The following is a 53119-nucleotide window of genomic DNA, read 5'->3' on the forward strand; positions in this document are numbered from 1 at the left end:
TACGATTTTAGCTCAGAATGCTGGTATATGACAGGGGCCCGAATTTAGAGCAGTCTCTGGAGGCATTGAAACGTCTAATACGCCCCATGCTGCAATCATTGTAATTTGATCCACCTATAGCCTTATTTTATGGATTTTGTGTGTTTTTGATGCTATTTTGAGGTGCTTTAAAGCCTTTTAGCGTCTGCGTTTGAAGGTGATAGCAGAAAAACATTGAACTAAATACATATTTAGTAGTAAGTTTGGGAGAAATGGATAATATTAGTATATTATTTTAGTATATCGTATTAATTGAATATAAATTAGGATAAAAAAATACTGTATATATTATATGTAAATAGTATATCGTAATAATACGATATAGCGGACTATAAAAGACTGTTTTTACCAATTAGAACTACCTAACAATAGTTATCCGTTAACACATTTTATTATACAACATCATATGTTTATTAATATTAGTTAATATATAATACTAACTACTAACATATACTTATTAATAATAACTATTGATTGTATATAAATACATATACACACCTTAATAACTTTGTCAACTATCATAATTGCACAAACAATACAAACAATTGCATAATATAAATATATCATATCATTTTTGCATACCCTTTAATATTTTACCTAACGCACATAAACACATGCACCAATGTTATTACATCTATACATATAACATTGCATTACAACTAACATTAAGCACTATATATAACTATACATAGTAATACGCTACAATTATATACATTTACATAACATGCTTACTACTACTACTACTACTACTACTACTACTACTACTACTACTACTACTACTACTACTAAGTAGGGAACTACAGTTACTACACTATACTGGACACTAAAAACGTGAGCATATAATATATAATAACACTATACATAATAACACTACCATCATATCATTATAACCTTCTATAACCTTCTATAACGCACATAACCCTATAAGCCTTACAATTATACAATACACATATAACATACACTAAACACGCTAATATAACAATATAACACTATTACTATTAAACAATACTATTATAATAAATGACAAATAAACAATAATGATATACTATGATATACTTAGCATTAACGAGTATATTGTATATACTTTACTCTAATCTCTTTATATGACCTTATATACGGCTTAACAATTAAACAATAATGTTATATACTATGTTTATAGCAAGTCACCGACACAAACTTAAATAAATAACTTGCTTAACTAATAAACAATAATATAACTTAAAAGCAGATTTTAGTCTAACTAACGTATCACTCGTTATTCTGTATATTACATTGTATATTCTTTACAACGTAACAAAACGTATAACTTGTTTAGAGTTTAGGCAATGATAAATTGAATATAAACAAATACTTTAAACACATAACATAGAGCGAACAACTTGCCATGACGTGAAATAAGTTTAAAGTAGAACAAATAAAACAATTCAATCAAATATTAATATTATGTTATCCTATAACATTTAATATTAATATCGTGACTCTTTAGTCACAAATAAATAATAATAATGATTTAAAAAATAAATAATAAAAGTGATGAATATTGTACAATAACAAAATATCTTACAAAATAATATCTTATTAAAAATACTGTTTACAGTATAATATATAAAATATTTGAGTTATAAGGATATTACTAAAAACAATATTAAAATTGTAATTTATTACTTGTCATCACTTTTATATAATTGTTTTTAGTAAATTTAATAATACTTATTTATATAGTAAGTATTTAGAATTTATTAAGGATGTGTATAGATGCATAAAATATTGTATTACGTTACTTTAAGCGATTGATTAATGAGGAGGCACACACATGATACACGACACAAGTTGATACTTACATTTAAAACTAAACAAAATTTTAGGAGGAACAAAAATGATTATATTAAATGATAGTTGATAAAAGCATATCGTAAATTGATGTGCTTTTATAATTCTAAAATGAGACTATAAAAATTATAGTTTGATTTTAAAATTAAATAAAGGATGTGCTAATAATGAAAAATTCAACAAAATTTGTATGTGAGTTAACACAATACGAACAAAAACAAATATGGGAACAAATATTATTAATATGTGGAGATGATAAAGAACAAATAGAATTAAGCAAAACTGAGGCTATGTGTGATAGAGTCTGTAATATTAGTGGATATCAAGAAGACTTGATAAACATTGAAAATATTATACCTAGTATATTAAAAGATATCTGCAATGATTGGGAATATGATTTTAAAGGTGACTTACTAGAGGACTTGGAGCAAATACTTGAGCAACATGGAACTATTAAAAACTATGTAGAATATTTAATAAATGAATGCTTTCCAGTTTGGATTGAAGAATCTAAAATAGAATGTAAAGAGAATACAGAACTTTACAAAGAATATCAATTAAGATTTAAAAATATAGTAAATGAATTATAAAAACAATGTTTTGTTAAATGTTTTTAGGATATACAATTAAACAATAATATTGTATATCTCATAAAGCTTTTAAGCTAAAATTTAAAAGGATGTGTTTTTATCATGTGTAAAATAAATTTATCAAAGAATAAAAAATTAACTGGAAATACTGCGACTTTACCATTATCAAATAGTAGTTCTCTATCAATCTTAATTAATGATAGTGGAGACGGTTTACAATATCAATATAATTATGGTGAAGAAATTCAACCTATATTAGAATCAGAAATTGAGTATATAGAAGATACTGAGGACGTTACTGGTTACGCAAACGATGAAGACGGACTGTTTCAACCATCATTTAAAACTGAAGGTGGCACTATATATTTTATAAGTGAGTTCTTAAGAGACAATTACGGTATGTAATTAATTATTGTTAGAGCATACAAACATATAATAATATTGTATTCTCTATAGAGTAATTATTTATACTCTAAAAAACTTTAAAAGGATGTGTTATAAATTATGAGTCAATCTTTATTAATCAAAGGAACTTATAAGAATAATAAAACTAATTCAATAGGGTGCTTTAACTCTAAAAATAATAGAAATTTCAATAAAAAAGAGGTTAACCACATTTTTACTATGTATGATAAATATTTTATAAATAACTTGAGTAAGTTTAAGAGCATAGAGGTATTTGGATATATAGAAGGTAAACAGATATTAAAAAGAAAAATAGATGTAATTAATCCACTTATTATAAATGCTTTAATTAAAGAGGTAACAACATGTTAAAAGAATTTAAATACAGTTTAACTATGACTAATAGAAATGGCTATACCATTAAAAAAGAAGCTAATACTATTGAGTCATTGAAAAATTTTGCTAGGTTCTATCCTTTAGAAGTATTTTTCGTATGGATATATGACAAGAAAAATGATGATATGGTGTGTCAAAATATCTACGGAGAAAGGTTTAAAAAATGTAATAATGAAACTTTCGTTCCTTATTTTTAATTAAAAATGTATAAAATTGATTTAATGCTAATAAAAGGTAGGTGTATTAAGTGACAAATATTGAGATAAAAAATCAGATTCTAGCCATGACTAAGAGAAAAGAAAATTTTCAAATTAGGGTTACATTGTGGCACGGTGACGGTATGGAAATCGAAGGGGATGCAATTTATAACGAGGTTAATATCTTTACATCTGAGGGTGATTTATTAGACGTATATAGTTATGGTTTAGATGGCATGTATTTGAAATTAGATGCACTGGAGGATAACGAGGAGAATATGAGAATAATTAAAGCGGAACAAAAGAAAACATATAATTATTTAATAAAGCATTTTAACGATGTAATTATGGAAGAATGCTTTATATAAAGAGGTTTTAAGCATAGAGCGTTAAGAGGGTTAAGCCTCTTAGGTAGTAATTTAATTACTAATATAAAAGGTAGGTGCAGTAAATGTTAAAAGTGTTTTATTTAAAAGATGGATATAAAGACCCAATGTTTAGAAAATCAGAATATATTGAATTAGTTGTCGATGGGTTAGGTGGTACTGGTATTATAGTTAAACCTAGAGGATATACGAGCGACATTTTAAATGATTATATTATAAGCCATAAAATTAAAGAAGCAACTGGAGATTTTGACACATACAAGACTTATATATTGCCAACGATACAAAGGGTTAAGACGTTTCTAAGTGTGTTTAATTGTAAAGTGTTATATACTAATGAAACATGTAAAATAACTGAGGAAGAGGCTATTGAGTTATTATATGATAATTGTATAAACGGACATTATAAAAGTGAGGTGATATAAAATGATTTATAAAAGTATCACTATTGAAATGACTATAGATAAAGAGAAAGAACATTATTTTATTAAATATGATAGTATAAACGGACAACACGAACTTAAAACGTTATATCCAAAAGAAATAATAAAAAATATCTGTGAGGCTCATAATTTTAGTAATACTAAATATTTAGAAATAATAAAATTTTTTAAACCCTTACTCTAATATAAAAGTATTCTTTTAATGCATAATTTTAGTTTGACAAGTAAACAATAATGTTATAAAGGTGGTTATTAATAATGATAAAAATATATTTAACAAACTTAGGAAAATACAATGAAGGTTCTTTGATTGGTGAATGGCTTGAACTACCTTGCAGTAATGAAGAGCTAGAAGAATGTAAAACTAGAATAGGTATTAATGCACACTACGAAGAGTATTTTATTACAGCCAATGAGACGGATATTGAAGGCTTAGAAATAGGAGAATATGAGAATATAGAAAAATTAAACGAACTTGCAGAAGCTTATGATAACGTTGAAGAATACGACAAATTAACAGTGTCGTCTATTTTAGAATGGGGATATTACGGCAGTGGCATGGATGCAATTAGAGAGGCTATAGAACACGTTGATGACTTTAGGCTCAACACAGAGATAAACAACGATGAAGAATATGGAGACTATATTCTTGAAGAGGGTTTAATGGGAGAAATTCCAGAAAATATTGTAATGTATATTGATAGTGAAAGACTGGGGAGAGACTCATATATAAACGGTGACAATTATTATTCTATTAATGGGTTAATAGAAAGATGCTAAGACTGTAATTTAAATGTTTTAACTAGCACATTAACAATTAAACAATAATATTAGTGTGCTATGTAAAGCAATATTAAATTGCTAAGATTAAAAGAGGATGTGTTAATAATGAGTAAAAATATTAAATTGACTACATGGGGAAATGAAAAGAAAGAGATTATATTTTCAATAAGTAGAGACTTTTTTAATAAAGAAATTAAAAATAATGGATGGAGTAATAAAAAAGAATTCATGAGTGAATATACTTATGACGACACTTTACCAATATATAACAAAGCTAAAGAATTCAATCTAATCATCAAAGAAGAGTTTGCCTACACGTTTTAGCAGTAATTTAAAACAATTATTTTATAAGAATATTGGAGGGTGTAAAAATGGAATTAAATAATTTAAGTTTTAATAAAAATCAATTAGCACAAAAATCATTTAAAAATAATAATGGTGACAATACAATAATAAAATTGTGTGGAGCAGATTTTAAAATAGCGAATCCTAATATTAATAGTGGTAGCATTTATAGTAACTGTAAAGAAATAAATGGGATAGATTTCAGAATAATAGATAACTTTGATATTGAAATTTTGGAAAGTATGGAAAATGATTTAGAATATTTAAAACATCTGATAATCAATAGAAAACTCGAATTATTAAAGCCAGATATTATTACAGAATTAGAAACAACAGAAATAAAAGAAGGAAATAAAAAAGCATACTGTATTACTATAAAACAATATATTAAATATACTGATATTTATGGTGACGAGAAAAGATTGAATAGTAGCGAAATAAAAATATTAGAACAATTTAAATTTTCAAATACAAAACCATATCAAGAGGAAATTCAAAGTAAAATACAAGAAATGAAAATTAAATATAATATTATATAAAATAATGATTTTAAAAGATAATAAAAATTAAGAAAGAAGGTTTTATCAATGATAACAAAATTTAATTCTTTAATGGATATAAAAGTAGATGAAAAAACAATAAATATGGAGAGTATAGGAGAAGCAAAAGAGATAGGTTTAAATTTTGAAATAGAATTGAATAGTATAAGCGATAAGAGAGTAGATTTTAAAATTAATTATATAAAGAATAAGAAAGAAAACAGGACGTACAAAAGTAACAAATTTACTAAAAAATATTCAAATTGGGTTAGCTATGTATTATGGGAAGCATTTAAAGAGGGAATAATCGTATAAAAATCTAATTTTATAAGGGGAGTTGTAACCATGAAAAAAATATGGGGAATATGTTCCGGTACAAGAAATTCAAATATATACGCAGAATATGGAGAAGAACTACTTACTTGTAAGTATAAAATAATTTACGATAATAAACCAGGTATGTATATTAAAGATGGAAAGAAAATTGTATGGTTAGCTAAGGGACAAGAAAGTGAAGTGTTAAAAATAATATCATAAAGTATAATTAAACAATAATGTAACGTACTAATTAAATAATGAAGAGGAGCTATAAAAAAAATGAAAAATTTATTAAACTTAGTAACAGAGACGTTAAGAGGATTAAATTTGTCAATAGAAGAGTTAAACAATACTAATAGTATTTATAAAGTCGGCACAATTAGAGTATTCCAAGAATTTAAAAATACGTCAAGCTACGAGATTGAGGCATGGGCAAATACGATTGCTAAGAAATTAGAAGCTTGCAGCTATATAGATAAAAATTGCACTGCTGATTTTAGAATAACTAACGATGGAAATGAAAAATGGAATACTGGTAATTTATATATTTGGACGAAAAGAGTATAATCAAACAATAATGTCACATACTATTAATATACAATTAAACAATAATGTATTAATAGTATTCGGCGATATGCAATACATTTTACAAGCAATATGGCTTGTATATAGCATTTAAAGATTGAATAGGTATAATTGGTCAAGTCAATTTTAAATGCTATATAGAGGGCATAAACCTTCAATAAAAAGGATGGTGTAATAATATGTATAATTACAAAGGTATGAAAAAAATCACTTATAAAGAGGTTTTAAAGCTATATGATGCAAATAAATGTATTTGGTTGCTGCATTCAGACGATACAGAATATTTACCAGAGACTAGAGAGGATGTAGTGGAACATAATAATAATTGTGAAGAGTTCGGAATCGAAATATAATCTTATAAAACTAGACATTTAAAAGATATTAGGTATATGGTAAAATATAAATAAAAAGGAGATTTTAAAAATGAAATAAATCACGTCTTTAATTAAATTCTTTAAGCCTCATTGGGGATGTAGCTTTGTATTAAAGGCTACAAAAAATTGAGAAGGATGTGTTTTAAAATGGAAAATATAGAAAAGGATATAATAATTTCACTAACAAGAGACGGAGGAGCTTTATATCATTGTAAAGTTGTATTTAAGAACCAGAGATATGCAAAGCAAGGGAAGAGAATCCAATATTTCAATGGTGAAAGCGTTTATAGCGGTACTATAAAAAACGTTGAAGAAAATGGAGAATATTTCAGTATTATAAACTCTACAGATACTTTTTACAATAATAAAATGATTCATATATCTCAAATTTGCGAATTGGTTGAACTTGATTATTAAGAGGGATTATTGTTCCCTTAAGATAACAATTAAACAATGATATTACGGTTATACAAGACTTATTAACTGTTAGAGGATATAACACTAGGGCAATACTACAAACACGTCCTAGAGCGTTATATCTTGCTTAGAATTAGTAACAACAAATAAACAATACTAGGAGGTGAATGAAGATGAGTTTAAATTTTAAGGGATCTATTAAAGAATTTAAGAAATATGTTGAGGCTATGCAAATTGTTTTCGGTCAAGGTGCTAAAGTTAAAGATGTTTTAAGAAAAATAAATAATTGAAGAGTTGAGCCATGTTTAAGATTTTCAACAAGTCTGAGTTCACCAGTAAGAAAAAATAATATAAGAAAGAGGTTTTAATAATGAAAAAGTTTATAAATAAAGTTACGGAAATTGCAGAAAATTTAGATTGGAATGTGAGTGTTGATAGAAACGAATTTACATTCTCTAAATCTTCACCAGCAGGTCAGGGTTTTAGTTTTAGTGAGTATGGTAAAGATTTAGAGGAATTAATAGAGAATGTTAAATCATATTGTGATGGTTATGACTGTTCTGAAGAAACTTATTTATGGTTAGATAATTTTGGACATGGTAGGGATGGAGCACCATATGATATGAAAGATCTATATGAGGATATGAAAGAATGTTTAGAAATGACAAAAGAATTGAAAAATGAATTAGAATCTATATTAGTATAAAAGATTAGTTTCATATTGAAGAAAGAGGTGTATTAATAATGAAAAAAAGAATATGTTCAAGATGCAGAAATGAAGTTACTAAATCAGAGCTTGATGAATATGCTTATAGCTGCGAAGAATGTGACGAAGATTTATACATGTTCGAAACTGAATTGATTGAAGTTGAAGAATAAAAATATAACATTATATAAAAGACTGGTTTAATAAGCATAAATAATGTATCAAAGGATGTGATTCTTACGACTAAAGAGCAACAGAAAGAGATTATAGAAAATTTATGTAATATCTTAAAGATATCTATGTTAAATAATTTAGAATTATTCCCTGAAGACTGGGATGACATGGAGTTTAGACAATACATTAATGATAAAGCTGTAAGGCTCAATCCTATCAAAATGACACGTACTAGAATGTGGAATTATAAAGACTATGTAGAAAAATACAGAATATAGTATTTGAATATTGAAAGTGATACGCAAGAAATAAACAATAATGTTGCGTATCGTTTTGAGTAGTCAATATTGCTACTGCAAAAAAGAAAGGGGATGTAACTAACAAATGGGAAAGAATGCTAAAATTTTAATGAAAGATGATTCCATGCTATGGGAGAATGTTTTGACTCAATTAACTGCATGGGAGTTAGTATTAAGAGATAAAGGTTTAAAAGAGGTAACGGCAGCTAGAAAGGTTCAAGATGTTGGATTATTCTTCTTGTATATTCAAGAACAAAGAACAGTTAAGAGAATAGTCTCATGGGAGAATCTACAAGACGCAGTTTTTGAGTATGTGAGAGATGGTTATTTCAGTATAGATAATCTTGAGAATTTAGGTACTGTAGGTTATAGACGAAGTATATTCAATAATATCAAAGATGGTTTTAATTATGTATATAGAGAAACGGGCCATCCGTTACTTAAAGAATTAGAGAAAGAGCAAATTGAATTATTAGAAAGTATTAGCCAAAATAGATTTTTTAGATGCACGAGCATGAGAAACGTTGAGAATCTTAATAAGAGCATCCAAATACAGTTAATAAAATCATTAGGCATAAAAGTATATTTTGATGAAGAAAATAAGCCTTATGCTTTAAGCCATGAACTTGCAGAATTGATAGGGAAAGAACATAAAGGAATAACAAGAGATATAAGAAAATTATTAATTAAAACACAGCTGCACAATTTTGTGCCACTGTCAAAGCTTGATATATCAATGGTTGAAGATACTTATGAATATATAAAGAATCATGGAGCAAAAGAACAAGCTATAACTTATAGGCTGCACAAAGACTTATTACTACTTTATGTTTTAGGATTGACTGGTTCTAATATAGTTTTATTTAAAATGGAATATATTGATGCATTTAATTATATTGAAGAGGAATACGAGAAGTCAGTCAAGAAGTATACAGAACTTAAAGAAGCTTTTTATAAAATGTACAATGATGTATTAAAGAGAAATAGAGAATTATTTATGGAGATTAGAAGGTTGAAAGAAAGCAATATAAAAGTATAATTTTAAAATAGTAGTTGAAGCTGAAATAATACTTCAAGGTAGTTTTATAATCTTTTCTACTTATAAAGAAAGATGTTTATTGTGTTGATTCAAGCGTATTACTTAAGCCTAATGCTATATAGGCTCAACTTGAGTACGTTTGGTTGACCACAATAAGTAGCGCTTAGTTCAAGTGCTATGATGGTTAAAAAATATTTCTTATAATATAACACTTGCCACAGACCTGGCGGTTCTATTTCAAGAATGTTACATCATAAGAAATATAAAGAAATTTGTCGTAACATAAATTTGAAATTTAACCAATTCCAGTAGTATAATAATCGTACGAACAGACGTTCGAGATACTATGGAAGAGGGTTAAAGATATGTTAACAGTTTATATGTTCAGTTGTGAAACGATGTGCTTAGATTTATTAGATAGTGGAGTTAAAGAAGAAAAGATTGAGGGAATAGTAGATAATATAATAGGAAGTTTAGAATTATCTAAAGTAATATCAGTCAATGAGAGTTATATTGTAGGAAATATTACAGCGTCAATATTGGAAGAAAAATATGGGATAAGATGTGCTGCGATGGAATTAATTTAAATGAGAAAGGAATGATAATAATGAGAGAATTGAAAGAAATGGACAAAAAAGAAGTGGAGAAATTATGCAGAGAGTATAATTTCTCATGGGATATTATCGGGGAATATGTACGGATACACAGTTATAAATGTTCATGGTACGTGCTTAATTTAGAACATGAGGGAAGACCTATAAAGTTATTACATCAAAACTTCTTTGGTAGTTCAGGGTTCCATGTTCAAGGCAAGCATAAGAATATATACAAAATATTTAAGGCAATACATAGTCATGATCTTCTAGCTGGATATAGATATATAGACAGACCAGCGAATAGAATAAATAATACATGTAAACAATTAGGACTATGTATATAACTAAAGGATAATATGTCGAACAAGTAATTAAACAATAATGTATATAAAATTATAAAATAGATATAATATAAATAAGGAATAACGTAGGAGGAGATTATCATCGAAGATCATCCAATAATGTTCTTTTTTTTAATAATAGTATGGATATTCTACGCAGTATATTATTTAATAAAAGTAATAGTGATGCTGCTAATAGCAGTTCATAAATATATAGGAAAGAAAATTAAAGAAAGAAAGCAGGCGAGCAGTAATGTTAATAGATGACTACAAAGAGTATTTGTTTTCAGTTGAAGGAAAATCAGAAGGAACAATAGAACAATACTATAGTAGCGTAAAGTTATTTATGCAATATATAAAAAGTAATAAATTTTCTATAACAAGAGACTCTATAAAAAAAATCAAAGTATCAGATATTTATGATTTTTTAGGTAGTCTTAAAGAAACAAATAGTAATAGCTCAAGGAGGAATAAAGTATCTGCTTTGAAAAGTTTCTTTGAATACTGTAAAGACTTAAAGTTAATAAAAAATAATATTATAGTAGGGATTAAGAAACTTCCCAAGAAGGCAAAGAGGCTTCCTAATTATTTTACATTAGAACAGTGTAAGGTACTATTAAACAATATAAGTGGAAGAAATGTAATAAGAGATCGTGCGGTAATTTCTCTGTTTATTAGTACAGGGTTAAGACTAGAGGAATTGTGCAATTTAAATGTAGAATGTATAAACAGTGAACTATTAACAGTCATCGGAAAAGGTGATAAAGAAAGGCCAGTATATCTAAGTAAGGATATAGTGAAGATATTAAAAGAGTATCTCACGAAAAGACCAGAGGTTGATACAAATGCTTTATTTATTAGTGAACGGAATAATCGTATTGGTAAAAGTGCAGTACAGAATTTGTGCAGAAATGCAATAAAAAATGCAGGGTTAAATTCAGAAGGCAAAAGCGACATGCTCGTGCATATATTAAGGCATACAGCAGCTACTCTTATGTATGAAGATGGAGTTGACATAAGAAGTATACAGAAGATATTAGGGCATGAGGATATCGCTACAACTCAAATTTACGTACATGGAGGAGAGCAAAGATTAAAGGACGCAGCAAATAATAGTTCTTTAGGATCAATATTGTAAAAATTTGAGATTATTATTGACAAAAGAACAATAATAAGATAAAATAGAATAAATGAGAGGTGCATAAAAAATGGAAAAAAAAATAGAATTACTAAAAGATTTGATTAAGATAAGCGATTTAGATCCACAACCAAAACTGAATATAATAATTCAGACTTTGCAAAAGACGGATGACGTAATGAAAGCAAGGGCTCTTAGTGAAAAAATTATTGCTGGAGAGTTTAGTAACTTAGAAGATACTGCGATAGAGAATTTAATTGAAGCATTCTCAAGAATAGAGACAAAAGTAGTCGACAACAAAAGAATAATAGATAATGATGAAGATGAGGGCAAAGACAATCGAACACAAAATTTAGAATATGAATTAAGAGAAATGAAATTAAAATATGAGGCATTAGAATACAGCTCAAATAAGCAGTTAGAAGAATCAGAGAATAGAAACAAAGAACTGATCTTAAAGCTTTCAATAACAAATAATTTGGAATTAATCGAAGTATCTGATGATAGCATAAATGAATTATATATAGAATATTTGCAAAGTGGAAAGACTACTATCAAAGAAGCTTTTATAATTGACAATATTATCCCGAAGACTTATTACAAAATAAAATAAAATACTTTAACTGGAGGTAGAAAGATGTTGACTCATAAATATTCAAAACTTTTCTTAGAAATATACGATATAGATGGGAATAAGGGTAAAATTTTAAAAGACATAACAGAAACAGAAAATGAATCTGACATGCAATTATTGGATTGGGAAGATGTTCAGATAGCATTGTTTTTAAAGAAAGCTGGTTCTGTTTCTCCACAAAGTTTGAACAAAAGAATGACAGTATTAAGAAAATTTGCTAATTTTATTTGCAAAAAAGAAAAATTGCCAAAAAGAGAATATATGGCAGGAGAAGCAATATATATGCAGCTAATAGATAAAGAACAACTGTCTACCGTAACACTTGATTATAAACAGTTTTTATGTATTAAGAATCAATTAGCTATTAAAGATGGTGGAATGGATGTTAATCTACGAGATAAAGTTATTTTCGAACTAGCATGGTCTGGATTAACAAACGAGGAAATTAGATCTATTAAAGAAGAAAATATAGAATTCACAAAAACAAAAAATGATTGGGAAATTGCAATATTAAACTTAGAAAATAAAATTATCAGAATAGAAGATGCAGACATTACTAAAGATATTAAAAAATGTTTAAAAGAAACCTATTGTATCCGTACAGCTAAAGATGGGAGAACAAAGAAAACTTTTTATAGGGATTCAAACTACCTAATTAAACCAATTAATGTGGGAAGAACCTCAGAAAAAATGTATTTAGAGAATCCCCATCTAGCATTACAACGTGTTTTAAAAACTGGCGAGATTATTTGTGATGGAATAAATGTAGAAGAACTAACTCTTGCAGACATTAGAAGAAGTAGGTTAATCTATTTATTAGATCCGAAAAATGAAGAATTCTTTGATTTTAAAACAATAGCAGGATTATATAATTTAAAAAGAACAGATGCTTTGAAATGGTACAGAGAGATTGCGATAGAAAAATATGGGACAATAGAAGAATAATGACGAGAATAAAAGCCAAGTAATATTATAATACTTGGCTTATAAAAAACTAATTGATAATAAAATAGGGGGAATAATAATGTGTAAGTTATCAAAAGAAAGCTTTAAAATGGTAGAAAAGTTGGTGGTATCAAAGGGAGAAAATTTTAATCAAGATAGATGTATTGTTATATCAATAAAAATAGAAGATAAAGATACTGAGGTAACTTGCTGCATGGATGAGATTGAAACAGAGATGCGGGTATGTCAAATTAATGGACAAAATGCTATGGATTTAGAAGGAAAAGTATATGAAAATGAGTTGATTAGGTTGTCTGAAGATATTATTTATGATAAAGATGAAAAAGAAAAATATAGTTATTATGTTGAAGAAATAAAAATGGAGACGGAATGCTGCGATAGAAATTGTGTTTCATGTAAAAATTGCCTTAACAAATGAACAATAATGTTAAAAGGAGGTTCAAAAGTCTGACAATTAAATAATAATATGTAGAAAGTGTATGTGGTAGCAGTAAATTTTGGAAAGATTATGGGGATAAGTTTATTGCTGCGATGTATATATTGAGTAACACTATTAAAAACATCATTTTAAAATAAAGTCGATAGAGAGTTTGATTATATGGCGAAATTAAAAGGAGGGAGTATACATGATAAAAATGATAGAAGAAAACATGAGAAACACTGGAGGTTTTAACACAGAGAGTGCTGACGAAACAGTGAATAGAATTGTCAAGGAAAACGAAATAGATGAAACAAAAATAATCGCCATATCATTTAGAAAGCCAATTTGTGTAAATGTATTTTACACAGTTTAATTCGCCATTCAATAATATTTGTAGGCATTATTAAGAAATTGTGTACTAACTGAAATAGACAAACTCGGTCTTTGAAAACTTGAATAATACGGTATTTAAAATATAAGCATTTTATATGGAAATATGTTAAAATTTCTATAAAGTTGATTTAAAATTTATGATGTGACTTAAGCATATTGGGAAACAGGTGAATCAATTCATAAAGCTTATATCAATGCAATGAAGAATGGAAGTTGAAGATAAGATTATTATAAAAAGAATATTTTAGGAGATAGATATATGAAATTGAAGTTTACAAAAGATAAATTTGCTCAAGCAGTAAATGTAAATGTTTGGAATGTAAGAAAAAAAGATAAAAGTCTTAACGTATATATTAAATTTGGGATTGTAGATAGAGGTGTTAATGGGTTTGCCATTTTTATAAGTCATAATATATATGAAATTGACGATCGAGGTAAGCTTATATATGCAGGTGAAAAATATATTTTTAATAGTGATACCAATGAAATATACGTAGAAAGCTTAGAAGAAGCAATAAAACAAAGTGAGCAAATGGGCAAGGCTTATTTTGAAGGATAGATGTTTTTAAATAATAAATGTAGTGGGAGGCAATAATGGATAAATTAATTGAAGAAATAGAACCAATAGATTACAAATATATTGATAATATTGTAAAAGATATTTTACGGGCTAAGAAATATTATCTTGCAAGTGGAGACATATGGATGTCACGTCAGTACGGGACTGCAATGCAGATACTTAAAAATTATTGTATTAAATATGGGCTTGATTATAAAGAAATTATAAAAGAAAGAGAGTAATGATTATTATAAAAGTAGTTTTTTAAAATAAAATTCCAGGAGGAGAAAATATGATACAGAAACAAATTAATTATTTTGATGAGGAAGCAGTAGTTGCTTGCGATGAATTCTGCGAAAAGGCTTGGGGAATCAGTAAGAGGCCTAAGGTTCAATTAGATAAAAATAATGGAGATGATTACGCTTATTTATCAGATGATGAATTAGATATAGCTCCACGCAATCCAGGGACTTATGAAGGAGGTTGTGCAAAACCATTATTTGCAAGAGAAAGGTTAAATAAATGGTGTTGTAGAGAATGTGAAAGATGTTCTATTAATAATGATAAAGAGGTTATACTTATTAAAAAGTTTGATAAGAGAGTATATAATATTTCAAGATTAGTTTAAAAGATAGCTTCTATAAGAAGTTAGTAGAGAATATGAACAAAATAGCGTAATAAAATTTAAGGAGGTATTATTGATGGAAGATAGAAAAATTACACTTTTAAAAGCGTGTAGAGAATTATTAAAGAAACAGGTGAACTCACACTATGTGTTAGACTTGCTTTCCGAAACTGTATTTTATGATGAAGCAGAGTGTAGTGGAGATTGTTTACTTGAAGATATTGAAATAGTATTATCTGAGATTGAATAAATACGCATTTCAAGAATATTGTGCAATAAAATATAACTTTTATAATTATACGTTTTACAAATAATAAAAATACTCTGAGGTGAAGAAATGAATAAAGAAAACTTTTTAAAGAGGATAGATAGACTTGATGAAAATAAAATTAACAAATTTATAGGCATAGCAGAGCAAATTTTAGACTTATTAGAGGTAGCTGACGAAATAGATACTTCAATGACTAAAATTCCTATATCAGAGAAATTAAAAAATGCAAGAAAAGAAAAAAAGCTCACACAAGTGGAGCTTGCAAAAAAATTGAAGGTAACAACGAGTGCAATAGCCGACATCGAGTCAAGTAGGAGACCTAGTCCAAGCAAGGGGACAGCTATAAAATTGAGTGAGTATTTTAAAACAGACTTAAGATATTGGTTTTAAAGCACAAAAATAAAAAACATAGCATAAATACTATGTTGTCTACCAAAATGAACTACAACAAACCAATTTCATCGAAAGGAATATCCAAAGCTACACAAATTTCTAATAGCATAATGCAGTTTGGGTTATCTACTTTACCTTTTTCAAGTTTACAGAGATAACTGGGTGAAATCTTAGCTCTACGTGCTAGAAAACTTTGACTTATCCCATATTCCTCTCTTCTCTCTTTGATAAGTTGCCCTAAATTTTTATTCATATTATCAACACATCCTTCCTAATATTGACAGTCTTATAGTGATTATAAAATCAAAATAAGCTATGCATACACGTAGGATAGGCTTTCTATGTTTGACTCAAAGTATTGAGTCTCTAAAATAATGTCTTTATTAGTGATTATAGTCGATATATGAACAAATAGTATTATATAATAAACTATAGTTTTTGTAAAGCCAAATATGATAATAAGTGTTAAATAGTGGCAATATATTTATTTTATATATATATAATAAAGGATTTTTTTGACTAATGAAGAATATATCACATGAGGTAACTAAAGAGGTGATTTATCATTGGTGAAGAATAAACTGAAAGAGATCAGGATGAGAGATTATATAATGGAGCCGGAGGAGTTTGCTAAGTTAATTGACGTTAATATTAAATCTTACTATAGCTACGAAAGAGATTTTAGTAGACCAACTTTAGAGAAAGCTTTAGAGATAGCTAAAAAACTTAATAAGACGATTCATGAGATATGGTACTTAGATTAGTATCATATTTTTTTATGATTTTTTATAATATTTTAAGAAAAATTATAAAAAATTAGGAAACATTTTAATAAATTAAGCATAGATTATATTAAGAACATAGAAAAACTTATAAGAAATTTATATAGGGGGCAAAACATGAAAAGAGGAATAGATGTAGGTAATTATTCTTTGAAAGAATTTCCAAATACAAATATAAAAAGTTTGGTCACAGCAGAAGAAAATATATTAGGTTCAAAAATTTGTTTAGAATATGAAGATAAAAAATATTATATAGGAGAAGGGTCGTTCGAGACAGAGCTTAATAAAAGCTGCAAGAACAATTTTTTGCCATTGCTCTTAGCTGGAATAGCATTAAATAGCAATAAGGATGACACATTCCAGCAAGTAGTGTGTGGATTACCTATCAATCAGTTTAAAAGCAACAAGGAAGCTCTAGTAGACCTGGTTTTAAAAGATAGAATAAAGAATATTAAACTAAATGGAGAGACTAGGAAAATCGTACTGACTGACTTTGAAGTGTATCCTGAAGGAATAGGAGCTTATTATAGCTTAGGTGTTCAAGATGATGTAATTATAATAGATATAGGAGGCAGAACGACAGACATAGCTTATATAGCAGATAAGAAACTAAAAGTGTCATCAACTATTGTAACAGGGACAATCAATATATATAAAAATATAGCAGATAGGCTTAATTCTGTGTACAGTTTGGATTTAGGTATTTCAGCAGCAGAAAAAATATTAGATAAAGGATATTTTGAGCTTGATGGAGAGAAAGTCGATTTAAGCTTTGTGACAGAGATTCTTTTTAATAGCTTTACAAAGATTAACAATGATTTAAACATGAAGTTCCCAGCTCGTACAGAAAAGATAATATTGGTAGGTGGAGGATATAAGATATTTGAAAAAGCTTTCAAGAAAAGGTATGTAAATTCTTACGTAGCAGATAATCCTATATTTGCTAATGCGATAGGATTTCAAAAAGTAGGTGAAATGTTATGGACTTAGAAAAGATAGATAGCTTGACGGTAGATGATATAAAAACAGTTACTATAAGTTTTAGGAGAGACGAGGAAGACTTAGAGCTTTACAAATGGATTTTAAAGCATAGTAGCAAAAGTGGTTTTATAAAGGATATATTGAGAGAAGCCAAAGAGAAAGAATTACCAAAGAAAGAAAAAGAGATATTGAAAAAGGAAGATAAAGATTATGGATTTGAAAAAATGGGATTAATAGATATGAATTTCTAATAAAAAAACTACCTCCCGGAAGGGAAATAGTCGGATTCTACTGCACCGCTTGCTACGCTACTCTCATACAGTAGGTTATGTATCCACATTGGAAAAGATTCCACAATTACTCTATAAATTCAAAACTTTATATTTTGTTCACATCTATAAATTAAGCTCCAACTACTACAGAAACTATATAAAGACCTGCGATTATTAACTCAATTGCTAACATTATTATCACCTCTTATTTTATAGTATTACCAGTTTTTTAATTAATTATACAGGAGGAATTTATTAAATGAAGAATTATTTTTGTAAAACCACGACAATGACTATAGATGAGTTTTTAAGTTTGGAACGTGGAGGTACAACTATAAAAGAAATCAGAAATAAACATAAAGATGATAAGATAATTGAAAACTTTGCAACAAAAATTATGAAAAATGATAGGATGAAAAAAATTAGTGTTATGTCTTTGGGTATGATGTTATATACAGAAGATGTCTTAGCTGAAACTAAAAGCAAAGGGATAAATGTCTTGGGTTGGAAATTATTAGGGTTAATAAGGGAGTGGGGATTTTGGATATTACTTCTTATGTGTATAGTAGAAGTAATTAGGGCTGGAGTAGGTGGAGATTCTAAAAAAATATTAAGTATTATAGGAAAATTCTTAATTATATTTGCAAGCATGTATTTACTACCTGAATTATTTATTGGGATAAGAGACTCATTTTAGGGGAGGGATATTAAATGAATGACGTTAAAATTTTAGTTGAAGGATTAAAAGGAGTAGGAAGCGACAGTTGGAATGCAATTAAAACAATAGGAAAATTTTTAAATTATATTATGCATCCGAGCTTAGCCATTAACGCTCTCTGGAATTATACTCAGTTATATGCTTATTGGATATGTTTATTTGTAGCCATAGCGTCAATAATCATGTATAGCCTTGGATTTAAAAAATTTGCAAAATATGTTCCCTTTTCTTTAGCCGCTTATTCCCTAATAGTATTTATAGGAAGTGCATTCTAATGTTATTTGAGAATAAAGCAGTATCAATACCTATATCTAAATTTGTCCAGTTAATTAACCCACAATACATTTATTTACAAATAATTCCACATAAGTCAACAAGGAATTATAATAGCGTTAACATTGCCAAGGCTATTCAACATATGTATAAAGCTATAAATAGTAGAATAAGAATAGAGAAGAAAAGACTAAGAATAGAAACTAATTTTAAAATAAGTTATATAATAGATATTAAAAATGCAAATGCCAGTTTCTATTTTGTGGTTCCACATGTGTTCTTAAATATAATAGAAGAAAAAATCAGAGAGATATGGCCACAAGTAGGACTGAATGTAGTATCTCCGATAGAGAAATTTAGTGACAGCACAACGTATTATCAGTTAAATAACAGAAAAGAAGACGCTTTAAGTTTGCAAATAGATAAAAAATCAAATGAACCTTTGAACTCTATTTTATCTATTCTTGAAGTAATGAAAGAAGACGATAGGGTTACGGTGATTTATAATTTTATTCCTAGAAGCCAATATGTTTGGCAGAAAAAATATATTAATACAATGAAAAAGATTGATGATATGCAAACAGTAGTAAAAGATAAATTCTCTAAAGAGTATGTAATAAAATCAGCTTTAGGTTTTGTAAATTATTTTTTTAAAAGTATAGTGCAAATTTTAAATGATTTTGCAGGCAGCAAAGAGGATGTAAATAATGCTTTTAATGAATTACTCATTACTTCTAATATATTAGAAACAAGAAAAGGACTAAGTGATGCTACAAAATTAAAGAAAGGAAAAGCTGTAATTGATACACAGATACTTATAGCAACAAATAGTACTAATGGATTAAGACAAGAGAATAATGCCCAAATAGTATCGCAGTCTTTTAGAATTATAGATGAAGATGGCGGGAATGAATTAATATCTAAAAAGGTTAAATTAAAAGACAAAGAGGTAATCAATATAGAAGATTACAAATTTAGACATGTAGGAGAGAATACTTTTTCTGTAGATGAGTGCCAAAATTTTATTCAAATGCCAGGTAGAGCATTAATGAAAACTCTAGGCATTAAACATACAGAAGTCGTAGAAATTCAAGTACCAAAACAATTAAGGCAAGGGTATCAAAGTTTAGGATATGTGGAGTACAAAGGGAATAAACAAGAAGCATACCTAGAAGATGACTATGACAAAGGAAGCCTACCATTAGTTCAAATGGGAGCTCAGGGTGCAGGTAAATCAACGTTTGAATCTAATATGTATAGATTCGCTAACACCAGAAAAGAAGGTGGAGTAATTATAGATTTTGTTAAAAACTGCGAAATGTCTGAGGAAGTTATTAGATACTTACCACCAGAAGATGCTATTGTCCTAGATTACACTAAAGAAAAAGATATGCAAGGGTTTGGTTTTAACGAATTTAAAATAACAGAAGATATGGATACTTTTAAAAAGCTAAGTCTAGTCAGTTTACAATCACAGCAAGTAATAACGTTTGTTGATAGTATTAATGATTTTCAGCCATTACAAGCTAGGATGAGGAAGTATTTGAGTTCTTCTGCTAATGTAGTATTTGCAAGTGGAGAAACGTCTTTAAAAGAAGTTGTAAGATGTTTAGAAGACCATAAAGTTAGAGCTTCTTATGTTAGTAGATTAAAGGAAGACGAAAAAGGATATTTAGAAGACGAAATAAGGGCATTAAATGAATTAGATGAGTATTCCCGAGTTACAAAAGATACTCCAATAGCAGAAGTTATTGGGACTAGATCAGAAAGAATTGACGGGATACTAGATAGAATAAGCTTATTAAGGGAAGATTTTAAATTAAAATGTATGTTCAACAAAGGGTCAAAGGGGAATATAGATTTTGCAGAGGAATTAGAGAAAGGCAATACCATAATTATACGTATGCCTCAAGCTGATTTTAAACAACATTCTAAGAATGTCATTGTTACATTTTTGCTAAGTAAAATATGGATAGCAACAGAAATCAGAGGGGAGTGGAACAAAAGACCTAGGAGGACGAATATTTGTATTGATGAAATCTTCCAGACAAAGACAGCCATGAAAATGTTGGCCTATGACGAGATTTTACCTCAAACTAGAAAATTTGGTTGCAAGTTCATTCTCAGCTGTCAGTACTTAGAGCAAATAGATATCCTAACTGATACGTTAATAGGAGCGGGGGCATCATTCATGTTTATGACTGGAACCAGCGAGAAGAATTTTAAATCATTTGAAAACAAATTGGTTGGGTTTGAGTATGAGGATCTTAGAGATATGCAGCAATATAGTAGTATGAATCTGATTTATTATACTGGCGGTTATGCTAGTTTTATTACAAAATTACCACCACCAATAATGTAGAATATGAATATCAATGAAATCAAGTCCTACGAGCCACTCTAATTTAGGAGTATATAATTATACTTAACTAAAGTTAAAGTGGCTCTGAGGGTTCTGTATGAAGGCCAAACTAATGAGATATAGTGGAAAACGGAAATTAAAATAATTAGATAAATATTATTTTAATTTACTTATTGACAATTAAACAATAATGTATTAGTATAATAAGTATCAAGTAAACAATAATATTAAATGGGAGGAGAAAACAATGAAAAGTAAAAATTCTTGTTATAATTGCACAGACAGAATCTTAGGATGCCATGATAATTGTAAAATGTATGCAAAGTATCTTATTGAGGTACAAGCTGCTAAAGATAGAAAATACAATACAGAGGTTGATGGATATGTACTTAGTAAAATGCTACAAGAAGATTTAGTTAGGGCAAGGATCGGGAAGAAATCTATAAAGGGGATATGGAAAACGGGCATTTGTTGAAATTAGAGATGGTAGTATATTAAGACTGTTAGAAGATTTTAAAGAAATAAATAACAATTAAACAATAATGTTAAAATTCATATTTTATCTTAAAGAGGAGGAGTTAAAGATGAAAATAAAATATAGTAAAACAAAAGGACATAGAACAAAGAAAGGTTCATACAAAGTTAAAGGACGGGTAAGAAGACTTGACATATTTTGTGGGCTAACTACAATAGGCGAAGTAACTAACTACCGCTGGTGGCGTTGGTGCAGTAAATTAAATAAATGGTGTACTTCAGAGGAAACTATGGATTATGGTTTTAGTTCGCATAATAATGATATCGTTAATTTAAAACAGGCAATTAGGCATATTAAAAAACATAAGGAGTTAACAAAAGGAACAGTATTAAGATTATGTAGTAATTTTATAGGTGAGAGTATAGATATTATAGTTTAAAAGGTCTCTTTTATAGTGCTTGGAAGGAGAAGATAAATGAAAATAGAGGTTACCGGTAATTACTTAGAAGAAACATTGAGCTTACTAATAAATCTTAGAAATGCTGGAATCACATACAGTGAATTAGACATGATTAATAAGTCCATTAAAAATACAAAATATTATATTAATAAAATAAAGGAGTAGATATTATGAATAAGAAAATTATAAATAATGATATTAATGCAATGTTGTTCAGAGACAAGTTAATTCAGTTATGTCAAGAATATAATTGTGAATTATCAGTATCAAACAGAGATGATGGTAATATGAATTTAGAGATTTATGACAAGAAAAGTAATTGGACTTCAAATTATATGCTTAAAAATACATATGATAATTATAACTTATATAAAGAAAATGATGATTATAATGAAATTTGTATTATGGATGCTATTATAACTGAAGCTTTTGATAGAGAAAGTAATTGATGGTGAGTTGAAAATAGATTATTAATAAAAATGTGGGTTAGTTGAAATAGGAGGAGTTTAATTGTTAACTAGAGATGGAATTGAGATATATAAATATAGAATTAGATATTTTGGATTTGATGGAAAATCAGAGTCAATGTATTCTAAAGAAGACCCAGTGTATGTCCATGCTGAAAATGCATATCAAGCAAGAAGTAACGCTACAGATATTATTTGGAATTGCAACATAATGTCAGTAGCTAGAGAAGATGATTAAAATATAATTTCGACATAATACTTAATAAATTGCTGAATTTATTTGAAAGGAGGACTTAATTTGATATATGTGACAGGGGATACCCATTGTCCTATAGATATTAAAAAATTAAACAGTAAACATTTCGATGATAAACAGCTAACTAAAAATGATTACTTAATTATTTGTGGAGATGCTGGTTTTGTTTGGTTTGGAAATGACAAAGAAAATTTATACTGGCAAAAATGGTTGGCTGAAAAGAATTTCACAACTTTATTTGTAGATGGAAATCATGAAAATCATAATAAACTTGATGTTATGTCTGTCGAGATATGGAATGGTGGGAAGGTTCATAAATTAAATGATTCAGTTATTCACCTTATGAGAGGTCAAGTATTTACTATTGATGGTTTAAAGATTTTCACTATGGGAGGGGCTGAATCAACAGACAAAATGTACAGAAAAGAAAACAAATCATGGTGGAGTAGAGAGATGCCATCCAAAGAAGAATATGATGAAGCATTGAATAATCTAGATTACAATAATTGGGAAGTTGATTATGTAATAACACATACAGCTCCAGATAATATTCTATATCGAATAAATCCTACTTATGCTCATGATAAGCTTACAAATTTTCTATTTACTGTGGATAAAGATTTAACATTCAAGCATTGGTATTTTGGACACTTTCATAGTAATAGAAAAATTGACGATAAGCATAGTTTGGTTTATTCAGATATTATAAAAATAGGAGACTAATTAAAACTAAGATTTTAGAGGAGGAAACAATGAATGAGTAAAAAAAATAAGAATAGAAATCTAATAAGAGGTTGGATTAATCAAGCTATGAAAATCACTGGATTAAAGGACGATAGTTTTCCTGTAATAAAATCACTTATTATAGCAACATCCAATAATAATCCTAAAGCAATCAGAGTGATAAATGACAGATATAGTGGTAAAGGATTGATGTGTTTACTGGACAGCACATTTAATAAGTATAAACTGAAAAATCATAATGATATTTTTAATCCGGTAGATAATATTGCAGCTTTTATTAGATATTCACTAGATAGTTACGGATCGAGTGACGAATATTATGAAAAAATGCATAACGTAGGAATGAAAAAGAAGTGTAAGTTCTTAGAAAGTATGTATGATGGTGATAAATTAATATTTGAGAAGGATAAAGAATATGAAGTAACGTTTGAAGACGATAATCAATATTCTTTTAATCATATTGCAATATCTAAAGAATATGAAAACATCCTATTTATAGTAGAAGTTTATGTGACTGGAGAAAAAGGATTGTTAATAACAAGATGATACAAGTTCTCGATAAACTGCGAAGTAACTTGTTCCTAATAAAAGACAGGCAACACTAGATATACTCTCTGTTTCTATTGGTTTTTAATCCGTAACAACATTGATGCATTATGATACAATATGGTACGTTGATTGAAGGAGAATGGTAGAACGACAGAGAACAAATTGTTGACAAACGGTAAGGCATGTAGTATTATTTTTATAGACACTAGGAAATAGTTGCCAATAAGGAGGAGTTCATTATGAATGAAGAATATGTCTTAATACCACCAGACCAAGTTAAAATAATCACGTTTCCCATTCTTGTACAGGACGATATTAGTAAAAAAATGGTTATATGTAGAAAAGATTTTTTGCCTTCATCGTATAAATACATTCTTAGAGAAGACCCTTTCGACGAAGACGTAGTTACGTTTGATATTATTTTTTATATGGGAACCGGAAATTTTCCAAGAAGAACAATTGGTAGTCAATTAGTAAGTTCTATTTTGTCTGTTTTGTTTGCAATACGAGTTAAAGATAAAAGTACACTGGAGAATAAGATGTGGGACTTTGTTTATGCTCTTGAGCGCTTAAATATAGAACAGCTAGAAGCAATGCACTATAAAACATATGAAAATACTACTATACCTAACGAATCAGAAGCTGAGGTAGTTAAAATGTTTAAAACATGTAGGATTTTTTAGAAGTAAAAAAAATAAAACTAAAAGGTGAGGTGTATTAATAAACATGGAAATATATATTTTAGACAACGAAGGGACTAACCAGGACATAATACTTAATGGCTCAACAAAAGAAGAGATAGAGGCATCTTGTGAGTGTAGAAGCGATATCTTAGGACAAGTAGATTTAGGTATTGAGCCCACAATGAACAATATAGGCGGTACATATGTAACATCTAAAAACAATGCAGCAGATTTTACAGAAATGTATGGATGGAGTTTTTCAAAAGTTGTTATTGCAGAAATGTGATTATTAGAAACTGCGTACAGGCTGCATGTCTAAGATATAATTTGTACGCAGTTTCTAATATCTAAAAGGAAGGGAGGTGATGATTTTATGAAAATTTTATTAGTGCTAGTAGCTGTGGTAGTTATAGCTATTTTGTATCCAAGTTTTATAGGAGCCGGCCAAGCAAGTAGAGCAGAAGAAGTGAAAGAATTGAAGGAAAGATTTAATATTAAATAAATTTTAAAATTAATTGACAATTAAACAATAATGTTGTAATATATAAATTGTTAAGAGAAACAAACAATAATGTTAAAGAGGTGATGGATTGGTCTTAGTAAAAATACAAAAGCTTAAGACTTGGCTATATAAATATGAAAGTGAATCTGAAAAAGAGGAGCATCGTAAGAATATGATTTTAGCTAAGTTTGAAATAGAAAACGAATCAGAGATGTCGATAAAATTTAGCCAGGTAATCAAAGAGAGTAAATAGGGAGCTGAGGTACTATGACAAGAAACAAAGAAGAAGATATAGCAAAGTATGAGGAGAAGAAGTACAGATATAAGAAGGCAGATACATCAAGCATTAAGGTAGCAGTAGGAGATAGACTTTATACTAAAGAAAAGTTTTATGGATTTGTAAAAGAAGAAACAAATTTATTTTTTCATATAGTTAATGAAAAAAATGTGACTTGTGAGTTTAGGAAAGAATCAGTAAAAGAGAAAATCTCAGATGGAACTTTTATTTTAAATTGTGACAAATAAACAATAATATATTAGGAGGTAATTATTATGAGTAAGAGTATTTCAAGTTCAACAAATAGTGGAATAGGATTTAGTAGCTTATTAGCAATATTGTTTATCGGATTAAACTTAACTAAAGTAGTTACTTGGAGTTGGTTATGGGTGTTAAGTCCACTGTGGATACCGTTAGCAGTAGTAATGGGGATTTTATTAATAGTATTTTTGTTCGCAGTAATAAAAGGTATAATCAAATAAAAAATTGCTTTTATAAGACAAATAAACAATAATAAGAAAATTTTGAGAACAAAATAGATAAGGGTAATAGGGATTCTGAGAATATTTCGAAGAAAGGAATTGAGAAAATGAATTTTAATGTAACTTTAGACAAAGAACAAATGGATGAAATTGCGAGTATTACAGCAGATAAGGTTTTAGCAACCGTTAAGTATCATAAAAATAATGAAGAGTGGCATGAAAGAGCAATAAAGGAATATAAAATAGAGATACAAAGGCGAGATAGCATGTTAGTTCAAAAAGATTTTGTTATAGAGAGATTAAAAGAAACATTAAGAACAGTGAGAGCCGAACTAAAAGAGTTAAAAAATGAATAATTTGCATTTCAAATAAAATAAGAAGTTAGAGGAGGAAATAACAATGGATCAAATATTTATAAAGGTGAAAAATGATAAAACTGGTGGCTACTATGACAAAGATATAAGAGACGCTTCAGAGGAAGAGAGAACAAAATACTTTGATACATTAAGTAAAGGACAAATAGCAAGTTTGCTCGGACAAGCATTAATTCTATTGAAAGTTTAATTTTATAATACAAATAAACAATAATATTAAGGAGGATTTGATTTATGAGGAGTAATATTTTTATACCAAAGAAAATCAATGTAGGGTTTCAAGAAAGAAAAGATACCTATACAAAAAAGTTAGCCTATGTAATCTATGAAGACGAAAAAGGAGTAATGAGAAAAGAAAAAAGCTGGCAAGGATGGAGAGATGAAAAGATAGATAATATCATTTATGATAATGTTCCAACATCAGGATTTGTTCTTAATAAGAAAGTTGGAGACTATTGCTCAGACTGGAATCATCGTCAAGCTTACGTAAGAGTTTATGATTCAAGAGATTTTGAGTTTGAAATTACAATAGAAAATCTCTTATACATTTTAGAAAACGCTACATCCACTAAAGGTAAAGGACTAGAAGGAGATTTTGTTTTTGGATGGGATGGTAAAGACTTGGTTTTAATGCCTGTTGATTCACCGGACTACCTTGGAATCTCTGAATACAATAAGATCTTATTTGAGAATAAGAATATTAAAGCGAAAGACTTAATAATAGGTGCTACGTATATGACAAAGAGTACTGAAGAATATATCTATATGGGTAGATTTGACTATCACACTACGAGATATGATAAAGTGGAAAAGCCAAGAAGCAATTCTAATTATGGATACTATAACTCATACGATAGTGTTCTAGTTAACGTAAATAAGGGGAAGCACCATTTCTTCGTGAGAGAATCAAAGTCTACTTATAGTGATGAAATTTATTTAAATATATTAGAATTAAAATCACTTAGTAATAGATTTATTGATACTATATCGACGGAATGTGTTGATAACTATGCTGAACTATTTGAGAAACTAGAAAGTAGAAAGTAGAACTGAGTATTCTCCATATGACAAGACAAAAGATGAGTATATAGATTATTCCTTTGAGTATTTTGAAAAATATATAGAGGATATTGAATTAAATGACAGATATAACGGTTATACATTTAGCTTTCAAAATAAACAAGGTAAAGTGGAGAAAATTGCTTTTGATAAAGAGACTAAAATTTTATATACAAGGCGAATATTCAGGTAGAGTGAATGGCTATAACAAAACAATTATTGGTGAGATTAAAGATTTGTTTGAGAAATATCAACCAGTATATAAAAATGAATATCTAGAAAATAATAAACTTTATAGGAGGATAAATTAATAATGAATAATGTAGCTAACGATTCAAAGATTATGGAACTTAAAACACAAATCAGGATAAAGAAAGACTTACTTAAGAAATCTCAAAAGTTTTCGCCTATTACGAATTGTTCAATTGAAATTGATAGTATTAGGTATAATATTCAGGTGCTAACAAAAGAGCAGCTTGTATCGCTTGCAGTAAAACTAAATTCATATAGGATATCAGCAAAAGAATTAGAATTATTAGAAATATATATCATAAGTGGTTACAAAGTAGAAGATTGGATACTTGACATAAAATCAAAATTGGTTGTTGTGTCCCGTAAGGATGAAGAAAGGAATCTTAAAGATATGGAATTCAAATTAGATAGATTATTAAGCAATGAGAAAAAGACAGAACTTGAGATTAGCGAGATTGCAGATATGCTCAAGTAAATTAAAAGATTGTTTTTAAATACAAATAAACAATAATGTAAGGAGGAGATTTTATGAAAAAAATATTAAAAGGCATAGGTAAAGGAGCATGGAAGTTTATTAAAGGCGCAGCAAAATTTATAGACAGGAATATATTTTTGACAATGGCATTTGGTTCACTTATAGCGGCATTTATTAGTAGTGACTTTGTTCGTGAGTCCTATTGTCTCATTTCAGCACTTCTATTTATGATTTTGCATTCTATAGATTGTGTAAATCACAAATTAAATGAGCTAGCACAGGATCAATATAAAAGTAATATAGTGATTGGAAATATTGTAGCTTCATTGACCGATATAATAAAAGCTGGACTCAAGAATAAGGAGGATAAATAGTATGAAAAATATGGAAAGATTATCGGAACTAGTAGAACTGCTAAGTAAGGCCTCAGATGCTTATTATAATACAGGAGCAACAGTAATGGCAGATAAGGAGTTTGATGGACTAGTTGATGAATTGAAGCTGCTTGAGCAGGAAACAGGAGTTATATTATCAGGAAGTCCTACTCAAAATGTAGGGTATGAAGTTAAGTCAAGACTCCAGAAAATAACTCATTCAATACCATTGTTATCTCTAGGAAAAACAAAATCAGTAGACGACTTAAAAAAATTCTCTAATGGTAAAGAATGCGCATTAATGCTTAAAGGTGATGGACTTACTGACGAATTAAATTATGACTATGGTGAACTTACTCAAGGAAGTACGAGAGGAAATGGGTTTATAGGTGAGGATATTACTCATAATGTTAAGACTTTCAAGAATATTCCTTTGAAAATTAGTTATAAAGGTCACTTAAGACTAACAGGAGAGTCAGTAATTTTGGATAAAGATTTTGAGTTAATTAATAGTAAATTATCAAAAGAGGATAAATATAGCAATTCAAGAAATTTAGTAGCTGGATCTGTGAGACAATTAGATTCAAAAATATGTGCAAGTAGAAACGTTAACTTTTTAGCATTTAGTGTTTTAGAGTGTGATGAGGATTTACCAACAGTCGATGACCAGTTTAGATTCTTATTAAGTTTAGGGTTCGATGTTATTAACTATGTAATTGTAAAAGAAATTATATTAGATGACATTGACCATATGAGGAAAGAAGCAAAGAGATTAGGTGTTCCTATAGATGGAATGGTGATAAAGCTCAACGATATAGCTTATGGAAATAGTTTAGGTTTAACAGCACATCATCCGCTAAATGCTATTGCTTATAAATTTTACGATGAGGAATCTGAAACAAAATATATCCGAACAGAATGGACTACCTCACGTACAGGCCAACTTAATCCAGTAGGTATATTCGTACCAGTAGAAGTTGAAGGTAGCATTGTAGAAAGAGCTACACTACACAATGTAGACTACTTTGAGGATTTAATGCTAGGAAAAGACAATATAATCACAGTTATTAAAGCTAATCAAGTTATACCTAAGATAACAGGGAATTTAACTAGAAGTAATACTGAAATTATTCCAGCTGAATGTCCTATTTGTAAAAGTGATACTGAGGTTAGATTGCTTAAAACAGCAAGGGTTTTATTTTGTACTAATCCAGATTGTCCTTCTAAAAAGATTGCTCAATTTGAACATTTTTGCAGCAGAGACGCTATGAATATTATGGGAGTATCTGAAGCAATATTAAAAACTTTTATAGATGAGGGATTTATTAAGACAATCCCTGACTTATATAACCTTGAATTTTATAGAGAACAGATAATAAATCTAGAAGGTTTTGGATTGAAATCTTATGATAAAATAATTTCTGCAATACAGGCTTCTAAAACTTGCAAATTTGATAAATTATTATATGCTTTAGGAATTCCAAATGTCGGGAAAGGGACTGCAAAAGACATATCAAATTACTTCAAAGGCTCAATAGATGACTTTATGGAGGCAGTAGGTAATTGGTTTTACTTCTACGAGATTAAGGATATAGGTCAAATAACTAGTGATTCTATTTATAAATGGCTTAATAACAATGACGAGAATGTTGATACGATTGTTAACTTAATTAGTATATTGAACATCGAAATTGATGAGGTTAAGACTGTAAATGTATCAGATAACCCGTTTAAAGGTAAGAAAGTATATGCTACTGGTTCGTTCACTTCATATAAAAAGGATCAATTGAAAGAAATAGTACAAAATCTAGGTGGAGAATTTGCTTCAGGATATGCTAAATCATTAGATTATTTAGTTGTAGGGTCATTCAAAGGTTCTAGTAAAGTTGACAAGGCCTTGAAAGATGGGGTCAAAGTATTGCAGGAAGATGAGTTTATTGAAATGATTAAGCAATAGGAGGTAAATAATATGACTTATAGTTATAAATGCACAAATGAAAAATGTAAAAATAATGAAGGATTTGACATAGAAGCTTGTATAAAAGACGAAACTCTTACAATATGCCCAATGTGTGGTTGCAAGGTTAATAGAGAATTTAAGAGTATAGGAGTTAGTTTGAATTTTAAAGGATCATATAACAGCACCAGAAAATAAAGTTGATAGGTAGTCTGAATAAATTGCGAATAAAGGAGTTAAATAAAATGATTAAAATATTAACAATTAGTAATTCAAGTAGGGGCATGTCAATTAAAATGCCAAACATAGCAGATTTAATAAACAAGGCTATTGATGAAAACAATATTGATGAAAATAATATTGTAAATATTCAAGTGGAGAGAAATAGTGGAGCAACTATAATTTACAGAGATTAGTTCACAATACAAGAAAATAGCGAAGGAGATACCTTATGAAACTTATAAGAAAAGATGGTAAAGAATATAGGCTTACAGAAATTCAAATTTGCCCTCATTGCGGGAAAGTGATATGTCCCGATATAATAACCAAATTCTTTGAATGTGAATATTGCCATCATTGCGGTGGAAAAGTTGAGTATTAATTAACTCGTAATCCCAAGAAATTGTGAATATGAGGATTGTCAAGGTTGGGCATGTGAATCTAACAATAAATCAAACATTAAAGCACAGGAAGAATTATATTCTTAGTTTCTTCACCAGCGGAATAAAAAACAGAGAAATAACTACCTACTCAAAAGAGAGGTTAAAGTTAAGGAGGAATATATTAATATGGAACAATTTAATTTTAAAAAGGGTGATAAAGTACCACAATTTGTAGAAAAATATTCAGAGAAAATTTTCAAAGTAACTTTTGGTGTTGATGTTTTAGTTACTAAAAATGAAAATATAACTATTAATGCAAGTATAATCAATGTTTATCCATTAATAAAAGTAAATGATGGGTTTAGTGTAATATATGTTGAAAATATTTTAGAACCAGTAACGCATGAAATTATAAAAGGAGCACCTACAGTAATACACAATTATCCTTATGGATTTCAACATCCAAAATATATTTTAAATTAATTCGCATTTTAAAAATATAGTAAAATTAGAAGGAGGTGTAATAGGTTAATAAAGTTTTACGAATGGATAATAGGATTATGTTGGTATAATTGGATTGGATGCCCTCAATCATCGTATAAGAAATGTATAAAATGTGGTAAGTCAAAATTTAGATTTTAAATATGAATAAAATACGTAATAAAATAAATCAAAGTGAGGTAAAAATATGAAAGATAAAATAATGGAAATTCTTCATAGTTTAGAAAATGAGGATGCTTTAAAAATAATAAGTGAAATATTGGACAAGGAATTTGATTTAAGATTTGCTAGCAATATAGTCCTTAACGGTTATGAACCATGTCTTACAAAAGAAGATTTACTAGAACATCAATACAGTGAGGGCAATGAGGAAGCTGGCTGTATAGAATTAAACCTAATATTGAAACTCGCTGAGGAAGTTTTAAATTGTGATGATGAATATGATGAATATGGGCATGTAGAGTTCCAATATTTTGTTAGATATGAGGATGATGAAAAAAGAAAAGAAGAAGAACATGACAGCGACTGTATGTGGCTTGTTGAAGATAAAGATATAAAAATCAAAGATTTAAAACTTCAATTCGAAATGGAACAATACGCATTTCAATTATACTGTCTATTAAAAACTAAGTATTAAAAGGAGAAATTCATGCAAAATGAAATGAAAATTGAAGAGACGGATATATTTCAAGATAGATTTTGAAATTCCTGTTTACGCAGCTAAGATAACGTAAAGTTGTTATATGTTGGGAAGGATGTTATAGCTTTATGTAGACCTTGCAGAGTAGAACTAAAACAGCGGTTAATAAAAGAAATTAACTAAGGAGGAATCTATGGATATAGATAAATATTTCGATGAGTTAGATAAAAAGGTAGCAGTTATGTCTAATAAAGAAGTTATAAAACTCCTAATAGATAATGGAGTAGATAAAAGCACAATTGACGATGCATCTGGAGCTCAGTGTGGCCATTGTAATATGTTAAAGGAGAATAAATGCACTAGGGTTAGTACTAACACTAGTGAAGACGTTGGGACTAAAGATGCAGTAGGAGTTTGTTGGATGCAAGAATCGGAAGGCGAATATTAATTAAGAGGAGGAAATATTATGAAGAGAGCAATTGCTAAAGGCAATTTTACAGTAAATTTTAAAGGTTCAACAGAAATGGATGGAACTGAGGTGGAAATGTCTGACGAAGAAATGATTGAATCTCTAAAAGAGATACTATCAGAGGAATTAGAAGGTTGTTTTGATGAAATTAATATTTCTGATATTGAAATGGAAGTTACTTATGATGACTTAGCAATAAAGGAGGAATCAATATAGTGGTGGTATTTTATACAAATATAATGGATAAGATTATGGCTGGAGAACCGCATGAATATTCTGATCAGAGTCTTCAAAAGCTTTCTGAATGGAGTTTTAATGAAACAAGGACTAAGGCAAATAAAGAAAGAAAAAATTAAAATATTTCAATTTAGTTATTGACAATTAAACAATACTAACGTAACATGTACCTATTGGAACAATTAAACAATAACTTGAAGGAGGAAATGTAAATGAAAAAGAAAGATTTAAAGACTGGTGATTGGGTGGAACTAAGAAATGGTGACAAGTGCATGGTAATGATAGGAACGAGCAGAGGAGATGTAGTTGTTGACAAGGAAGGCTATGCAAAAATAGAAGATTACAATGAAAACCTCCTTAATATTAACGGATTCAAGGGAATTGACGTTATGAAAGTATTTACAACACAAGACATTACATGGAAACTTACAGGCGAGAATCTTAAGCTCACTTGGGAAAGGAAAGAAGTTCCTAAGAAATCATTGCAGCAACTCATTAACGAGATAACAAAGCTTTATCCAAAGAAAATTGCAAAGTTTACAGCATCCACCGGAGATACAATATACCAAGTTTTAATTCCATAACAAATAAACAATAATATATTATAAAAGAATTAGTTTAAAATAAATCTTAGGGGGGAATTATTAAATGGAAATTGAAGTAGGCAGAAGTTACAGAGTGGTTAAGAACAGAGAAAGCAATTTTGGGAGATGTGAGGATATTATAAAACTAGAGGGAAACATAGTCAAAGCAGAATATGACTATAAGGATGGAGTTTTTAGAATGACAGATAAGTTTGGAGGAGAACATACCTGTCAGCCATGTAACCTTGAAGATATTAAGGCAACTAAGAAAGTTTTAAGATATTATAAAAAAGAGGATTATGGTACGGTTGGTGAGAAAACACCATTTAGAGATAAAGATGGAGCAGTGCTTCATGTTGGAGATGTAGTTGAAGCGAATAAATCAGGAAGTAGCTTAAATAAAAATTTTGTTGTAAAAACAGAAAGCAGTGGTTGTTTTGTAATGGGAATCCAAGGTAGATGCCACGAATCTACAGGTGAAATCGAAGGATGGGAAGTTAAACTTATTAAGAAATATGACCTGGTAGAATCTGGAGAAAAACATGGTGCCATAACTGCTATTGAAGTAAAAACTGAGATTAAAGAAGAACAATTGAACAATAATAAGGAGGATGATATTGTGAAAGGTTTTAAAGTAGGAGATATCGTTAGAGGGAATGAAAAAGGTTCGATGTATTATATTACGAATGATAAAATGACGAGAGCAGAAATAACTAATGTTGGGAAAAGAGGTTGTATTGATGTTAAGGTTTTAGAACACACTAGAGAATCTGAAATTGGGCAGACTTACAGAGACTTAGACCCAAAGTACTTTGAACTAGTAGAAAATACTCAGCAGCTTTCAATAACTACTTCTGGTACAAGCACAATCGTTAAATTTACAGACGGTAGAGAGGGAGAAGCTAAGTTGTACCACACAGATGTATTTAATCCTTACTTTGGGATTGTTGTAGCATTAGGTAATGCTATAGGAGTAGATTTAGTGGAGGAAGTTCAGAAAGTCGTTGCAGGTTACGAGGTTGAAGAAGAGTGCGTAGCTGAAAAATCCGAATCAAAATTTAAAGTTGGAGATTATATTTATTATAAAGATGGAGACTCTGAAGATTATGATGTTGTAAAGATTGCTGAAATAAAAAAGAATAAGTTATGGGGCAATTGGTCAAAGGAAAATTTAAAAACTCTTCCAAAAACAACAAGTGAATTTGAAGCAATCGAAAAAGAAGCAAGCCCTTGCTACATTGACTCCGATGATTCTGATATTAGAAAGTTAATTATAAAAGATGAAGTTACCAAGGAAACTAAAACTGTAATTAAGGTAGGAGATAGAGTCAAGGTAATAAATGCTGATAATCCTTTCAATAAAAGTAGAATTGTTGTTGGAAGCGAAGGTATTATAACATCAGTTTACGGAGACAGAACGATGATTGATTTTGACGAATTAGATTATATACAAGAGACTAATCATTTATATGATTGCTTGGAACTAATAGAAACCAAGAAAACTGTGGCAGAGTTTAAAGTAGGAGATAGTGTTAAAATTAAAACTGGCCTTGAATCAGGTAAAGAATATGACAATCAAGCTTGTTTCGTCGATAGTATGAAAAAGTTTGAAGGTAATATTACAAGAGTAATATCTGTTAGTGGAAGAGGAACTATAATATTAGAGGGGAATACATGGAACTGGACAAAAAGTATGATTGAATTAGTTGAAGAAGAGATTCCAGAACCAATAAAACTAGAACTTAAAGTTGGAGATTATGTATATGGTGGTAGGCTTTCAGAAAATGGATATTGGGTAGGCAAGATTGATAGTATTGATGAAGAAAGAATCTATGCATATTGGAGTGTTGAGAAAATTATAGAAGGTAATTTTCCAAAGACTATCAAAGAGTTTGATGCTATTAAAAAAGATGGATACGCTTTAAAACTTGATAAACCATATCTTAAAAAGCTTGTTTTAATAGATGATACTGAGGATGGACTAAAAGTTAATAAAACTTTATGGAAAAAATTTATGGATAGAAAATTACATGTAACATTTAAAACAATTGAAGAATATCAGAAATTTTTAGAATACTGCGAGAAGATAGATATCAAATGGATTTCTGGAGCAAAGGCTACGGAAGTTGATAATTATACAAGTAAACGCCAAGTTAGTATGGTAAGTGACAAGAATTCATTATGTATAAATACTGCAATGGCAGGAGAAAAAGTTATAACATTTGATGAGTTAGTTAGTGATGAGGAAATTGATGAAGGGTTAGAAGTAAATAAGCAGCTATGGGATAATTGGATTTACTACGAGGAAAATGGGATTTTAAAATATAAAGATGATGATGGAAAAGAAGGGGTAAGTGGAGGATATTACAACTGTTTATAAACTACCAAAGCTGAACAAATAAACAATAATGTCAAGGAGGACAAATTATGAAAAAACTATTATGGTTTATCTTCCATTCCTTCTCAGAGTGCAAAGAAGAAGACCTTGATAAATTAAATCATGGGTCGAGATGCAAATGCAGGAAGTGTGAAAGAATATATTTTAGATACCAACAATAAATGTTATAAAGAAAGCATTAATATTTAATCAGTACAATTGCATCGGAAGTCCAATAATCTACAAGGACAAGTATTAAGAATGACAGCAAGATGAATAAGAACTACAACCGATGGCAGTCTTCTTGCGTTTTCCAAATCTGAAATATGGCCTCTAGATACGCCAACTTTATCACCTAGCTGCTGTTGAGTTAAATTTGCTTTTAATCTATATTCGATATAACCCATAAAAAACACCTCCCTTTTATTTATATCATATACCTTATTTCGACAATATAATATATGTAAATATTGGAATTAGTAATAATTCGACAAAAAGTGCGGTAAGTCAGCTGTGAGCTAACAAAACAAATTTGATTAAACTCAAATTTGGTGCTGTATTTGACAAAATTCTAACAAAAAGTTATGTATAATATAACAAGATAGTACAAAATTATCAAATGGAAGAAGTAATTAGGTAAAAAAACAAAATAAATAAGCAAAGGAAAGGTGCATAGTTATGAAATTATATGTATTAGATATTGAAGGAACTAAGGAAGAAATCTTCTTAAATGGAGGTACAGAAGCCGAAATAGAAAGGGCATTAGATAAGCTGGAAGAAGTACTAGGACAAGTAGAGCTGGGAATTGAGAGTAGTATACAGCAAGTAGGTAACTCCTTCATCACCACCACGGTAAACGCTAGTTATTATAAGGAAGCTTATAACTGGCAGTTTTCTAAAACAATAATAACTGAATTATAATATTATTAAAATGACGAGCCATGCCGCCAGGAGCATGGCAGAAAGATAAATTAAAATATTTTTTAAAAAGGGTTGTCTAAATAGGACAAAGTATATATAATAACAAATGTAAGAACAATTAAACAATAATGTGTTAAGGAGCTGGTTGTTTGAGTAAGGGACATGATCCACCGATAAGATGTCTTATACAATTAAACAATAATATTTATTGGGAGAGAAGGAGGAAGTTGTCAATGGGAAAGATAATAACATTATATGATTTTTTAAAAGAAAATAAAGGTAAATCTTTCACAAAATTAGAATTACAGAAAAAAGGATTTGCCGTTACAAGAGAAATGCTTAGAAAGTTTGAAAGAAATGGATATATGGTGAAGGAAGAAAGTCACTTAAAAGATAAGTATGGTAACTTAGGACTTGGAGCAAAAGTTTATAAATATCAAAGGGTATAGATTTAGAGATTAACTATTGAAGTAAATAAATACTAGGAGGAATTATTATGAAAAAATTATCAATAAAGGCAACAGGTTATAACGCTCAGAGGGAATTAGAAAAACTTAAAGATTTCTCAAACAATGCAATTAGTGTGTTTGGTAACATGGTACATGACCTAACAAGTGCAAACGAGAGTCTTGAAAATCTAGCAGCTAAATCAGATGTAATGATTGATGAACATGCAGCAATGGCAATAAGTGCTAGAGGGAAGATCAAAGAAAATGCAGATATAATTGAGAAAATATCTAAGATGATGGCTTAAGTAAATATTTAAAATTATAATATCAAATGACAATTAAACAATAATATTAAAAATAGAGGAGAAATGTTAAAATGGCTAAAGTTAATAATTATAAAGGTAATCTAGTAGAAGATAAAAGAGGAAATATTAGAATTCGTGGGGTAGTACAAGGATTAACTCCTCCATGTAAAAACTCATTTGGGTATACTGATGTTGCTGCAAAAAATGGTAAGCAAACTTATAGGAAGATAAAATTCTTTGTAGCTTCAAGTAATGATAATAAGCCTGTTGTAGAACTTATAGGAAGCCCAAAGGAGTTTGCTTATGGATACAGCAAGAAAGAAAAAAAATCAATGAAACTTGAATGGGCAAAAAGATTCAATAAACTTCCTGGAGATTATGAGCTTATCCTTCCAGAATATGACTTAATCAAGAAAATAAGCGAAGATTTTAAAGATGGAGACAATGTTGTTCTTATAGCTGAACCTAAATTTTCTGTATATGACAATCCAAAGAGTGGGGTTTTAGAAGAACAAACATCTGTAAATATAAAAACTATGTATCCTTGTACAGATGTTATTGATTTTAACGCAGAAGATTTCATTGAAGAGGCTACATTCTCACAAGGCATTACAGTAAGGGACTTCTCAGAGGATACTAAAGCTGGAAAAGGATACTTATTTGCATATATCGTGCAATATGGTGGAAAATTCACAACTACAACCTTTAACATCAATCTTAAAACAATAGACCAATCCTTCTACAGAAACCTAAAATCATTAAAATTTGGAGATAGCATCAGAATTAATGGTTTAGTCCAAAATAGAGTCCTCAAAGAGACTATATCTGTTAATGACGGATGGGGAACTTCTGAAAAAGTAAATTCTTCTTTCTTTAAGGCTTTTGAGATAACTGGTGCAACTGGGGAATCTCTTATCAAGAGAAGATATAAAGAATCAGATTTTGTAGAGAATACAGCAGCGGCTACGTTTGCAGGAAGAATAGAAACTAAAGCAGCAGATATGACGGCTCCAGCAAACGACGAAACACTTCCATTCCAATTATAAGATTATAAACTTTTGAGGGTGAAAATCCCTCAACAAATAAACAATACTATTATAAATCGAGGAGGAATTATTAATGGCTTTTAAAAAAAATGTGATTTTAACACAAATCGGTGATTACGTCCATTATATAAGAGGAGTAAAGAAAGTAGGGAAAACTACCTTATTTCGAGACCTTACTTTGCAAGAATACGGGGATGAGTCAAAAGGATTGTTATGTTCATTTGGAGATGAAGATGGTTTTAAATCATTAGATAGACTACAATATGAGGAATTTACTTGCTGGGACATTACCGAAGAAGATTATGTTCAAAAAGTAAAAGATGAATTTGTAGACAAATTAGAATCAACACTTTCTGATTCCATGACAGTAGATGAAATTTATGCTAAAGCAGAAAAACAAACAGCGGCTTTCATAGAAAAATCAGGGAAACAAAGAGGGTTCGTCCAATTAATTGATGACTTAGTTCTAAATAACTCTGAATATGGGATTGAACTAATAGGCTATGACACAATTGATAAAATGATTGAAGTAGCTACAGCAGAAGTTCTTAGATTAAGTATGATGGAGACAGGAAAGATATGTAAAAGTTTGAATTCGGCATTTTCTGGATATGGCGAAGGTAAGAGAAGGCTTACTAAAATCATACAAGAACAAACAACTAGGTTAAAACAAATAGGATTGAATCCAATGGTTCTAGGGCATACAAAATATAAAGATAAAACAGATGAGGTAACTGGAAGTGAATACAGCCAGTTGACTACTTCTCTGACTTCTGATCTCGATTCTATATTCGGCGACACGAGCCAAATTGTATGTACCATTTCAATAGATAAGATAATTGAGGACGGTAAAATAACAGGGACACAAAGAGTTCTTCATTTTAGAGATGACGGAATCGTAGACTGTGGAAGTAGATTTACAGGTATGCCGGACAGTATGCCTCTTAGTGCAAGAAATTACGTTGATGCTTTTGATATAGGAGTGAAAAGCTCATACTTAACTACTCCTCCAGTGTCTAAACAAAAAGTAGAAACTAAGGTTGAAACTAAGGTAGAAGTTAAAACACCAGAGGTTAAGGCTCCAGTAGAAGATACATCATGGGGTAGTCCAGAAAAGACTGAGGATGTTAAAGAACCTGAACCAGTTGTTCATGACATAAAAACATTGATAGCGATGATATTATCTACAATTAAGCAAAAACAAGCTAATAAAGTACCAGTTGTAGAAATCATGAAAGTATTAACTAACAATGGGGTAACAGATCCAAACAAAATTACAGATATAGAAGTAGCAAACAAAATTTTAGCAGAATATAAATAAACAAAAGAATATAAAAATAAGTCCTTCAGATTATCCTGGAGGGCTTATTTTCAAAAGGAGCAATAAATTATGAATAAAAATAAGAAGATAATGATACAAATATGTCTTGCTTGTGGGATATTTAGTGCTGCACTAAGCATGAGCTCTATTCTGCATTATGAAGATTATAATGAAAGTAAATTAATTCAAACAGAGAGAGTAAAGAAAACAGAAGTTAAAATTCAAAGTAACTACGAAGTCTTTATGAAAACAGTTGAAGATAATAAGATAAAGACAATCAAAGAGAATAAAATAAAACTAGAAGCTGCTAAAAAGAAGCAGAAAGAGGCAGAACAATTAAAAATAAAGAAAAAAAAGGAAGAAAAGCAAATTAAGGAAAGGAAAGCTACCGAATATGATATGACTTTCAATTTATCTTTTTATTCCGGGCTTATATCGGAAAATTCTTCCACGGGAAATGTGGGTTGCAGAGGAGTTGAATTATTTGAAGGTGTCGTAGCAAATAATGTTTTAAGATATGGGACTAAGATTAAACTTAAAGGGATGGGTACTGTACAAGTGCTAGATTCAGGAGGTAGTAACTTCAACTCCTCTGATAGATTAGATGTCTATGTGGCTAGGAACGATGGAGAAAGTGATAGCGAGTACCATAGAAGGGTTCAGAGAATGGGAATTAAAAAAGTTCAAGGCAGAATAATTAATTAGGGATATTCTAATATAAAACGAATCTTTTAAAATATTTCAATATTATATTGACAATTAAACAATAATGTTATAATATATAGACATACCAATTAAACAATACTAAGAGGAGGACAAGCAATATGAGAAAAGTGGGAGATAGGATTAAGGTTAAAGAAGAATTAGAAGGTGGTCAATATTATGAAGGGATATATTTCAGTTCTGGTATGAACAGGTTTATCGGGAAAGAAGGAATAATTAAAGAAACTAATGGTAGAATTTATACTTTAGATATTGGTGGAGGTTATTTGTTTTCGGATGAGATGCTAGAAGATATAGTAAAATCTAAGTTTAAAATTGGAGATTATGTCAAAGTTGTTTCTACAGTGTACGACTTTAAAAATGGATGTATAGGGAAAGAATTTAAAGTAACAGATATTATAGAAGGCTACTTTACTAGAGGCTCTGCTTCAGAGAATCGTGCTTATGAATTAGATGGAATAGCAGATAGCTGGTATTGGTATGAAGGAGAATTGGAGTTAGTTGAAAATAAAGTTCCAGAAGAACAAATAAAGGATACTGATGAAAGCTGGTTAGGTAAGAAATATAAAATAGTTTATTTTGAGGGGAATACTTATAGACAAGGCATAGAAAATCAAGGTCATGTTAAAACTGCCGAGGGAAATCTGATAAACTTTGACGCTCCATTCACAGGAAGGTTTTTCTTGGAAAATAAGAATGGTGCATTAGAAATAATTGCTATGACAAGTGTTGTTGAGATGAGAGAAGTAGTTTAAATAAGGCTGAGTTGGCAGGTATTATGAATATAGCACGAAGGATTGGAGGTCTGTAATATGACAAGATTAACAAGAAGAAACTCACATGGTAGCGTTCTTGTAAATTATAAGAATATAAAGAGAACTGAATGTCTTGGAAACGCTGACATTATTGTAGCCTTGGCATCTAAACTTGCTGAATATGAGGATATAGGAACAGTTGAAGAATTTAGAAGATTTAAGGAAAGAAAGTATAGGTTAGACAATGAAATAGATAAGCTAAAAGGTGAAATCACTATATTAAGGTCTAATGCTAATTTATTTTAGTGACGTAATACAAGAAAACGTCGGTGGGAGTATGAATCTCCTTCTGAATAAATAACGAAGTATTCGTGGTCGTCTGAAACGACCTCAAAGGAGGATTTAAAATGGCATTAAGAAAAGATGACCCAATTTACTATAGAAATAAAATAAATGACTTGATAAAACAAGCAAAAGAAAATAAATTAATGGTTTATGTACCAGATAACAGAATGTATCTTAGTTTTAAATGTATTAGAAATGGCGATACCTGTTCTGTAAATTTAGAAGAACTGGTTATTGAGCAAATACCCAAAGACTGTTACTTATATGATTGTGCAGAGGATACTTGTCATAACGAGCATGAATGTAGAGGTAAGTGTCCAAGAGTAAAAAGTATGTTTGAAGCATAATAAACAAACAGGTTGAACCTGTACATTTTAAATGCCGAGGTTCAAAAATTTAAATTAAAAGGAGAAAATTTTATGTATAGAAGTCCAACTGAGGAAGATAAAGAACAAGCAGAATATAAAGCAATATGGGAAGTAATAAAAGAATGGGATATAAGAGCAAGCAAAGGATATATCAGTCAAAAAGCAACAGGAAATCACGTCATGGGGATAATGGATAGCTTAAAAGAAATGAGACAAAAGGCAGATTATAACTGTAAATGCAAAGAAATATATTGTGTATTCAATGATGGTTCACAAGAATGTCATTATGAAGGTGATACTCCTAGAAATGATAATGGCAATTGCTTAAAAAAAGAGATTGATTTAGTTCGCAATACAAGAAAATTGTCTATTAAAATATAGTTTTTATAATACAATTAAACAATAATGTGTAATCGAGAGGAGATTTTATTTATGATAAAAATAGAAAGTAGTGTAATAGTAGGTTCAGCAAAAGTTGAGGGAACAGTTAAAGATATAGAAGAGACAACGGATTCTTATTTAGTTGCTCATAAGGTAATGGTAGATGGTAGGGCTAAGGATGTTCTACAATGGTACTCAAAGGATACAGTTACAGAGGTTGTTGATGAATCAAAAATTAACAAAGAAGTCAAAGTAGAAGTTCTTACGAAGGAACCTAGTAAAAAAGTTGGAAAATCTCCAAGAAAGAGCAAAAAAGCTATAGAGACTCCAGATTTAAAAATAGAATTTGGAGTATTACCTGAAGACGAGACTGGTGATTCTGATGGTGAATAAAGTAGCTAAAGTTAAGATTAAGAGGTGTAAATATTGCAAGTTGGAAATTAATCCTGTGGATTTGGGAGTATATCCTCAGTTAGATATGAAGAGGAATGTTAAGTATAAAAAAAATAGTAAGAAACAGTTTGTAAAAGACGAGTATGGGGATTTAGTGTTATTAACGTTTAATGCTCATAAATCTTGCTTTGAGAAGAAAGAGACGGAGAGGATAGCATGGACTAAGTTATATGAATATGTGAGAGATGAGTATTTTGATAAGATAGTACCTTCTAATGTGGTAATAAGATTACAAGATGCTCGAAATGGGACAAACCGCATGGGTAAGATATTTAATTCAAAGGGTGGGTATAGCTACGGTTTAATTTTAGAATGCTTTGAAAGCCTTGAAAGTGAAATTAAAAAGTATATTGACGCTAAGGATTTTAATAACGACACTCAACGTGGCAATTATCTTTTAACTATAATTGAGACAAAGATAGATGGATTCAGTAGCAAGAGAGAAGCAGCAGTAGTTGCTAATGAAATAAGTGAAGAAATAAAAATTGACTTTACAAGAGCTATTAGAAAACCAGTCGTAGAAACAATAGATGAAGAAGATTATGACTTCTTAACTTAAAGGAGAGGATATATTTTATGGAAGAAGGAGAAATAATTCAAGACATATCAGCAGAGAGTATGCTAGTAGGTGCAATCTATAACAAACCTAATCTCCTGGAGGAATATATAAACTTAATATCTCCAGAATGGGACATTAGCGATACTTCTTTAAGAGTTCTTTATAACTTATATGTGAGGACATTCATGGAACAAACTACTGTAAATGAGACATCAATTAACTTAACATTACTAAAATCTACTGAGGACGAACAGAAGGTATACAAGTCCGTAGGAGGTTTCAAAGCATACCAAAGGCTAGGTAGTGTAGCTTCAGTTCAAGATGACTTTCACAAGATATATAGTAAGGTTAAAACTTTTAATGAGTTAAGATATCTTGATGATGCAGGCTTTGCAGTTAGAAGGAATTTTGAGAAATTGAAAGATAAGAATGTAGATCAGATATTGAAAGCCTTTGAATTTCAGTTGACTAAAGCCAATTCATTTATTCAAGGCATAAATGACGGGACTCGGATTGGTGATGATATGGAAGAATTCTATGCTGGGCTTAAGCTGCATCCTGACGAGGGAGCTAATATTGGTTTTCCAATAGTAAATAGTTTAATCAGAGGATGGAGAAAGAAAACTGTTGGTGCTATTTGTTTAAATAGTGGGCATGGTAAGTCAAGAACTACTGCGTGGATACTATGTAAAATGGCTATTGTAGACCAAATACCAGTAGCAATCTTTATTAACGAGATGAATACCCAAGAAATAAACGCAATTATTCTGGTTTGCGTAGCTAATATGGTGTTTTCTGAGAAATATGGAGGTATTACCATTACTGAAGATGATATCACGTTAGGAGTACTAACCGGTATAAAAGATAAAATGGCTACTGAAGCAACGCTTTACATCAAAGAAAGAAGTAAATTGATATGTTATGAAGCAGATATCTGGGATATAGATACTTTAAAAATGTTAATGAGAAAGTTTCAATTAAGAGATAAGGTTAACTATTTTGTACTTGATACATGTAAGCCATATCACGATAAGAATAAAGCTAGTCAGGGAAGTGAGTGGAGTGATTTTTCGCAGACCGTTCAAAGTTTAAAGGACTATGCTAGGCAAATGAACTTAGGGATAATCTTAACATTGCAATTAGTTGATAGTGTTTTACAAACAGGTGAACTTAACTCGAATTCTTTGAGTAGTAGTAAGCATATTTTCCATCATTGTGATTGGATGTTAATGGGCAGGGAAATTAAATATAAGGAAAAAGATAAGCTTAGAATTAGATTTGAGCAACCAGATAATCCTTTTAACGGACAATTAGTAGAGATGGATAAGAGGGGGTCATATTATTTATATAAACTAGCGAAAAATCGTGCTGGGCGTTCCAACATTGATGTAATATTTAGTGTAAATAAAGGGGAAATGACCTATCAGGAGCAGGGATATCTTGCTTATAAACCAAAAGAGGACAAATAAACAATACTAAGGAGGAAGATTAGTTTTGGCTAAAGTGGGAAAAGAAATGATTGGAATGAAATTTGGAAAACTAACTGTAATAGGAAGAGACGAAGAAAGGATCTCTGCAAGACTAGAAAAAGATAAACAAATTTACTGGTTATGTCAGTGCGATTGTGGAAATAAAACTTTAATTAGTGTGAAAAGTGCTGCATTAAGGAATGGGAATACAAAATCTTGTGGATGTTATCAAAAAGAAAGAGCTGGAGCAACTATGATAAATTTAGTAGGTCAGAAATTTGGCAGGCTTACAGCAATAGAGCAAACAGACAGGGACAAGAGAAACTTAATACAATGGATATGTGAGTGTGATTGCGAAAGTGGTAAAAAAGTAATTGTGACAGGTGGTGGTTTAAGAGAAGGAAAAGTAAAATCTTGTGGGTGCTTAAAAAAAGAAAATGGAGCGGCTAGAAGTATAGATATGGTTGGGAGAAAGATAGGTAGGTTAACAGTTATTTCTCATCAAGGCAGTAGTAAAGATGGGAAAAGTTTATGGTTATGTAAATGTAATTGTGGGAGCGATATTGATGTAATAGTCTCAGGGAATGAATTAAGAGGCAAGCATACTCAGTCGTGTGGATGCTTGCAGAGAGAAAGAGCTAGTGAAGCTAACACAAAACACAGTTTAGCTAAGACAAAAATATATACAGTTTGGGCTAGCATGAAACAAAGATGTTATGATGAAGCAATGCAAAATTATAAGTTCTATGGAGGAAAAGGTATTACTGTCTGCAAAGAATGGAATCACGACTTTATAACTTTTTATAATGACATGTATGAGTCTTTCTTGAGGCATATAGAAAGGTTTGGAGAGAAAGAAACTACAATTGATAGGATTGACTGTGGAGGGAATTATGAAGTCTCTAACTGTAGATGGGCGACATGGGATGCTCAACATCTAAATACTGCAATGTTTATTACAAATACTAGTGGTTGTAGTGGAGCTTATTGGAGAGAACGTCTTCAAAAGTATGAATTAAGAATAAGATTTTTAGGTAAAACAGTTGCATTATCCTGCCACGCTAGCCTTGAAGAATGTTTAAAACTTAGAAAAGAAGCGGAAGTAAAATACTATACTCCAATTATTAATGGAGGCACGACATACCCAGACGCAGATAGAGAAATATTGCTTGTTGAGAGTCCTTTTTATGCTAAGACATCTTAATAATTAACAACTAAACAATACCATATAATTTTCGAAGGAGGCAATCATGGAGTTTATAGGAATACTCGATATCCCGTATATTGAATGCATATGCGTAAGAATAAATGCTGATTCAAAGCTGGAAGCTACAGATAAATTTAATAAGTACGTTAAAGATTATGGCTATGCTTTTAGTAAAGAAGATGCAATAGTTGTTGAATTATCAAGCTTAGAAATGATTTGAACAATTAAACAATAATGTTTTGAAGGAGTGATTTATTATCGAAAAAATAAGATTATTTGATAGCTTTGCTGGAATGGGAGCTTTACACAAGGCATTGAAAAGATTAGGTGTCCCTGTTGAATTAGTAGGTATAAGTGAAATTGATATTAATGCAATTCTTGCTTATAATGTCATTCACAATAAAGAAAATATTTTAGACATAGAAATTTTACCCGAAGCTGAAATGAAAAGATATTTATTAGACAGGAATATTGGATATGATTTTAAAAAAGAAAAATCCGTTGTAGAAAAATGGAAAGGCGAAAAACTAATAGAATTATATAGGATTTGTGTCAGTTTAAATAATCTGGGAGATATATCGAGGATACTTCCATTTGAACTACCTGAATTTGATTTATTTAATTTTTCTTTCCCCTGTACAAATTTATCAGTGGCCGGGAGACAAGATGGTATGACTGACAGCGAAGGGAATGCAACTAGCAGCGGACTTTATACTTATGGATTAGATATTATAAAGTATAAGAAACCTAAATATATAATGATTGAAAATGTTAAGAATCTTGTAGGTAATAAATTCAAAGCAGACTTTGACGGGATTTTACAGGATTTAGATGATAGTGGTTATAATGTATATTGGAAAGTTCTTAATGCTAAAAACTATGGTGTTCCACAGAATAGAGAACGTGTCTTTGCAATTTGCGCTAGAAAAGATATTGATGATAAGGATTTTGTGTTTCCAAAAGGGTTCGATAACGGAGTGAGATTAAAAGATTTACTAGAAAAAGAAGTCGATGAAAAATATTATATATCTTCAGAAAAGACAGAGCAGTTACTGGAACAATTAAAAGATAAAAAAATTGATAATGGTACCATGCTAGATCCTTCCCAAAGCAAAAGAGAAGGCATGCCAAGAGTTTATAATGACGTTAGCTGTACTCTTACGGGAAGAGATTATAAAGAACCTAGACAAATCGTAGAAGTAAGACCTTGTTTAACACCAGATAGAGTAGAGAAAAGACAAATGGGTAGAAGATTTAAAGAGGATGGAGAACCATCATTCACCATTAACACTCAGGACAGACATGGAATATTGACGGTAGGTAAGATAAACAGCTCACAAGATGGAAATTCTCAATGTTTGAGTGCTGGACATGGAAATATTCCTAAAACATTAGCTCAAGATTGTCATGAGATTATATCAGTAGGACAAGTTTCAAACGAAGGAAGTCAATCTGGAAAAGTTTACTCTCCTGAAGGTGTTTTCCCAACAGTATGCGCATGTACACATGGATATGCGATAGGAAATATATTAGAAGAAACTCCAAATGAAATAAATGTTGTGGGTAGACTCGAATCTATTAATGGTCATGACTTGTTAAAAAGGGTTTATGATATAAAAGGATTGTCTCCCACATTGGATAGTTGTTCAGGTGGCAATCGTCAACCTAAGATACTAGAAGATTTTTATGTAAGTAGAGAAGTTAGAGAAAATAAGGGATATGCACCTACTTTAAGAGTAGATAGGCAAGGATTAAAAGTTGCTGAAAATAATTATAGAATAAGAAAGCTTATTCCACTAGAGTGTATACGACTTATGGATTTTGACGATGGAGATTTTTATAGTATGAAAGAATTAAGTATTTCAGATAGTCAGATTTACAAACTATGCGGAAACTCAATTGTCGTTGCAGTCCTAGAACATATTTTTAAAAACTTATTGACAATTAAACAATAATGTTATAATATATAGGAGTAGACAATATTAAGGAGAAAAGAATAACTAAACAGCTTGTCCTTAATGAACAAATAAACAATAATATGAAACAAAGGGAGGTGGTGGCACACGAAAGCTAAGGAATTAAAAGAAGTCCTAGATGAAGATAGAATCGTAATAATTCTAGAAAATTTAAAGTGCCACTCGATCAAGAAAAAAATCAATTGTGTAACGGCTGCTCGTCCCGGAGGAACGAATGAAGGAAGCATTTGTGTTTATACAGATAATGATAATTACAATGCTGAGATTTATACTCAAGCTAAGTTTGGGACAATATCAAATCGTGACGTGTTTACTCTTGTCGGATATTTAAAGGATATATCGTTCCCTCAGTCAATTAAATGGGTTTGCAGTTTGTTTGACTTAGATTTCTATTTCGAGAAGGAAGATAATACACCTAAATTTCTTACTTGGTTAGATTTTGTAGAAACTGGAGAAACGAAGGAATCTGATACAAAGATAATACCGTTGCCGGAAATAGTCTTGAATCAGTTCTTTATGATACCAAATAAGAAGTGGCTGAAAGAAGACAATATATCATGCGAAGCAATGGCTAAGTTTGAGATTGGTGTAGATATAGATTCACAAAGGATAACCATCCCGATCAGAGACTCTATCGGATCTCTCGTCTCGATTAAGGGCCGATTAATAGATGACAAGTTGGTAGATGGAAATAAATATATGGCATTATACTCTTACAGAAAAACTCAAATTCTTTATGCTCTATTTCAAAATTATAATGAAATTATAAAAGCAGGATTCGTGTATGTTCTTGAATCTGAGAAAAGTTGTGTAAAATTGTATGGGTATGGAGTAAAAAATTGTGTTTCGATTGCTGGGAAGTCATTATCGGATACTCAATGTGAACTTTTATTAAGACTAAACGTATCAATAGTATTCTGTTTAGATCAGGACGTATTTGATGAAGAACTAACAGCTAACGTAGAGAAGTTAAATTTTCCTATTCAAACACAAACGGTTTATGCATTAAAAGATACATTAGGGTTGTTAGGGATTAAAGCAAGTCCTTGTGACGATATGGAAGTGTGGGATATTCTAGTAAAGAATTTCAAAGTTGAGATTTAACAATTAAACAATAATGTACAGGAGGGATATAAAATGGCTAGTAAAAATAAAACGTGTGATTTCTGTGGAAAGCGTTGTATTCGCATTGAGATGATCTCATATAAAGATAAATTAATGTGTGACCAAGGTTGTGTAGATTTATGGAAAGTCAGCTACGAAGAGGATGTCAAGAAAAAGAACAAATAAACAATGATATTGGAGGAGGTTTTGTTTGAGAAATTTAATAGAGCAAAAGTTCGGGAGATTAACAGTTATAAAGAAAGCGGAAAATCGTGTTTATGCTAGTGGAGCAAGTGTAGTCCAATGGTATTGTAATTGTGATTGTGGGACAAAAGGATTCCTAGTAGTAACATCTCATTTAACATCAGGGGAAACTACTGGATGTGGATGTATTGGGAAAGAAAAGGCTGTTATAACTGGAGAGAAAAGAATTGAAGATATAATAGGAAAAAGGTTTGGAAAACTTCTCGTTATAAAAATGGCAGGACATAAGATAACTAATCTTGGCAAGAAATTAGTTATTTGCGATTGCGAATGTGATTGTGGAAATAAGTTGTTTACTACAACAGGAGTAAGTTTAAGAAGTGGAAATACAAAATCATGTGGATGTGTGGGTAAAGAGAAGTCTATAAAACGCCTTTATGATGAAAATAAGAAATATAATTTGTATGATTTAACTGGAGAATACGGTATAGGATATACGTTTAAGGATGAACCTTTCTTCTTCGACTTAGAAGATTATGACTTAATTAAAGACCATTGTTGGCGTTATAATGAAGTTGGATATGCCATAACTACTATTAACAATAGAAAAGTATATATGCATAGAGTAATAATGAAGGTAACACGAACAAAAGACCAGGTTGATCACATATATCAGGTTCATCATGATAATAGAAAAAGCGAATTAAGACATGCTACAGGTAGCCAGAATATGATGAATAAGGGTCTACAAAGTAATAATACCAGTGGTACAAAAGGAGTAAGTTGGGACTCAAGGAGATGTGTATGGATTGCAAGAATAGGAGTCGATGGGGTAGTCACTCGTAAGGGTTTTCCAGATAAAGATGAAGCAATAGCATATAGAAAATATCTTGAGGAAAAATATTTTGGAGTATTCAACTACAAAGAACAATTAAATAATAACATTACAGGAGAAACGATATGAAAAAAGAGTGGAATATTCTTAATAATAATCCAACAGGTAATATAATTGAAGGTATTTTAAAAAATAGAAATATCAAAGATCCTATACATTTCCTTCAACCTAGAGAATCTGATTTGATCCCATATGAAGACTTGTCTAACATTAAAGAAGCTTCTGATATAGTAATTGATGCTATTATTAAAAACAAGAGAATTCATGTATTTGGCGATCCGGATAATGATGGATGTTCAGCTTTAGCGATAGCTGTAAGGTATCTAAAAAAGAAAACAAATAATGTCACTTGGGGAATTAATGTCGGTAAGAGACATGGTTTTATGATGGAAGAACTACCTTCATGGATAGGGAAATATGATTTAGTTATTGCAGTCGATTCGTCGAGTGAGCTATTCGAAGAACAGAAATTCTTAATAGAAAATGGAATACAAGTTGTAATTCTAGATCATCATTTGGCAGAGGATAAGGGTATATGTTGTGTAGTAAATTCGACATTTAATAATTATGAGAACCCTTCATTATGTGGAGCAGGGACGACTTTTAAGTTTGTAAAATATCTTGATTCTCTACAAGGAACAAACTTTGCAGAAGAATATTATGATCTGGCAGCAAGTGGGACAATTGGAGATATGATGAATGTGTCTGAGAAGTCTCCAGAAAATAGATATCTTTGTGCAAAAGGGTTTTTATCACTTAATAATCCAGGGATTAAAGAGATACTAGGGGCTTATGCGTTTAACTCTACTTCAGTAGCATATTCTATAAGCCCAATTGTGAACAGCGGAGTTAGAATGAACAGGAACGAGTTAGCTGCTCAATTACTCATTGAAGATGATAAGAAGGTAATAAAAAAAATAATAACTGAGTTAAAAGAATTAAAGGAGATTCAGAATATTCAAAAAGATAAAATAGTTGGAGATTTAGAATTTACTATAAAGGTAAATGAATTAGAGAAACAAAAGGTAATTGGTTTGATTGTTGAACAAAATACAAACTTAAACCAAGGAGATTTAACAGGCTTATGCTCGAATGTGCTATGTGGAAATTATTCTTGTCCTATAATAATAGTGCATGAGACTAGCGAAGAAGGGGTTCTGCAAGGAAGTGTAAGGAGTGAAGGTGTTCCTCATTTTAGAGATATGGTTAGGAAAACTGGGCTAGTAATATTTGCGAATGGTCACGATTCTGCTTTTGGTATCAGGCTGAAAACAGAGAATTGGGAAAAATTAATAACTACATTGAATAAGAAATTGGCTAATGTTCAATTCGTCAAGACTAACTCAGCAGACGTTAGGTTAGAACCGGAGGAAATAACAACAGACTTAATTAAAAAAATGGAATATGTTAATTTGATTTCAGGTAATGGATTCGCTCCTATTAAAGTAGTTATAGAAGGTGTCGAGACCACAAGATTTTCAACTATGATGAATAAACATTTAAAATTCTCCTACCAGAAAATTGACTTCCTAAAATGGAATAGCTTCAGCGAGTTCAATGATTTTAGGTCTGGTACAGATGGCATATACCGTACTTGTGCTGTTTTAGGCACATTAGCCTTGGGTAACTTTAAAGGACAGAAGACAATGCAGATGATAATAAGTGATGCTAGGAATTTTGAAGATCATTTAGAATTTCTTCGAGAATAACAATTAAACAATAATGTTATAGAGGAGGAATGTTTTTGGAAAATAGAAAATGCAAGGTTTTTAAAGACAGTACTTGGAATGAGATTGAATTTCAAAACTTAAAAGAACATGACATCTTTAAACTGTTTGAACCTACTGGAGAAGCGGTCAGAGACATTTTAGGTGGGACATTATTCACAGCTCGGTGTGACGCTTATCAAAATAAAAATGGAATATGGACAACTGATATTTAATTATAGAGGAGGAATGTATTATGTTAACAATGAAAAACTTAGAATTTTGTTTTGAAGAAGCAAAAGAAACTGGTGCTGAATTTGTAGCAGTAAAGATTCAAACGCAAGGTCATGAGGGAGCAGAAGTAATAATTAATTCTAGAGAAAACTTTGATGTTAAGTTGGAATATTATAAGAATGCCTATGATGATAAATTAATCTTGAAAACTTTTAATGGAATTAAAATTGTAGCATTAACTTATGGAGATTATTTTAGTGAAATCGAATTTAATTTTGAACACAATAATGAAAATGTAGATTAAAATAAATA

The 53119-nt window shown here is 30.0% G+C and carries 91 protein-coding genes; 89 read left to right on the forward strand and 2 right to left on the reverse strand.

Annotated elements, in window-relative coordinates:
- Window positions 1–2036: 2036 nt before the first annotated feature.
- From ACWJKP_RS08825 to ACWJKP_RS08975, 31 genes are all read left to right on the forward strand, one after another.
- Complete coding sequence (locus tag ACWJKP_RS08825; RefSeq protein ID WP_462961538.1) at window positions 2037–2459, forward strand: hypothetical protein; 423 nt, start codon at window positions 2037–2039, stop codon at window positions 2457–2459.
- Between the two features lie 102 nt (window positions 2460–2561).
- Window positions 2562–2864, forward strand: coding sequence for a hypothetical protein (locus ACWJKP_RS08830; RefSeq protein WP_462961539.1), 303 nt, complete (start codon window positions 2562–2564; stop codon window positions 2862–2864).
- Between the two features lie 99 nt (window positions 2865–2963).
- Window positions 2964–3236 (forward strand): hypothetical protein, encoded by a 273-nt coding sequence (locus tag ACWJKP_RS08835; protein WP_462961540.1) that lies wholly within the window; start codon window positions 2964–2966, stop codon window positions 3234–3236.
- Entirely contained in the window at window positions 3230–3457 is a 228-nt protein-coding gene (locus ACWJKP_RS08840) for a hypothetical protein (RefSeq protein WP_462961541.1), read from the forward strand. Before ACWJKP_RS08835 ends, ACWJKP_RS08840 begins: the two co-directional genes overlap by 7 nt.
- Before the next feature lie 50 nt (window positions 3458–3507).
- The gene (locus tag ACWJKP_RS08845) at window positions 3508–3825 is read left to right on the forward strand and encodes a hypothetical protein (protein WP_462961542.1); all 318 of its coding nucleotides are present in this window, start codon (window positions 3508–3510) and stop codon (window positions 3823–3825) included.
- A gap of 83 nt (window positions 3826–3908) precedes the next feature.
- Complete coding sequence (locus tag ACWJKP_RS08850) at window positions 3909–4268, forward strand: hypothetical protein (protein ID WP_462961543.1); 360 nt, start codon at window positions 3909–3911, stop codon at window positions 4266–4268.
- Between the two features lies 1 nt (window position 4269).
- Window positions 4270–4470, forward strand: a complete 201-nt coding sequence (locus ACWJKP_RS08855) for a hypothetical protein (protein ID WP_462961544.1) — start codon at window positions 4270–4272, stop codon at window positions 4468–4470.
- A gap of 74 nt (window positions 4471–4544) precedes the next feature.
- Window positions 4545–5066 carry an antirestriction protein ArdA gene (locus ACWJKP_RS08860; protein ID WP_462961545.1) on the forward strand — a complete coding sequence of 174 codons (522 nt, stop codon included), beginning with the start codon at window positions 4545–4547 and terminating at the stop codon, window positions 5064–5066.
- Between the two features lie 108 nt (window positions 5067–5174).
- Window positions 5175–5393: a hypothetical protein gene (locus ACWJKP_RS08865; RefSeq protein WP_462961546.1), complete on the forward strand. Its 219-nt coding sequence runs from the start codon at window positions 5175–5177 to the stop codon at window positions 5391–5393.
- A 47-nt stretch (window positions 5394–5440) separates the two neighbouring features.
- Window positions 5441–5953 (forward strand): hypothetical protein, encoded by a 513-nt coding sequence (locus ACWJKP_RS08870; RefSeq protein ID WP_462961547.1) that lies wholly within the window; start codon window positions 5441–5443, stop codon window positions 5951–5953.
- Between the two features lie 48 nt (window positions 5954–6001).
- Window positions 6002–6268 (forward strand): hypothetical protein, encoded by a 267-nt coding sequence (locus ACWJKP_RS08875; protein WP_462961548.1) that lies wholly within the window; start codon window positions 6002–6004, stop codon window positions 6266–6268.
- 30 nt (window positions 6269–6298) lie between these two features.
- A complete protein-coding gene (locus ACWJKP_RS08880; protein ID WP_462961549.1) occupies window positions 6299–6490 on the forward strand; it encodes a hypothetical protein in 192 nt (63 codons plus the stop codon).
- Window positions 6491–6550: 60 nt separating this feature from the next.
- Window positions 6551–6838 (forward strand): hypothetical protein, encoded by a 288-nt coding sequence (locus ACWJKP_RS08885; RefSeq protein ID WP_462961550.1) that lies wholly within the window; start codon window positions 6551–6553, stop codon window positions 6836–6838.
- A 197-nt stretch (window positions 6839–7035) separates the two neighbouring features.
- A complete protein-coding gene (locus ACWJKP_RS08890; protein ID WP_462961551.1) occupies window positions 7036–7209 on the forward strand; it encodes a hypothetical protein in 174 nt (57 codons plus the stop codon).
- 168 nt (window positions 7210–7377) lie between these two features.
- The gene (locus tag ACWJKP_RS08895) at window positions 7378–7647 is read left to right on the forward strand and encodes a hypothetical protein (protein ID WP_462961552.1); all 270 of its coding nucleotides are present in this window, start codon (window positions 7378–7380) and stop codon (window positions 7645–7647) included.
- A gap of 370 nt (window positions 7648–8017) precedes the next feature.
- Window positions 8018–8353, forward strand: coding sequence for a hypothetical protein (locus ACWJKP_RS08900; protein ID WP_462961553.1), 336 nt, complete (start codon window positions 8018–8020; stop codon window positions 8351–8353).
- Window positions 8354–8391: 38 nt separating this feature from the next.
- Entirely contained in the window at window positions 8392–8526 is a 135-nt protein-coding gene (locus tag ACWJKP_RS08905; RefSeq protein ID WP_462961554.1) for a hypothetical protein, read from the forward strand.
- A gap of 57 nt (window positions 8527–8583) precedes the next feature.
- The gene (locus tag ACWJKP_RS08910; protein ID WP_462961555.1) at window positions 8584–8805 is read left to right on the forward strand and encodes a hypothetical protein; all 222 of its coding nucleotides are present in this window, start codon (window positions 8584–8586) and stop codon (window positions 8803–8805) included.
- Window positions 8806–8911: 106 nt separating this feature from the next.
- Window positions 8912–9865 (forward strand): Rha family transcriptional regulator, encoded by a 954-nt coding sequence (locus ACWJKP_RS08915; protein WP_462961556.1) that lies wholly within the window; start codon window positions 8912–8914, stop codon window positions 9863–9865.
- Window positions 9866–10230: 365 nt separating this feature from the next.
- On the forward strand, window positions 10231–10452 hold the full coding sequence (locus ACWJKP_RS08920; RefSeq protein ID WP_462961557.1) for a hypothetical protein: 222 nt from the start codon (window positions 10231–10233) through the stop codon (window positions 10450–10452).
- A 20-nt stretch (window positions 10453–10472) separates the two neighbouring features.
- Entirely contained in the window at window positions 10473–10805 is a 333-nt protein-coding gene (locus ACWJKP_RS08925; RefSeq protein WP_462961558.1) for a hypothetical protein, read from the forward strand.
- 250 nt (window positions 10806–11055) lie between these two features.
- Window positions 11056–11940 carry a tyrosine-type recombinase/integrase gene (locus ACWJKP_RS08930; protein ID WP_462961559.1) on the forward strand — a complete coding sequence of 295 codons (885 nt, stop codon included), beginning with the start codon at window positions 11056–11058 and terminating at the stop codon, window positions 11938–11940.
- A gap of 70 nt (window positions 11941–12010) precedes the next feature.
- On the forward strand, window positions 12011–12553 hold the full coding sequence (locus tag ACWJKP_RS08935; RefSeq protein WP_462961560.1) for a hypothetical protein: 543 nt from the start codon (window positions 12011–12013) through the stop codon (window positions 12551–12553).
- Window positions 12554–12577: 24 nt separating this feature from the next.
- Window positions 12578–13519 (forward strand): hypothetical protein, encoded by a 942-nt coding sequence (locus ACWJKP_RS08940; RefSeq protein WP_462961561.1) that lies wholly within the window; start codon window positions 12578–12580, stop codon window positions 13517–13519.
- 79 nt (window positions 13520–13598) lie between these two features.
- Entirely contained in the window at window positions 13599–13958 is a 360-nt protein-coding gene (locus ACWJKP_RS08945; protein WP_462961562.1) for a hypothetical protein, read from the forward strand.
- A gap of 208 nt (window positions 13959–14166) precedes the next feature.
- On the forward strand, window positions 14167–14334 hold the full coding sequence (locus ACWJKP_RS08950) for a hypothetical protein (protein WP_462961563.1): 168 nt from the start codon (window positions 14167–14169) through the stop codon (window positions 14332–14334).
- Between the two features lie 279 nt (window positions 14335–14613).
- A complete protein-coding gene (locus ACWJKP_RS08955; protein WP_462961564.1) occupies window positions 14614–14913 on the forward strand; it encodes a hypothetical protein in 300 nt (99 codons plus the stop codon).
- A gap of 35 nt (window positions 14914–14948) precedes the next feature.
- Entirely contained in the window at window positions 14949–15155 is a 207-nt protein-coding gene (locus ACWJKP_RS08960) for a hypothetical protein (RefSeq protein ID WP_462961565.1), read from the forward strand.
- Window positions 15156–15205: 50 nt separating this feature from the next.
- Window positions 15206–15541: a hypothetical protein gene (locus ACWJKP_RS08965; protein WP_462961566.1), complete on the forward strand. Its 336-nt coding sequence runs from the start codon at window positions 15206–15208 to the stop codon at window positions 15539–15541.
- 73 nt (window positions 15542–15614) lie between these two features.
- Window positions 15615–15788, forward strand: a complete 174-nt coding sequence (locus ACWJKP_RS08970; protein ID WP_462961567.1) for a hypothetical protein — start codon at window positions 15615–15617, stop codon at window positions 15786–15788.
- An 87-nt stretch (window positions 15789–15875) separates the two neighbouring features.
- Entirely contained in the window at window positions 15876–16199 is a 324-nt protein-coding gene (locus ACWJKP_RS08975) for a helix-turn-helix transcriptional regulator (RefSeq protein WP_462961568.1), read from the forward strand.
- 52 nt (window positions 16200–16251) lie between these two features.
- Here ACWJKP_RS08975 and ACWJKP_RS08980 read toward each other — a convergent pair whose 3' ends face one another.
- On the reverse strand, window positions 16252–16455 hold the full coding sequence (locus tag ACWJKP_RS08980) for a helix-turn-helix domain-containing protein (RefSeq protein WP_462961569.1): 204 nt from the start codon (window positions 16453–16455) through the stop codon (window positions 16252–16254).
- Window positions 16456–16771: 316 nt separating this feature from the next.
- Here ACWJKP_RS08980 and ACWJKP_RS08985 point away from each other — a divergent pair, with 316 nt between their 5' ends.
- From ACWJKP_RS08985 to ACWJKP_RS09160, 36 genes are all read left to right on the forward strand, one after another.
- The gene (locus ACWJKP_RS08985; RefSeq protein ID WP_462961680.1) at window positions 16772–16966 is read left to right on the forward strand and encodes a helix-turn-helix transcriptional regulator; all 195 of its coding nucleotides are present in this window, start codon (window positions 16772–16774) and stop codon (window positions 16964–16966) included.
- A 135-nt stretch (window positions 16967–17101) separates the two neighbouring features.
- Window positions 17102–17974: a ParM/StbA family protein gene (locus ACWJKP_RS08990; RefSeq protein WP_462961570.1), complete on the forward strand. Its 873-nt coding sequence runs from the start codon at window positions 17102–17104 to the stop codon at window positions 17972–17974.
- Entirely contained in the window at window positions 17965–18216 is a 252-nt protein-coding gene (locus tag ACWJKP_RS08995; RefSeq protein ID WP_462961571.1) for a hypothetical protein, read from the forward strand. Before ACWJKP_RS08990 ends, ACWJKP_RS08995 begins: the two co-directional genes overlap by 10 nt.
- Before the next feature lie 280 nt (window positions 18217–18496).
- A complete protein-coding gene (locus ACWJKP_RS09000) occupies window positions 18497–18934 on the forward strand; it encodes a hypothetical protein (protein ID WP_462961572.1) in 438 nt (145 codons plus the stop codon).
- 14 nt (window positions 18935–18948) lie between these two features.
- The gene (locus tag ACWJKP_RS09005) at window positions 18949–19230 is read left to right on the forward strand and encodes a hypothetical protein (protein WP_462961573.1); all 282 of its coding nucleotides are present in this window, start codon (window positions 18949–18951) and stop codon (window positions 19228–19230) included.
- Complete coding sequence (locus ACWJKP_RS09010; protein ID WP_462961574.1) at window positions 19230–21590, forward strand: type IV secretory system conjugative DNA transfer family protein; 2361 nt, start codon at window positions 19230–19232, stop codon at window positions 21588–21590. The genes ACWJKP_RS09005 and ACWJKP_RS09010 overlap by 1 nt, the downstream gene beginning before the upstream one ends.
- 247 nt (window positions 21591–21837) lie before the next feature.
- Window positions 21838–22065, forward strand: coding sequence for a hypothetical protein (locus ACWJKP_RS09015; RefSeq protein WP_462961575.1), 228 nt, complete (start codon window positions 21838–21840; stop codon window positions 22063–22065).
- Between the two features lie 109 nt (window positions 22066–22174).
- Window positions 22175–22504: a hypothetical protein gene (locus ACWJKP_RS09020; protein ID WP_462961576.1), complete on the forward strand. Its 330-nt coding sequence runs from the start codon at window positions 22175–22177 to the stop codon at window positions 22502–22504.
- 36 nt (window positions 22505–22540) lie between these two features.
- Complete coding sequence (locus tag ACWJKP_RS09025) at window positions 22541–22690, forward strand: hypothetical protein (protein WP_462961577.1); 150 nt, start codon at window positions 22541–22543, stop codon at window positions 22688–22690.
- Window positions 22691–22695: 5 nt separating this feature from the next.
- Window positions 22696–22974 (forward strand): hypothetical protein, encoded by a 279-nt coding sequence (locus ACWJKP_RS09030; RefSeq protein ID WP_462961578.1) that lies wholly within the window; start codon window positions 22696–22698, stop codon window positions 22972–22974.
- A gap of 61 nt (window positions 22975–23035) precedes the next feature.
- Window positions 23036–23230 (forward strand): hypothetical protein, encoded by a 195-nt coding sequence (locus ACWJKP_RS09035; protein ID WP_462961579.1) that lies wholly within the window; start codon window positions 23036–23038, stop codon window positions 23228–23230.
- A 69-nt stretch (window positions 23231–23299) separates the two neighbouring features.
- Entirely contained in the window at window positions 23300–23971 is a 672-nt protein-coding gene (locus tag ACWJKP_RS09040; RefSeq protein ID WP_462961681.1) for a metallophosphoesterase, read from the forward strand.
- Window positions 23972–24004: 33 nt separating this feature from the next.
- Window positions 24005–24538, forward strand: a complete 534-nt coding sequence (locus ACWJKP_RS09045; protein WP_462961580.1) for a transglycosylase SLT domain-containing protein — start codon at window positions 24005–24007, stop codon at window positions 24536–24538.
- Window positions 24539–24780: 242 nt separating this feature from the next.
- Complete coding sequence (locus ACWJKP_RS09050; RefSeq protein ID WP_462961581.1) at window positions 24781–25224, forward strand: hypothetical protein; 444 nt, start codon at window positions 24781–24783, stop codon at window positions 25222–25224.
- Between the two features lie 43 nt (window positions 25225–25267).
- Entirely contained in the window at window positions 25268–25510 is a 243-nt protein-coding gene (locus tag ACWJKP_RS09055) for a hypothetical protein (protein ID WP_462961582.1), read from the forward strand.
- An 87-nt stretch (window positions 25511–25597) separates the two neighbouring features.
- The gene (locus ACWJKP_RS09060; RefSeq protein ID WP_462961583.1) at window positions 25598–25726 is read left to right on the forward strand and encodes a hypothetical protein; all 129 of its coding nucleotides are present in this window, start codon (window positions 25598–25600) and stop codon (window positions 25724–25726) included.
- Between the two features lie 88 nt (window positions 25727–25814).
- Entirely contained in the window at window positions 25815–25979 is a 165-nt protein-coding gene (locus ACWJKP_RS09065) for a hypothetical protein (protein WP_462961584.1), read from the forward strand.
- 14 nt (window positions 25980–25993) lie between these two features.
- On the forward strand, window positions 25994–26251 hold the full coding sequence (locus tag ACWJKP_RS09070; protein WP_462961585.1) for a hypothetical protein: 258 nt from the start codon (window positions 25994–25996) through the stop codon (window positions 26249–26251).
- Window positions 26252–26278: 27 nt separating this feature from the next.
- Window positions 26279–26485, forward strand: coding sequence for a hypothetical protein (locus ACWJKP_RS09075; protein WP_462961586.1), 207 nt, complete (start codon window positions 26279–26281; stop codon window positions 26483–26485).
- Window positions 26486–26592: 107 nt separating this feature from the next.
- Window positions 26593–26841, forward strand: a complete 249-nt coding sequence (locus tag ACWJKP_RS09080) for a hypothetical protein (RefSeq protein WP_462961587.1) — start codon at window positions 26593–26595, stop codon at window positions 26839–26841.
- A gap of 43 nt (window positions 26842–26884) precedes the next feature.
- On the forward strand, window positions 26885–27049 hold the full coding sequence (locus ACWJKP_RS09085; protein ID WP_462961588.1) for a hypothetical protein: 165 nt from the start codon (window positions 26885–26887) through the stop codon (window positions 27047–27049).
- Window positions 27050–27093: 44 nt separating this feature from the next.
- Window positions 27094–27906 carry a hypothetical protein gene (locus ACWJKP_RS09090; RefSeq protein ID WP_462961589.1) on the forward strand — a complete coding sequence of 271 codons (813 nt, stop codon included), beginning with the start codon at window positions 27094–27096 and terminating at the stop codon, window positions 27904–27906.
- 158 nt (window positions 27907–28064) lie between these two features.
- A complete protein-coding gene (locus ACWJKP_RS09095; RefSeq protein WP_462961590.1) occupies window positions 28065–28229 on the forward strand; it encodes a hypothetical protein in 165 nt (54 codons plus the stop codon).
- A 2-nt stretch (window positions 28230–28231) separates the two neighbouring features.
- Window positions 28232–28645, forward strand: a complete 414-nt coding sequence (locus ACWJKP_RS09100; RefSeq protein ID WP_462961591.1) for a hypothetical protein — start codon at window positions 28232–28234, stop codon at window positions 28643–28645.
- 53 nt (window positions 28646–28698) lie between these two features.
- Window positions 28699–29019: a hypothetical protein gene (locus tag ACWJKP_RS09105; RefSeq protein ID WP_462961592.1), complete on the forward strand. Its 321-nt coding sequence runs from the start codon at window positions 28699–28701 to the stop codon at window positions 29017–29019.
- Between the two features lies 1 nt (window position 29020).
- Complete coding sequence (gene ligA, locus ACWJKP_RS09110; protein ID WP_462961593.1) at window positions 29021–30976, forward strand: NAD-dependent DNA ligase LigA; 1956 nt, start codon at window positions 29021–29023, stop codon at window positions 30974–30976.
- Window positions 30977–30988: 12 nt separating this feature from the next.
- Window positions 30989–31174, forward strand: a complete 186-nt coding sequence (locus ACWJKP_RS09115) for an FmdB family zinc ribbon protein (RefSeq protein WP_462961594.1) — start codon at window positions 30989–30991, stop codon at window positions 31172–31174.
- Window positions 31175–31221: 47 nt separating this feature from the next.
- Window positions 31222–31392 carry a hypothetical protein gene (locus tag ACWJKP_RS09120; RefSeq protein ID WP_462961595.1) on the forward strand — a complete coding sequence of 57 codons (171 nt, stop codon included), beginning with the start codon at window positions 31222–31224 and terminating at the stop codon, window positions 31390–31392.
- A 35-nt stretch (window positions 31393–31427) separates the two neighbouring features.
- On the forward strand, window positions 31428–31577 hold the full coding sequence (locus ACWJKP_RS09125; protein WP_462961596.1) for a hypothetical protein: 150 nt from the start codon (window positions 31428–31430) through the stop codon (window positions 31575–31577).
- A gap of 187 nt (window positions 31578–31764) precedes the next feature.
- Window positions 31765–32061, forward strand: coding sequence for a hypothetical protein (locus ACWJKP_RS09130; protein WP_462961597.1), 297 nt, complete (start codon window positions 31765–31767; stop codon window positions 32059–32061).
- A gap of 205 nt (window positions 32062–32266) precedes the next feature.
- Window positions 32267–32716, forward strand: coding sequence for a hypothetical protein (locus ACWJKP_RS09135; RefSeq protein ID WP_462961598.1), 450 nt, complete (start codon window positions 32267–32269; stop codon window positions 32714–32716).
- A gap of 196 nt (window positions 32717–32912) precedes the next feature.
- On the forward strand, window positions 32913–33167 hold the full coding sequence (locus ACWJKP_RS09140) for a hypothetical protein (protein ID WP_462961599.1): 255 nt from the start codon (window positions 32913–32915) through the stop codon (window positions 33165–33167).
- Between the two features lie 18 nt (window positions 33168–33185).
- Window positions 33186–33404: a hypothetical protein gene (locus ACWJKP_RS09145; protein ID WP_462961600.1), complete on the forward strand. Its 219-nt coding sequence runs from the start codon at window positions 33186–33188 to the stop codon at window positions 33402–33404.
- Window positions 33404–33544: a hypothetical protein gene (locus ACWJKP_RS09150; RefSeq protein WP_462961601.1), complete on the forward strand. Its 141-nt coding sequence runs from the start codon at window positions 33404–33406 to the stop codon at window positions 33542–33544. Before ACWJKP_RS09145 ends, ACWJKP_RS09150 begins: the two co-directional genes overlap by 1 nt.
- A gap of 93 nt (window positions 33545–33637) precedes the next feature.
- The gene (locus tag ACWJKP_RS09155) at window positions 33638–34009 is read left to right on the forward strand and encodes a hypothetical protein (protein ID WP_462961602.1); all 372 of its coding nucleotides are present in this window, start codon (window positions 33638–33640) and stop codon (window positions 34007–34009) included.
- Window positions 34010–34073: 64 nt separating this feature from the next.
- Complete coding sequence (locus tag ACWJKP_RS09160) at window positions 34074–36389, forward strand: hypothetical protein (protein ID WP_462961603.1); 2316 nt, start codon at window positions 34074–34076, stop codon at window positions 36387–36389.
- 203 nt (window positions 36390–36592) lie between these two features.
- On the opposite strand, the gene ACWJKP_RS09165 is transcribed toward ACWJKP_RS09160, so the two are convergent.
- Window positions 36593–36793, reverse strand: coding sequence for a helix-turn-helix transcriptional regulator (locus ACWJKP_RS09165; RefSeq protein WP_462961604.1), 201 nt, complete (start codon window positions 36791–36793; stop codon window positions 36593–36595).
- A gap of 271 nt (window positions 36794–37064) precedes the next feature.
- On the opposite strand from ACWJKP_RS09165, the gene ACWJKP_RS09170 reads away from it, so the two are divergent.
- The 22 genes from ACWJKP_RS09170 (at window position 37065) to ACWJKP_RS09275 (ending at window position 53111) form a co-directional block, all read left to right on the forward strand.
- Entirely contained in the window at window positions 37065–37307 is a 243-nt protein-coding gene (locus tag ACWJKP_RS09170) for a hypothetical protein (RefSeq protein ID WP_462961605.1), read from the forward strand.
- A 233-nt stretch (window positions 37308–37540) separates the two neighbouring features.
- The gene (locus ACWJKP_RS09175) at window positions 37541–37756 is read left to right on the forward strand and encodes a hypothetical protein (protein ID WP_462961606.1); all 216 of its coding nucleotides are present in this window, start codon (window positions 37541–37543) and stop codon (window positions 37754–37756) included.
- A gap of 47 nt (window positions 37757–37803) precedes the next feature.
- Entirely contained in the window at window positions 37804–38061 is a 258-nt protein-coding gene (locus ACWJKP_RS09180) for a hypothetical protein (RefSeq protein WP_462961607.1), read from the forward strand.
- Window positions 38062–38132: 71 nt separating this feature from the next.
- Complete coding sequence (locus ACWJKP_RS09185) at window positions 38133–39107, forward strand: hypothetical protein (protein WP_462961608.1); 975 nt, start codon at window positions 38133–38135, stop codon at window positions 39105–39107.
- A 73-nt stretch (window positions 39108–39180) separates the two neighbouring features.
- Window positions 39181–40428 carry a hypothetical protein gene (locus ACWJKP_RS09190; RefSeq protein WP_462961609.1) on the forward strand — a complete coding sequence of 416 codons (1248 nt, stop codon included), beginning with the start codon at window positions 39181–39183 and terminating at the stop codon, window positions 40426–40428.
- Window positions 40429–40497: 69 nt separating this feature from the next.
- On the forward strand, window positions 40498–41133 hold the full coding sequence (locus ACWJKP_RS09195) for a hypothetical protein (protein WP_462961610.1): 636 nt from the start codon (window positions 40498–40500) through the stop codon (window positions 41131–41133).
- 119 nt (window positions 41134–41252) lie between these two features.
- Window positions 41253–41906, forward strand: coding sequence for a hypothetical protein (locus tag ACWJKP_RS09200; protein ID WP_462961611.1), 654 nt, complete (start codon window positions 41253–41255; stop codon window positions 41904–41906).
- 57 nt (window positions 41907–41963) lie between these two features.
- The gene (locus ACWJKP_RS09205) at window positions 41964–42212 is read left to right on the forward strand and encodes a hypothetical protein (RefSeq protein ID WP_462961612.1); all 249 of its coding nucleotides are present in this window, start codon (window positions 41964–41966) and stop codon (window positions 42210–42212) included.
- 101 nt (window positions 42213–42313) lie between these two features.
- Window positions 42314–42598 (forward strand): hypothetical protein, encoded by a 285-nt coding sequence (locus tag ACWJKP_RS09210; RefSeq protein WP_462961613.1) that lies wholly within the window; start codon window positions 42314–42316, stop codon window positions 42596–42598.
- 72 nt (window positions 42599–42670) lie between these two features.
- Complete coding sequence (locus ACWJKP_RS09215; protein ID WP_462961614.1) at window positions 42671–43000, forward strand: hypothetical protein; 330 nt, start codon at window positions 42671–42673, stop codon at window positions 42998–43000.
- A gap of 51 nt (window positions 43001–43051) precedes the next feature.
- Complete coding sequence (locus tag ACWJKP_RS09220; protein WP_462961615.1) at window positions 43052–43393, forward strand: hypothetical protein; 342 nt, start codon at window positions 43052–43054, stop codon at window positions 43391–43393.
- Window positions 43383–44012 (forward strand): hypothetical protein, encoded by a 630-nt coding sequence (locus tag ACWJKP_RS09225; RefSeq protein WP_462961616.1) that lies wholly within the window; start codon window positions 43383–43385, stop codon window positions 44010–44012. The genes ACWJKP_RS09220 and ACWJKP_RS09225 overlap by 11 nt, the downstream gene beginning before the upstream one ends.
- A 17-nt stretch (window positions 44013–44029) precedes the next feature.
- Window positions 44030–45481: a DnaB-like helicase C-terminal domain-containing protein gene (locus ACWJKP_RS09230; protein ID WP_462961617.1), complete on the forward strand. Its 1452-nt coding sequence runs from the start codon at window positions 44030–44032 to the stop codon at window positions 45479–45481.
- A 25-nt stretch (window positions 45482–45506) separates the two neighbouring features.
- Window positions 45507–46685 carry a hypothetical protein gene (locus tag ACWJKP_RS09235; protein WP_462961618.1) on the forward strand — a complete coding sequence of 393 codons (1179 nt, stop codon included), beginning with the start codon at window positions 45507–45509 and terminating at the stop codon, window positions 46683–46685.
- Between the two features lie 46 nt (window positions 46686–46731).
- A complete protein-coding gene (locus ACWJKP_RS09240) occupies window positions 46732–46908 on the forward strand; it encodes a hypothetical protein (RefSeq protein WP_462961619.1) in 177 nt (58 codons plus the stop codon).
- A 94-nt stretch (window positions 46909–47002) separates the two neighbouring features.
- Window positions 47003–48643 carry a DNA (cytosine-5-)-methyltransferase gene (dcm, locus tag ACWJKP_RS09245; protein ID WP_462961620.1) on the forward strand — a complete coding sequence of 547 codons (1641 nt, stop codon included), beginning with the start codon at window positions 47003–47005 and terminating at the stop codon, window positions 48641–48643.
- A 393-nt stretch (window positions 48644–49036) separates the two neighbouring features.
- A complete protein-coding gene (locus ACWJKP_RS09250) occupies window positions 49037–49768 on the forward strand; it encodes a DNA primase (protein ID WP_462961621.1) in 732 nt (243 codons plus the stop codon).
- 33 nt (window positions 49769–49801) lie between these two features.
- Window positions 49802–49954, forward strand: coding sequence for a hypothetical protein (locus ACWJKP_RS09255; RefSeq protein WP_462961622.1), 153 nt, complete (start codon window positions 49802–49804; stop codon window positions 49952–49954).
- 25 nt (window positions 49955–49979) lie between these two features.
- Window positions 49980–50936: a hypothetical protein gene (locus ACWJKP_RS09260; RefSeq protein WP_462961623.1), complete on the forward strand. Its 957-nt coding sequence runs from the start codon at window positions 49980–49982 to the stop codon at window positions 50934–50936.
- Entirely contained in the window at window positions 50933–52576 is a 1644-nt protein-coding gene (locus tag ACWJKP_RS09265; RefSeq protein ID WP_462961624.1) for a DHH family phosphoesterase, read from the forward strand. The genes ACWJKP_RS09260 and ACWJKP_RS09265 overlap by 4 nt, the downstream gene beginning before the upstream one ends.
- A gap of 35 nt (window positions 52577–52611) precedes the next feature.
- Window positions 52612–52809 carry a hypothetical protein gene (locus tag ACWJKP_RS09270; RefSeq protein WP_462961625.1) on the forward strand — a complete coding sequence of 66 codons (198 nt, stop codon included), beginning with the start codon at window positions 52612–52614 and terminating at the stop codon, window positions 52807–52809.
- 20 nt (window positions 52810–52829) lie between these two features.
- Window positions 52830–53111: a hypothetical protein gene (locus ACWJKP_RS09275; protein WP_462961626.1), complete on the forward strand. Its 282-nt coding sequence runs from the start codon at window positions 52830–52832 to the stop codon at window positions 53109–53111.
- Window positions 53112–53119: the final 8 nt, after the last annotated feature.

It is taken from the genome of Clostridium sp. CM037 (genome assembly GCF_055081095.1).

Excerpts from the sequence above, each read along its gene's own strand:
- ACWJKP_RS09025 (WP_462961577.1), top strand. The coding sequence starts at position 22,541 with ATGAAAATAGAGGTTACCGGTAATTACTTAGAAGAAACATTGAGCTTA.
- ACWJKP_RS08835 (WP_462961540.1), top strand. The coding sequence starts at position 2,964 with ATGAGTCAATCTTTATTAATCAAAGGAACTTATAAGAATAATAAAACT.
- ACWJKP_RS08825 (WP_462961538.1), top strand. The coding sequence starts at position 2,037 with ATGAAAAATTCAACAAAATTTGTATGTGAGTTAACACAATACGAACAA.
- ACWJKP_RS08960 (WP_462961565.1), top strand. The coding sequence starts at position 14,949 with ATGGATAAATTAATTGAAGAAATAGAACCAATAGATTACAAATATATT.
- ACWJKP_RS09020 (WP_462961576.1), top strand. The coding sequence starts at position 22,175 with ATGAAAATAAAATATAGTAAAACAAAAGGACATAGAACAAAGAAAGGT.
- ACWJKP_RS09145 (WP_462961600.1), top strand. The coding sequence starts at position 33,186 with ATGAAGAGAGCAATTGCTAAAGGCAATTTTACAGTAAATTTTAAAGGT.
- ACWJKP_RS09015 (WP_462961575.1), top strand. The coding sequence starts at position 21,838 with ATGAAAAGTAAAAATTCTTGTTATAATTGCACAGACAGAATCTTAGGA.
- ACWJKP_RS09190 (WP_462961609.1), top strand. The coding sequence starts at position 39,181 with ATGGCTTTTAAAAAAAATGTGATTTTAACACAAATCGGTGATTACGTC.
- ACWJKP_RS09255 (WP_462961622.1), top strand. The coding sequence starts at position 49,802 with ATGGCTAGTAAAAATAAAACGTGTGATTTCTGTGGAAAGCGTTGTATT.
- ACWJKP_RS08860 (WP_462961545.1), top strand. The coding sequence starts at position 4,545 with ATGATAAAAATATATTTAACAAACTTAGGAAAATACAATGAAGGTTCT.
- ACWJKP_RS09105 (WP_462961592.1), top strand. The coding sequence starts at position 28,699 with ATGAAAAAAATATTAAAAGGCATAGGTAAAGGAGCATGGAAGTTTATT.
- ACWJKP_RS09160 (WP_462961603.1), top strand. The coding sequence starts at position 34,074 with ATGGAAATTGAAGTAGGCAGAAGTTACAGAGTGGTTAAGAACAGAGAA.
- ACWJKP_RS09180 (WP_462961607.1), top strand. The coding sequence starts at position 37,804 with ATGAAAAAATTATCAATAAAGGCAACAGGTTATAACGCTCAGAGGGAA.
- ACWJKP_RS09175 (WP_462961606.1), top strand. The coding sequence starts at position 37,541 with ATGGGAAAGATAATAACATTATATGATTTTTTAAAAGAAAATAAAGGT.
- ACWJKP_RS08990 (WP_462961570.1), top strand. The coding sequence starts at position 17,102 with ATGAAAAGAGGAATAGATGTAGGTAATTATTCTTTGAAAGAATTTCCA.
- ACWJKP_RS08855 (WP_462961544.1), top strand. The coding sequence starts at position 4,270 with ATGATTTATAAAAGTATCACTATTGAAATGACTATAGATAAAGAGAAA.
- ACWJKP_RS08930 (WP_462961559.1), top strand. The coding sequence starts at position 11,056 with ATGTTAATAGATGACTACAAAGAGTATTTGTTTTCAGTTGAAGGAAAA.
- ACWJKP_RS08965 (WP_462961566.1), top strand. The coding sequence starts at position 15,206 with ATGATACAGAAACAAATTAATTATTTTGATGAGGAAGCAGTAGTTGCT.
- ACWJKP_RS08945 (WP_462961562.1), top strand. The coding sequence starts at position 13,599 with ATGTGTAAGTTATCAAAAGAAAGCTTTAAAATGGTAGAAAAGTTGGTG.
- ACWJKP_RS09060 (WP_462961583.1), top strand. The coding sequence starts at position 25,598 with ATGAAAATTTTATTAGTGCTAGTAGCTGTGGTAGTTATAGCTATTTTG.
- ACWJKP_RS08875 (WP_462961548.1), top strand. The coding sequence starts at position 6,002 with ATGATAACAAAATTTAATTCTTTAATGGATATAAAAGTAGATGAAAAA.
- ACWJKP_RS08970 (WP_462961567.1), top strand. The coding sequence starts at position 15,615 with ATGGAAGATAGAAAAATTACACTTTTAAAAGCGTGTAGAGAATTATTA.
- ACWJKP_RS09080 (WP_462961587.1), top strand. The coding sequence starts at position 26,593 with ATGAATTTTAATGTAACTTTAGACAAAGAACAAATGGATGAAATTGCG.
- ACWJKP_RS09125 (WP_462961596.1), top strand. The coding sequence starts at position 31,428 with ATGAAACTTATAAGAAAAGATGGTAAAGAATATAGGCTTACAGAAATT.
- ACWJKP_RS09115 (WP_462961594.1), top strand. The coding sequence starts at position 30,989 with ATGACTTATAGTTATAAATGCACAAATGAAAAATGTAAAAATAATGAA.
- ACWJKP_RS08830 (WP_462961539.1), top strand. The coding sequence starts at position 2,562 with ATGTGTAAAATAAATTTATCAAAGAATAAAAAATTAACTGGAAATACT.
- ACWJKP_RS08950 (WP_462961563.1), top strand. The coding sequence starts at position 14,167 with ATGATAAAAATGATAGAAGAAAACATGAGAAACACTGGAGGTTTTAAC.
- ACWJKP_RS08880 (WP_462961549.1), top strand. The coding sequence starts at position 6,299 with ATGAAAAAAATATGGGGAATATGTTCCGGTACAAGAAATTCAAATATA.
- ACWJKP_RS09185 (WP_462961608.1), top strand. The coding sequence starts at position 38,133 with ATGGCTAAAGTTAATAATTATAAAGGTAATCTAGTAGAAGATAAAAGA.
- ACWJKP_RS09165 (WP_462961604.1), bottom strand. The coding sequence starts at position 36,793 with ATGGGTTATATCGAATATAGATTAAAAGCAAATTTAACTCAACAGCAG.
- ACWJKP_RS08925 (WP_462961558.1), top strand. The coding sequence starts at position 10,473 with ATGAGAGAATTGAAAGAAATGGACAAAAAAGAAGTGGAGAAATTATGC.
- ACWJKP_RS09155 (WP_462961602.1), top strand. The coding sequence starts at position 33,638 with ATGAAAAAGAAAGATTTAAAGACTGGTGATTGGGTGGAACTAAGAAAT.
- ACWJKP_RS09030 (WP_462961578.1), top strand. The coding sequence starts at position 22,696 with ATGAATAAGAAAATTATAAATAATGATATTAATGCAATGTTGTTCAGA.
- ACWJKP_RS08920 (WP_462961557.1), top strand. The coding sequence starts at position 10,231 with ATGTTAACAGTTTATATGTTCAGTTGTGAAACGATGTGCTTAGATTTA.
- ligA (WP_462961593.1), top strand. The coding sequence starts at position 29,021 with ATGAAAAATATGGAAAGATTATCGGAACTAGTAGAACTGCTAAGTAAG.
- ACWJKP_RS09100 (WP_462961591.1), top strand. The coding sequence starts at position 28,232 with ATGAATAATGTAGCTAACGATTCAAAGATTATGGAACTTAAAACACAA.
- ACWJKP_RS09010 (WP_462961574.1), top strand. The coding sequence starts at position 19,230 with ATGTTATTTGAGAATAAAGCAGTATCAATACCTATATCTAAATTTGTC.
- ACWJKP_RS08865 (WP_462961546.1), top strand. The coding sequence starts at position 5,175 with ATGAGTAAAAATATTAAATTGACTACATGGGGAAATGAAAAGAAAGAG.
- ACWJKP_RS09170 (WP_462961605.1), top strand. The coding sequence starts at position 37,065 with ATGAAATTATATGTATTAGATATTGAAGGAACTAAGGAAGAAATCTTC.
- ACWJKP_RS09220 (WP_462961615.1), top strand. The coding sequence starts at position 43,052 with ATGATAAAAATAGAAAGTAGTGTAATAGTAGGTTCAGCAAAAGTTGAG.
- ACWJKP_RS09225 (WP_462961616.1), top strand. The coding sequence starts at position 43,383 with ATGGTGAATAAAGTAGCTAAAGTTAAGATTAAGAGGTGTAAATATTGC.
- ACWJKP_RS08995 (WP_462961571.1), top strand. The coding sequence starts at position 17,965 with ATGGACTTAGAAAAGATAGATAGCTTGACGGTAGATGATATAAAAACA.
- ACWJKP_RS09120 (WP_462961595.1), top strand. The coding sequence starts at position 31,222 with ATGATTAAAATATTAACAATTAGTAATTCAAGTAGGGGCATGTCAATT.
- ACWJKP_RS08870 (WP_462961547.1), top strand. The coding sequence starts at position 5,441 with ATGGAATTAAATAATTTAAGTTTTAATAAAAATCAATTAGCACAAAAA.
- ACWJKP_RS09045 (WP_462961580.1), top strand. The coding sequence starts at position 24,005 with ATGAGTAAAAAAAATAAGAATAGAAATCTAATAAGAGGTTGGATTAAT.
- ACWJKP_RS08935 (WP_462961560.1), top strand. The coding sequence starts at position 12,011 with ATGGAAAAAAAAATAGAATTACTAAAAGATTTGATTAAGATAAGCGAT.
- ACWJKP_RS08885 (WP_462961550.1), top strand. The coding sequence starts at position 6,551 with ATGAAAAATTTATTAAACTTAGTAACAGAGACGTTAAGAGGATTAAAT.
- ACWJKP_RS09050 (WP_462961581.1), top strand. The coding sequence starts at position 24,781 with ATGAATGAAGAATATGTCTTAATACCACCAGACCAAGTTAAAATAATC.
- ACWJKP_RS09210 (WP_462961613.1), top strand. The coding sequence starts at position 42,314 with ATGGCATTAAGAAAAGATGACCCAATTTACTATAGAAATAAAATAAAT.
- ACWJKP_RS08850 (WP_462961543.1), top strand. The coding sequence starts at position 3,909 with ATGTTAAAAGTGTTTTATTTAAAAGATGGATATAAAGACCCAATGTTT.
- ACWJKP_RS09130 (WP_462961597.1), top strand. The coding sequence starts at position 31,765 with ATGGAACAATTTAATTTTAAAAAGGGTGATAAAGTACCACAATTTGTA.
- ACWJKP_RS09230 (WP_462961617.1), top strand. The coding sequence starts at position 44,030 with ATGGAAGAAGGAGAAATAATTCAAGACATATCAGCAGAGAGTATGCTA.
- ACWJKP_RS08895 (WP_462961552.1), top strand. The coding sequence starts at position 7,378 with ATGGAAAATATAGAAAAGGATATAATAATTTCACTAACAAGAGACGGA.
- ACWJKP_RS09140 (WP_462961599.1), top strand. The coding sequence starts at position 32,913 with ATGGATATAGATAAATATTTCGATGAGTTAGATAAAAAGGTAGCAGTT.
- ACWJKP_RS09090 (WP_462961589.1), top strand. The coding sequence starts at position 27,094 with ATGAGGAGTAATATTTTTATACCAAAGAAAATCAATGTAGGGTTTCAA.
- ACWJKP_RS08840 (WP_462961541.1), top strand. The coding sequence starts at position 3,230 with ATGTTAAAAGAATTTAAATACAGTTTAACTATGACTAATAGAAATGGC.
- ACWJKP_RS09195 (WP_462961610.1), top strand. The coding sequence starts at position 40,498 with ATGAATAAAAATAAGAAGATAATGATACAAATATGTCTTGCTTGTGGG.
- ACWJKP_RS08975 (WP_462961568.1), top strand. The coding sequence starts at position 15,876 with ATGAATAAAGAAAACTTTTTAAAGAGGATAGATAGACTTGATGAAAAT.
- ACWJKP_RS08940 (WP_462961561.1), top strand. The coding sequence starts at position 12,578 with ATGTTGACTCATAAATATTCAAAACTTTTCTTAGAAATATACGATATA.
- ACWJKP_RS08955 (WP_462961564.1), top strand. The coding sequence starts at position 14,614 with ATGAAATTGAAGTTTACAAAAGATAAATTTGCTCAAGCAGTAAATGTA.
- ACWJKP_RS09265 (WP_462961624.1), top strand. The coding sequence starts at position 50,933 with ATGAAAAAAGAGTGGAATATTCTTAATAATAATCCAACAGGTAATATA.
- ACWJKP_RS09275 (WP_462961626.1), top strand. The coding sequence starts at position 52,830 with ATGTTAACAATGAAAAACTTAGAATTTTGTTTTGAAGAAGCAAAAGAA.
- ACWJKP_RS09200 (WP_462961611.1), top strand. The coding sequence starts at position 41,253 with ATGAGAAAAGTGGGAGATAGGATTAAGGTTAAAGAAGAATTAGAAGGT.
- ACWJKP_RS09070 (WP_462961585.1), top strand. The coding sequence starts at position 25,994 with ATGACAAGAAACAAAGAAGAAGATATAGCAAAGTATGAGGAGAAGAAG.
- ACWJKP_RS08980 (WP_462961569.1), bottom strand. The coding sequence starts at position 16,455 with ATGAATAAAAATTTAGGGCAACTTATCAAAGAGAGAAGAGAGGAATAT.
- ACWJKP_RS09240 (WP_462961619.1), top strand. The coding sequence starts at position 46,732 with ATGGAGTTTATAGGAATACTCGATATCCCGTATATTGAATGCATATGC.
- ACWJKP_RS08905 (WP_462961554.1), top strand. The coding sequence starts at position 8,392 with ATGAAAAAAAGAATATGTTCAAGATGCAGAAATGAAGTTACTAAATCA.
- ACWJKP_RS09205 (WP_462961612.1), top strand. The coding sequence starts at position 41,964 with ATGACAAGATTAACAAGAAGAAACTCACATGGTAGCGTTCTTGTAAAT.
- ACWJKP_RS09055 (WP_462961582.1), top strand. The coding sequence starts at position 25,268 with ATGGAAATATATATTTTAGACAACGAAGGGACTAACCAGGACATAATA.
- ACWJKP_RS09005 (WP_462961573.1), top strand. The coding sequence starts at position 18,949 with ATGAATGACGTTAAAATTTTAGTTGAAGGATTAAAAGGAGTAGGAAGC.
- ACWJKP_RS08900 (WP_462961553.1), top strand. The coding sequence starts at position 8,018 with ATGAAAAAGTTTATAAATAAAGTTACGGAAATTGCAGAAAATTTAGAT.
- ACWJKP_RS09075 (WP_462961586.1), top strand. The coding sequence starts at position 26,279 with ATGAGTAAGAGTATTTCAAGTTCAACAAATAGTGGAATAGGATTTAGT.
- ACWJKP_RS08915 (WP_462961556.1), top strand. The coding sequence starts at position 8,912 with ATGGGAAAGAATGCTAAAATTTTAATGAAAGATGATTCCATGCTATGG.
- ACWJKP_RS09085 (WP_462961588.1), top strand. The coding sequence starts at position 26,885 with ATGGATCAAATATTTATAAAGGTGAAAAATGATAAAACTGGTGGCTAC.
- ACWJKP_RS09000 (WP_462961572.1), top strand. The coding sequence starts at position 18,497 with ATGAAGAATTATTTTTGTAAAACCACGACAATGACTATAGATGAGTTT.
- ACWJKP_RS09135 (WP_462961598.1), top strand. The coding sequence starts at position 32,267 with ATGAAAGATAAAATAATGGAAATTCTTCATAGTTTAGAAAATGAGGAT.
- ACWJKP_RS08890 (WP_462961551.1), top strand. The coding sequence starts at position 7,036 with ATGTATAATTACAAAGGTATGAAAAAAATCACTTATAAAGAGGTTTTA.
- ACWJKP_RS09215 (WP_462961614.1), top strand. The coding sequence starts at position 42,671 with ATGTATAGAAGTCCAACTGAGGAAGATAAAGAACAAGCAGAATATAAA.